Annotated in this window: 46 protein-coding genes and 1 pseudogene; 29 read left to right on the top strand and 18 right to left on the bottom strand. The window is 63.8% G+C overall.

Translation table 11 applies throughout. From position 1 onward, the window contains the following. From G9373_RS29675 to G9373_RS29665, 3 genes and pseudogenes are all read right to left on the bottom strand, one after another. A pseudogene (locus tag G9373_RS29675) lies at positions 1 to 448 on the bottom strand (IS21 family transposase); the annotation flags it as partial. Positions 449 to 653: 205 nt separating this feature from the next. Further along, positions 654 to 2,081 (bottom strand): APC family permease, encoded by a 1,428-nt coding sequence (locus G9373_RS29670; protein ID WP_167118262.1) that lies wholly within the window; start codon positions 2,079 to 2,081, stop codon positions 654 to 656. A 146-nt stretch (positions 2,082 to 2,227) separates the two neighbouring features. Beyond that, positions 2,228 to 2,635 carry a hypothetical protein gene (locus G9373_RS29665; protein ID WP_167118259.1) on the bottom strand — a complete coding sequence of 136 codons (408 nt, stop codon included), beginning with the start codon at positions 2,633 to 2,635 and terminating at the stop codon, positions 2,228 to 2,230. Positions 2,636 to 3,040: 405 nt separating this feature from the next. Here G9373_RS29665 and G9373_RS29660 point away from each other — a divergent pair, with 405 nt between their 5' ends. Then, positions 3,041 to 4,828, top strand: a complete 1,788-nt coding sequence (locus tag G9373_RS29660) for a gamma-glutamyltransferase (protein ID WP_095869965.1) — start codon at positions 3,041 to 3,043, stop codon at positions 4,826 to 4,828. Between the two features lie 21 nt (positions 4,829 to 4,849). Here the strand turns inward: G9373_RS29660 and G9373_RS29655 are convergent, their stop codons facing one another. Then, positions 4,850 to 5,572, bottom strand: a complete 723-nt coding sequence (locus tag G9373_RS29655) for a GntR family transcriptional regulator (RefSeq protein ID WP_095869964.1) — start codon at positions 5,570 to 5,572, stop codon at positions 4,850 to 4,852. 111 nt (positions 5,573 to 5,683) lie between these two features. Here G9373_RS29655 and G9373_RS29650 point away from each other — a divergent pair, with 111 nt between their 5' ends. Further along, positions 5,684 to 6,580, top strand: coding sequence for a dihydrodipicolinate synthase family protein (locus tag G9373_RS29650; protein ID WP_167118256.1), 897 nt, complete (start codon positions 5,684 to 5,686; stop codon positions 6,578 to 6,580). On the opposite strand, the gene G9373_RS29645 is transcribed toward G9373_RS29650, so the two are convergent. Next, entirely contained in the window at positions 6,468 to 7,175 is a 708-nt protein-coding gene (locus G9373_RS29645; RefSeq protein WP_167118254.1) for a 3,4-dihydroxy-2-butanone-4-phosphate synthase, read from the bottom strand. The genes G9373_RS29650 and G9373_RS29645 overlap by 113 nt on opposite strands. 195 nt (positions 7,176 to 7,370) lie before the next feature. On the opposite strand from G9373_RS29645, the gene G9373_RS29640 reads away from it, so the two are divergent. From G9373_RS29640 to G9373_RS29590, 11 genes are all read left to right on the top strand, one after another. After that, positions 7,371 to 8,597 carry an acyl-CoA dehydrogenase family protein gene (locus G9373_RS29640; RefSeq protein ID WP_167118252.1) on the top strand — a complete coding sequence of 409 codons (1,227 nt, stop codon included), beginning with the start codon at positions 7,371 to 7,373 and terminating at the stop codon, positions 8,595 to 8,597. 75 nt (positions 8,598 to 8,672) lie between these two features. After that, a complete protein-coding gene (locus G9373_RS29635; protein WP_167118250.1) occupies positions 8,673 to 9,617 on the top strand; it encodes an alpha/beta hydrolase in 945 nt (314 codons plus the stop codon). A 4-nt stretch (positions 9,618 to 9,621) separates the two neighbouring features. Next, a complete protein-coding gene (locus G9373_RS29630) occupies positions 9,622 to 10,272 on the top strand; it encodes a TetR/AcrR family transcriptional regulator (RefSeq protein ID WP_167118247.1) in 651 nt (216 codons plus the stop codon). Positions 10,273 to 10,310: 38 nt separating this feature from the next. After that, positions 10,311 to 10,802 (top strand): flavin reductase family protein, encoded by a 492-nt coding sequence (locus G9373_RS29625; RefSeq protein ID WP_346842865.1) that lies wholly within the window; start codon positions 10,311 to 10,313, stop codon positions 10,800 to 10,802. Positions 10,803 to 10,898: 96 nt separating this feature from the next. Further along, positions 10,899 to 11,570: a YoaK family protein gene (locus G9373_RS29620; RefSeq protein WP_346842864.1), complete on the top strand. Its 672-nt coding sequence runs from the start codon at positions 10,899 to 10,901 to the stop codon at positions 11,568 to 11,570. Positions 11,571 to 12,301: 731 nt separating this feature from the next. Then, the gene (gene pdhA, locus G9373_RS29615) at positions 12,302 to 13,375 is read left to right on the top strand and encodes a pyruvate dehydrogenase (acetyl-transferring) E1 component subunit alpha (protein WP_167118271.1); all 1,074 of its coding nucleotides are present in this window, start codon (positions 12,302 to 12,304) and stop codon (positions 13,373 to 13,375) included. Then, positions 13,372 to 14,355, top strand: coding sequence for an alpha-ketoacid dehydrogenase subunit beta (locus G9373_RS29610; protein ID WP_167118235.1), 984 nt, complete (start codon positions 13,372 to 13,374; stop codon positions 14,353 to 14,355). Before pdhA ends, G9373_RS29610 begins: the two co-directional genes overlap by 4 nt. 21 nt (positions 14,356 to 14,376) lie before the next feature. Beyond that, positions 14,377 to 15,717 carry a dihydrolipoamide acetyltransferase family protein gene (locus tag G9373_RS29605; protein WP_167118232.1) on the top strand — a complete coding sequence of 447 codons (1,341 nt, stop codon included), beginning with the start codon at positions 14,377 to 14,379 and terminating at the stop codon, positions 15,715 to 15,717. A 35-nt stretch (positions 15,718 to 15,752) separates the two neighbouring features. Next, positions 15,753 to 15,974: a hypothetical protein gene (locus G9373_RS29600; RefSeq protein ID WP_167118148.1), complete on the top strand. Its 222-nt coding sequence runs from the start codon at positions 15,753 to 15,755 to the stop codon at positions 15,972 to 15,974. 48 nt (positions 15,975 to 16,022) lie between these two features. Then, positions 16,023 to 17,402, top strand: coding sequence for a dihydrolipoyl dehydrogenase (gene lpdA / locus G9373_RS29595; protein WP_167118229.1), 1,380 nt, complete (start codon positions 16,023 to 16,025; stop codon positions 17,400 to 17,402). A 42-nt stretch (positions 17,403 to 17,444) separates the two neighbouring features. After that, entirely contained in the window at positions 17,445 to 18,545 is a 1,101-nt protein-coding gene (locus G9373_RS29590; protein ID WP_167118226.1) for a Glu/Leu/Phe/Val dehydrogenase, read from the top strand. A 443-nt stretch (positions 18,546 to 18,988) separates the two neighbouring features. Here G9373_RS29590 and G9373_RS29585 read toward each other — a convergent pair whose 3' ends face one another. The 4 genes from G9373_RS29585 to G9373_RS29570 are packed head-to-tail and all read right to left on the bottom strand — an operon-like array spanning position 18,989 to position 22,213. After that, positions 18,989 to 19,693 carry a substrate-binding domain-containing protein gene (locus G9373_RS29585; RefSeq protein ID WP_167118223.1) on the bottom strand — a complete coding sequence of 235 codons (705 nt, stop codon included), beginning with the start codon at positions 19,691 to 19,693 and terminating at the stop codon, positions 18,989 to 18,991. An 11-nt stretch (positions 19,694 to 19,704) separates the two neighbouring features. Further along, positions 19,705 to 20,334: a 3-oxo-tetronate 4-phosphate decarboxylase gene (otnC, locus tag G9373_RS29580; protein WP_167118220.1), complete on the bottom strand. Its 630-nt coding sequence runs from the start codon at positions 20,332 to 20,334 to the stop codon at positions 19,705 to 19,707. Then, entirely contained in the window at positions 20,331 to 21,608 is a 1,278-nt protein-coding gene (gene otnK / locus G9373_RS29575) for a 3-oxo-tetronate kinase (RefSeq protein ID WP_167118217.1), read from the bottom strand. The genes otnC and otnK overlap by 4 nt, the downstream gene beginning before the upstream one ends. Continuing rightward, positions 21,605 to 22,213: a hypothetical protein gene (locus tag G9373_RS29570; protein ID WP_206032758.1), complete on the bottom strand. Its 609-nt coding sequence runs from the start codon at positions 22,211 to 22,213 to the stop codon at positions 21,605 to 21,607. The genes otnK and G9373_RS29570 overlap by 4 nt, the downstream gene beginning before the upstream one ends. 262 nt (positions 22,214 to 22,475) lie before the next feature. Here G9373_RS29570 and G9373_RS29565 point away from each other — a divergent pair, with 262 nt between their 5' ends. Together G9373_RS29565 and G9373_RS29560 are read left to right on the top strand one after the other, a co-directional pair. Further along, positions 22,476 to 23,840, top strand: a complete 1,365-nt coding sequence (locus tag G9373_RS29565; protein ID WP_167118211.1) for an MFS transporter — start codon at positions 22,476 to 22,478, stop codon at positions 23,838 to 23,840. Beyond that, a complete protein-coding gene (locus G9373_RS29560; protein WP_167118208.1) occupies positions 23,837 to 24,625 on the top strand; it encodes a TIM barrel protein in 789 nt (262 codons plus the stop codon). Before G9373_RS29565 ends, G9373_RS29560 begins: the two co-directional genes overlap by 4 nt. A gap of 30 nt (positions 24,626 to 24,655) precedes the next feature. Here the strand turns inward: G9373_RS29560 and G9373_RS29555 are convergent, their stop codons facing one another. Further along, positions 24,656 to 25,408: a GntR family transcriptional regulator gene (locus tag G9373_RS29555; protein WP_167118205.1), complete on the bottom strand. Its 753-nt coding sequence runs from the start codon at positions 25,406 to 25,408 to the stop codon at positions 24,656 to 24,658. A gap of 170 nt (positions 25,409 to 25,578) precedes the next feature. Between G9373_RS29555 and G9373_RS29550 the strand changes: the two genes are divergently transcribed. The 3 genes from G9373_RS29550 to G9373_RS29540 all read left to right on the top strand — a co-directional run bounded on the left by G9373_RS29550 (position 25,579) and on the right by G9373_RS29540 (position 27,882). Further along, positions 25,579 to 26,499: a glutamate cyclase domain-containing protein gene (locus G9373_RS29550; RefSeq protein WP_167118202.1), complete on the top strand. Its 921-nt coding sequence runs from the start codon at positions 25,579 to 25,581 to the stop codon at positions 26,497 to 26,499. Positions 26,500 to 26,571: 72 nt separating this feature from the next. Then, positions 26,572 to 27,411, top strand: coding sequence for an alpha/beta hydrolase (locus G9373_RS29545; RefSeq protein WP_240960809.1), 840 nt, complete (start codon positions 26,572 to 26,574; stop codon positions 27,409 to 27,411). Positions 27,412 to 27,432: 21 nt separating this feature from the next. After that, complete coding sequence (locus G9373_RS29540) at positions 27,433 to 27,882, top strand: RidA family protein (protein ID WP_167118196.1); 450 nt, start codon at positions 27,433 to 27,435, stop codon at positions 27,880 to 27,882. A 598-nt stretch (positions 27,883 to 28,480) separates the two neighbouring features. Here G9373_RS29540 and G9373_RS46820 read toward each other — a convergent pair. Continuing rightward, complete coding sequence (locus tag G9373_RS46820; RefSeq protein ID WP_277346655.1) at positions 28,481 to 29,152, bottom strand: hypothetical protein; 672 nt, start codon at positions 29,150 to 29,152, stop codon at positions 28,481 to 28,483. 379 nt (positions 29,153 to 29,531) lie between these two features. On the opposite strand from G9373_RS46820, the gene G9373_RS29530 reads away from it, so the two are divergent. From G9373_RS29530 to G9373_RS29520, 3 genes are read left to right on the top strand one after another with little or no spacing between them, the layout of a single operon-like run. Next, on the top strand, positions 29,532 to 30,335 hold the full coding sequence (locus tag G9373_RS29530; protein ID WP_167118193.1) for an SDR family oxidoreductase: 804 nt from the start codon (positions 29,532 to 29,534) through the stop codon (positions 30,333 to 30,335). Next, entirely contained in the window at positions 30,335 to 30,841 is a 507-nt protein-coding gene (locus tag G9373_RS29525; protein ID WP_167118190.1) for an SRPBCC family protein, read from the top strand. The genes G9373_RS29530 and G9373_RS29525 overlap by 1 nt, the downstream gene beginning before the upstream one ends. After that, the gene (locus G9373_RS29520) at positions 30,838 to 31,611 is read left to right on the top strand and encodes an SDR family NAD(P)-dependent oxidoreductase (RefSeq protein ID WP_167118187.1); all 774 of its coding nucleotides are present in this window, start codon (positions 30,838 to 30,840) and stop codon (positions 31,609 to 31,611) included. The genes G9373_RS29525 and G9373_RS29520 overlap by 4 nt, the downstream gene beginning before the upstream one ends. Before the next feature lie 244 nt (positions 31,612 to 31,855). On the opposite strand, the gene G9373_RS29515 is transcribed toward G9373_RS29520, so the two are convergent. The 6 genes from G9373_RS29515 to G9373_RS29490 are packed head-to-tail and all read right to left on the bottom strand — an operon-like array spanning position 31,856 to position 37,921. Then, positions 31,856 to 33,439 carry an AMP-binding protein gene (locus G9373_RS29515; protein WP_346842863.1) on the bottom strand — a complete coding sequence of 528 codons (1,584 nt, stop codon included), beginning with the start codon at positions 33,437 to 33,439 and terminating at the stop codon, positions 31,856 to 31,858. After that, positions 33,436 to 34,695: a 3,4-dihydroxy-2-butanone-4-phosphate synthase gene (gene ribB / locus G9373_RS29510; RefSeq protein ID WP_346842862.1), complete on the bottom strand. Its 1,260-nt coding sequence runs from the start codon at positions 34,693 to 34,695 to the stop codon at positions 33,436 to 33,438. Before ribB ends, G9373_RS29515 begins: the two co-directional genes overlap by 4 nt. Beyond that, entirely contained in the window at positions 34,692 to 35,204 is a 513-nt protein-coding gene (locus tag G9373_RS29505; protein ID WP_167118184.1) for a flavin reductase family protein, read from the bottom strand. The genes ribB and G9373_RS29505 overlap by 4 nt, the downstream gene beginning before the upstream one ends. A 19-nt stretch (positions 35,205 to 35,223) precedes the next feature. Beyond that, a complete protein-coding gene (locus tag G9373_RS29500) occupies positions 35,224 to 36,060 on the bottom strand; it encodes a fumarylacetoacetate hydrolase family protein (protein WP_167118181.1) in 837 nt (278 codons plus the stop codon). Then, positions 36,060 to 36,989, bottom strand: coding sequence for a 4-hydroxy-tetrahydrodipicolinate synthase (gene dapA / locus G9373_RS29495; protein WP_167118178.1), 930 nt, complete (start codon positions 36,987 to 36,989; stop codon positions 36,060 to 36,062). Before dapA ends, G9373_RS29500 begins: the two co-directional genes overlap by 1 nt. After that, the gene (locus G9373_RS29490) at positions 36,986 to 37,921 is read right to left on the bottom strand and encodes an ornithine cyclodeaminase family protein (protein WP_095869934.1); all 936 of its coding nucleotides are present in this window, start codon (positions 37,919 to 37,921) and stop codon (positions 36,986 to 36,988) included. Before G9373_RS29490 ends, dapA begins: the two co-directional genes overlap by 4 nt. A gap of 201 nt (positions 37,922 to 38,122) precedes the next feature. Here G9373_RS29490 and G9373_RS29485 point away from each other — a divergent pair, with 201 nt between their 5' ends. Beyond that, positions 38,123 to 39,031 (top strand): LysR family transcriptional regulator, encoded by a 909-nt coding sequence (locus G9373_RS29485; protein ID WP_167118175.1) that lies wholly within the window; start codon positions 38,123 to 38,125, stop codon positions 39,029 to 39,031. An 18-nt stretch (positions 39,032 to 39,049) separates the two neighbouring features. On the opposite strand, the gene G9373_RS29480 is transcribed toward G9373_RS29485, so the two are convergent. Further along, positions 39,050 to 40,195 (bottom strand): LLM class flavin-dependent oxidoreductase, encoded by a 1,146-nt coding sequence (locus G9373_RS29480; RefSeq protein ID WP_167118172.1) that lies wholly within the window; start codon positions 40,193 to 40,195, stop codon positions 39,050 to 39,052. Positions 40,196 to 40,549: 354 nt separating this feature from the next. On the opposite strand from G9373_RS29480, the gene G9373_RS29475 reads away from it, so the two are divergent. From G9373_RS29475 to G9373_RS29445, 7 genes are all read left to right on the top strand, one after another. Continuing rightward, complete coding sequence (locus tag G9373_RS29475) at positions 40,550 to 41,737, top strand: cytochrome P450 (RefSeq protein ID WP_167118169.1); 1,188 nt, start codon at positions 40,550 to 40,552, stop codon at positions 41,735 to 41,737. A gap of 6 nt (positions 41,738 to 41,743) precedes the next feature. Continuing rightward, positions 41,744 to 41,947 carry a ferredoxin gene (locus tag G9373_RS29470; RefSeq protein ID WP_167118166.1) on the top strand — a complete coding sequence of 68 codons (204 nt, stop codon included), beginning with the start codon at positions 41,744 to 41,746 and terminating at the stop codon, positions 41,945 to 41,947. A gap of 2 nt (positions 41,948 to 41,949) precedes the next feature. Then, positions 41,950 to 43,149 (top strand): FAD-dependent oxidoreductase, encoded by a 1,200-nt coding sequence (locus G9373_RS29465; protein ID WP_167118163.1) that lies wholly within the window; start codon positions 41,950 to 41,952, stop codon positions 43,147 to 43,149. A gap of 13 nt (positions 43,150 to 43,162) precedes the next feature. Next, entirely contained in the window at positions 43,163 to 44,551 is a 1,389-nt protein-coding gene (locus tag G9373_RS29460) for an MFS transporter (protein WP_167118160.1), read from the top strand. Continuing rightward, the gene (locus G9373_RS29455; protein WP_167118157.1) at positions 44,548 to 45,648 is read left to right on the top strand and encodes a hypothetical protein; all 1,101 of its coding nucleotides are present in this window, start codon (positions 44,548 to 44,550) and stop codon (positions 45,646 to 45,648) included. Before G9373_RS29460 ends, G9373_RS29455 begins: the two co-directional genes overlap by 4 nt. 761 nt (positions 45,649 to 46,409) lie before the next feature. Continuing rightward, complete coding sequence (locus G9373_RS29450) at positions 46,410 to 47,858, top strand: FAD-binding oxidoreductase (RefSeq protein ID WP_167118154.1); 1,449 nt, start codon at positions 46,410 to 46,412, stop codon at positions 47,856 to 47,858. Positions 47,859 to 47,871: 13 nt separating this feature from the next. Beyond that, positions 47,872 to 48,975, top strand: a complete 1,104-nt coding sequence (locus tag G9373_RS29445) for an SDR family NAD(P)-dependent oxidoreductase (protein WP_167118151.1) — start codon at positions 47,872 to 47,874, stop codon at positions 48,973 to 48,975. Positions 48,976 to 49,468: the final 493 nt, after the last annotated feature.

Genomic DNA, 49,468 nt, shown 5'->3' with positions numbered 1-49,468 from the left:
CCGCACCGGGAAGATGGTCTTGCAGCACGAAGGCCGTCTCGGTTCCCCTCCCGGACTCGGCGACGATCTCCGGGCGTCGGCGGGCGACGTAGTCCCGCACCGACGAGTACGAGGCCTCGCAGCCGTGCTCGTCGACCAGCCTTGTCCAGATCCGTTTGGTCGTGTGCCTCTGCTTCCGCGGCGCGGTCAGGTCCGTGACCAGCATGTCATCGATCAACGTCTTGAACCGTTCGAGCTTCGCCGCGATCCGCACCGGCCTCTTGCGGGGAGGCGGAATCGGAGACTCCAAGGCCGCGCGCACCGTCCGACGATGCACACCATGGCGGTCCGCCAGCGCGCGGATCGACAAGCCCTCACACCGCGCATCGCGGCGGATGTCCTCGAAAAGCTGCACCCGAGACTCCAACCCGAACCCCTCACGGCCGGCGGTGTGGTCGGTCTCGATCATCGCGCCCACACCCGTCACCGGGATTCACACCGACGAAAACAGCCACCCCGGGCGTGTCGCGGTGGGGCCACTTCGAGCCGTCACACCCTCACCGGATAAGGGTCGACTGGGTCCAACTCAAGCCGCCCGACCGGGGCCACTTCAGACTGCCAGAGCCACCGGGATGGGTGGGCCGACGACCACCCTTCCCGGCTTTTGTGCTCGATCACTCCGTCAGGTGCTGTTCCAAGTCTCGACCCTGACCGCGTCGATAGATCACAGCTCCGTAGATTGCACCGAACACCGGAAGTAGAGGCATCAACGCGACGACGAGCGAGTCGCTTCCAGTCACTTCCTGGTAATGGGTGATGATGATCGCGCAGATACTCGTCAGCCCGATCCCGGCCAAGGTCGGGGCGAGGCGGGCGGACCAGGTTCCCTCGTTCACCAAGCCCTTGAACGACGCCGTGACGACGCTGATACAGCATCCGATCATCAACGCGGTCAACGAGAGCGACGTGATACCGGAAACCGCGGGGAAGAGATTGATGATCGGATCGGACTGGGCGATGACGAACGGTGCCAGAACGGCGATGGAGATCGCGATTTGGAAGAAGCCGCTGATGTAGGGGGTGCCGTATCGCCGATGAATGGTGGCGAAGCGGGACGGGAGTAGCCGCGACCGTCCCAGCGCGAACATGTATCGGGCCGCCATGTTGTGGAATGCGACTCCAGAGGCGAGGAAGCTGAATGCGACGATGATGCTCAGAGCCCCGCCTGCCCAGCTACCGAGGTAGATGTCGGCGGTTCGGAAGATGAGGCTGCCCGGATCTTCGGCGGCAACGGCCTGGACATCGTCGAATGCCGCGACGATCGACCATGTCGATCCCATGAAAACCAGGACCAGGAGAACCAGCGCGCTGTAGGTCGCCACCTGGATACTTCGTCGCGCCGCTTTGGCTTCTTCACCGTAGATCGCGGTCGCCTCGAAGCCGGAGAACGACAGGATGCAGAACACCAGCGACAGGGCGATGTTGCCGTGGAACATCTGGTTCGGGCTGAAGACGTCTATGCTGAAGCCGCCTGAGCGCTGGATCAGGATGGCGATGCCCAACCAGATGATGATGGCGAACTGCGCGATCGAGATGACCGTGGTCACGGTCTTCGCGATGCCGACGCCGATGTAACCGAGGATGGCGGTAACGACCAGGGCGACCGCGCCGTAGAGATACCAGGGTAGGTGAATACCGGCATAGGTACTGACAGCAATGTCAGTGAAATACCCTGTTGCCGCGATCATCCCGCCGGCTGCGAGATTGTAGGCAATGGTTGCGACGAAGGCGGCTCCGGCGCCGGTGGCCTTCCCGAGTCCGAATCCGATGAAGGCGTAGTAGGCGCCCGCGTTGAAGACTCGTCGGCTCAGCACGACGTATCCGGCGGTGAAGATCGCCAGGAGGGCTCCGACGAGCAGGAGGAGCCCGACCATTCCGCTGCCGACACCGAAGGCCAGGCCGAGCGAGAGGTTCGAGGCCATTGCGGTCAGCGGTGCGGCGGCGGCCACAACCATGAAGACCATCCCGGGGATACCGATGGTGTTCCGTTTGAGATGAGCGGATACAGACTCTCCCGCTGCGAGTTCTTGTTGGGCGGTCATGGTTGTCTCCTACGATAGGAAGGGGGCGCGTCCGCGCCGAGAGGGACGCGCAGACCGGGAGGGCCCGAGTGTGGGGAATGCGCGAGGAGGATTGCGCCTAGCGGCCGAAGTCGGGGATCAGTCGAGACCCAATCTTGGTGTTCGACTCAGTGTTCGGTGCGGCCCGGGAAGATGAACTCACCGTGGTCGTTGTATGTCCACGGCAACTCCTCCCGACTTGGGGAGGGTTCGAGCAGCTCGATCACGTAGTGGGTGACCGTCTCGTCCTGAAGATTTCGAATCCGGTGGGGATTGAGGGGTTTGGAAGTACCGACGGTCTTGTACAGCACGAAGCCGGGCTCCGCGTTCTGCACGATCCCCCACTCGTCGTCCCCGAGTTCCTGCCCCTGAACCTTGCCGGCCTCCGGCCAGATCACGACGTGATCGTGGTGGTGCTGGTGAAAGTCGAACATCCCGCCGGGTGGAAGGGTCATGGTCCACACTCGAACCCGGTCGTTCTCGAAGATGAGGGTGTCGCCGGGAGTCGGCGGGATCGGATTGGGGTTCTCGGACATGCGTTCTCCTGTGAATCTTGTTGGTGTTGTGCCGATGCCCTCTGTAGATGCGGCGCTCAACGATCATGGGCCAACAGTCAGGTCGAGTATCGCCTGAAGTCGGACGATTGGATTCAAAACGACGTTTTTGGATCTCGTGTGCCGAAAGCATGCCACCGACATCGCGACTAGTCAATGGTGGGTTTACTCAGGTAAACGCACGTCAAATCAATGTTTCGGCTAAGTATCGCTGCCGTTTGCGCGGCCGACCAGCCGAGCGCACCGACATTTGCCCCGCAAGTGCCCGTTGCTTTGGTCAACGCGCTCCCTGTAGCTTTAGGATGCATCCCACACTGTTAGAACTGGATCCTATTTGTGGTGTTCGGTCTTCGCCGTGGCCAACATGCACCCTATGAGGGAGACTCAATGAGTTTCGTATCTCCGTCCGACTTCCGCACTCGTCCCGATCTGCGGGGCACCTTCGGTATGTGTGCCTCCACGCACTGGCTGGCAACCCAGACCGCGCAGTCGGTCCTCGAACGTGGGGGTAACGCCTTCGATGCCTCGACGGCGGCCGCCTTCGTGCTATACGTCGTCGAGCCGCACCTGAACGGGCCGGGTGGAGACCTGGTGGCCATCGTGGCCCCGGCCTCGGGGGAACCATCCGTTCTGGTCGGGCAGGGCCCCGCGCCGGCCGGCGCCACGATCGACCATTTCCGCGCCGAGGGACTGGACATGGTTCCGGCTGCAGGGGCGCTGGCTGCCGCGGTACCTGGCGCTGTGGACGCATGGCTGCTGCTCCTGCGCGACTACGGCACGTGGGAGCTCGCGGATGTGCTCGCGTATGCGATCGACTATGCCGGCAACGGACATCCCCTTTCCGAGCGCGTCGGTGCTGTGATCGGGACGGTGGCAGAGATGTTCGCCGAGTATTGGCCCACCTCGGCGGCGTTGTGGATGCCCCAGGGCGTGCCACCGGTCGCCGACGTGATGTTCCGCAATCCGGCGTTCGCGAACACACTCGACCGGCTCGTTTCGGATAGTCGGCACGCACCGACTCGGGATACGCGTATCGAGGCTGCTCGCACAATCTGGAAGAGCGGATTCGTCGCCGAGGGAATCGAATCGTTTGCCCGCCATCCGCACCGGCATTCGTCCGAATCGGATCATGCCGGGGTCGTTACGGCTGGGGATATGGCGTCGTTCAGTGCCCACTACGAAGCTCCGGTCGCCTTCGAGTTCCGAGGACACACCGTCCTGAAGGGCTCGTCGTGGGGTCAGGGTCCGGTGCTGCTGCAGGCACTCGCCATTCTCGACGGCTTTCCCGACGAGCAGATCGATCCTTCCACCGCGGTCGGTGCACACCACGTACTGGAGTCGCTCAAACTCGCGATGGCCGACCGTGACGCGTACTACGGGGAGAATCTGTCGTCCGAACAGCTGGAACTTCTACTCTCTCCCGAGTACGCATCGGTGCGCCGGAAGGAGATTGGCGAGAGAGCATCCCAGGAGTTCCGTCCCGGGGCGTGCGGCCTCGACCCGTTCTTTCCGCCACTCGTCGAAGATACCGACGCTCCGCGCGGGGGGTCCTCCGGGGAGCCCACCGTGTCGGTGACCGGTGAAACCCGCGGTGACACGTGCCACCTCGATATCATCGATCGTTGGGGGAATGCGGTGTCCGCCACACCCTCCGGTGGGTGGCTCCAGTCCTCACCGACGATCCCTGAACTCGGATTTGCGTTGGGTACCCGGCTCCAGATGACCTGGCTCGACCCAGCGAGTCCGTCCGCGCTGCGGCCGGGTCACCGGCCGCGGACCACCTTGACCCCGACGATGCTTCTCCGTGGGACGGAGGTCGTCGCCGCCCTCGGCACCCCGGGCGGCGATCAGCAAGATCAGTGGCAGCTGTCCTACTTGCTGCGCACACTGGTCGGCGGGTACACGCCGCAACAGGCAATCGACGCCCCCACATTCCACACGACCTCGATGCCGAGCTCGTTCTGGCCACGCCGATGGACCCCCGGTGGCGCGGTCGTCGAGGACCGCCTCGGCGTGGACGTCATCACCGGGCTCCGAGAGCGCGGGCACCGGATCACCGTAGCCGGAGGTTGGAGCCTCGGCAGGCTCAGCACGGTCACCAGGAACCCTGCCACGGGTGTGCTGGGGGCCGCAGCCAACGCCCGGGGTGCCCAGGGTTATGCCGCGGGTCGCTAACACGGCGGCGCGGAACGTACGTCAGGGCGCGAACGACTGATGCGACCGTTTGATGATCAGCTCCCGAGCCCGGCGTGAGTGCTCGATCATCAGGTCCCGGGCGAGGTTGCCGTCGCGTCGGTCGATCGCATCAGCGATCGCCGCATGCGCGGCCGCGTTCTCTTCCAGAAGCCGTGGATCCGCGTCCAGTGCTGTCCACGTCAGATTGCGGGGAATACGGTGATGGAGCGAATCGACGGTCGCGCGCAATTGATCGTTACCGGAGGCTGCGAGGACGGTGTCGTGGAAGGCATTGTTGGCGTGAACCCAGCCGGCCCGCAGTTCCTCCGGGTCGGCTTCGCCCGTCAGCGCCTGCTCCACCACCCCTCGGAAAGATTCGACCGCATCGAACAGCTCCCGTAGTTGCGTGTAGGTGATCTGCCGGGCGGCCTCGTGGGCGGCGTGCCCCTCGAGTACCGCCCGCACCTCGAACACTTCGAGGAGCTCACGCATTGACGGCAGCTTCGGTCGTGCACCGCGGTTCGGGACGATCTCCACCACCCCGAGTGCCTGTAGTTGTGCAAGGGCCTCACGGATGGGCATCCGGCTGACCCCCAGTTCCTGGGCGAGTGGCTCCTGCCTGATCCACGTTCCGAAACTGTAGGTGCCGCGACTGATGCGGTCCTGGATGGTCTCGACGAGCTGCTGAACCAGAGGAGAAGTCGCTGCGCCTTCGTCGGGGACGCCGACGACCGGTTCTGCCATGCCTGATCCCTCCGCCCTTGAATCCGTTTTTGGATCCCTTGTCACTCTAATGGGATCGCGGGTGACCGAATGCCCGGTCCATCCTGAGTGAGTCACGAAAGGTTACGAATCATGTCGAGGATGCCTGTGTGGGCCATGGTGGCCACCCCATTCGGTGCGAATGCAGAGCGGATCTGCGAGCCGTCGCTGCGCGCGCTTACCCGGGAGATGCTGTCTCGAGGCTGCTCGGGCCTCATCGCGCTAGGGGTCATCGCCGAACCCGACTCGCTCTCGTTGGCGGAGAAGTCACGGGCATTGGCGGTCATCCTGGACAGCGCAGGGCCCGCACCCGTCGTCGCTGCGTCCACGAATCGGAACCCGGACGAGGCCGCGAATGAGCTCGGTGTGTTCGCCGCTCAATTCAGTGGCCGCCTGCATGCGGTGATGGTTCCGGTCCTGTCGCCCGACCCGGTAGCGGTGCGCCGCGCTCTGGTCGCCACGCATTCGATCACACAGCTGCCGGTGCTGCTGCAGGATCTTCCCGCTGCCACCGGGGTCACGATCGCGATCGATCACCTGCAGGAGACGGTGACCGGGCTGGATTTCCTGTATGGAATCAAGTGCGAGTGCCCACCAACTTTCTGGCGGATCCGCCAGTTGCGAGAGGTCACGGAGGCGCATCTGATGACGGGTTTCGGGGGCCTCGGTCTGGTCGACGATGTGCTGGCTGGTGCCGACACCGTCGCGGCAGGAATCACGGTGCCGGAAGTCCTTGTCGACGCGGTCGACCTGTTGGCTGCGGGCGAGGTCGGTGGCGCGAGGGAGGTGATCGGGCGTTCCGCGGGCTTGATCAACTTCGAAACTCAGGCGCGCACCAGCATTGCTATCCGGAAGGAACATTGGCGCCGCCAGGGCGTCATCGCCCACTCGACGGTCCGGCCGCCGTCGTTGCCCTATCTTGTCGAGTTCGACGAGCACAGTCGAGGGCATGGGTTCGTTCTCCCCTGCGCGGGTATCCAGCAGCCGTAGGGGCGGTGCGTCCCGCTATCGTGGTCCGCCACTGGTACACCTCGGACACGGTCAGCCAGGCCAAGTGGTGGTGATCGGCGAAGTCGACGGCCTCGGCGCGATCGGCCATGCGCCGGTCGTCGACAGTGCTGACGAGTGTGGCCATGACCGCGGCAGGCGTCTGATCGGCTGCACGGGTGAGTTCCAGTGCCGCCTCGGCGCGGTGTGGTCGTTCCAGTAGGCCACCGGTCGCGGTGCGAATCGGCACGGTGTGACCCGGACGGGTGAACCACTCTCGCTGCGAGGTCGGGTCCGCGAGCGCCCGCGATGTCACGGCCCGGTCGTGGGCGGAGATGCCGGTGCCGACGCCGTCGATGGCATCCACAGATACCGCGTAGTCGACACCGGTGGTGGCGTAGTGCATCGGGGGAAGACCCAAGCGATCACATGCGGCCGACGGCAGAGCGATGGTCACGAATCCCGAGGAGTGCCGGACGAGAAAATCCATTGTGGTGGTCGACACCAACGCGGCACTGCACACGAGTTCGGCTTCCACCGCGTCGGCTCGGTCGGTGCAGACGAGAACGATTGGGGCGCCCGCGGCGAGCGCTCGCACCGCGGCTTCGATGCGGTGGGTTACCGCTGTCGGAACGGGTCCGTTCCCGCCCGAGCGAAGACTTGGAAGCATATTTTTCAGCCAGAACACTGGAATGCGAATACTCATTCCACTATGGTAGCTGTCACACCTCCAAACGGCACCGCGTTTTCCGCAACGACCGTACGAAGAGGACACCAACCACAGGAGTTCACGATGCCCACCACCGCACCCCCCGTCGCCGGTGCACTGCCCACCAGCCGTGACGAGGTCGTCCGGCGAGCGAAGGAATTGCGTCCAATCCTCGCAGAGGCCGGACCGTCGATCGACGCCGCAGGATCCGATCCCACCGACAACATGCGCCTGCTCGGCGAGGCCGGTCTGCACGCCCTCAACGTCCCAGCCGCACTCGGCGGACTGTGGGACGGACCGTCATTCGGGGGCTGGCGACACACCATCGAGACCCTCGCGGAAATCTCTGCCGGCGACGGCTCGACGGGCCAGTGTTGGCTCAGCGGCGCGTTGGTCGCTCGCGAAATTTTCGACGCACCGGAGTTGCCGTCGGAGACGCGCGAGCAGCTGGCCGACGAGGTACTCCATCGCGGGCGTCGATTCGTGGCCTCGAACGCGGAAACGGGCGGAAACGGACGCGTAGTCGGGCGGAAGGTTCCCGGCGGCATCGTCGTCGACGGCACGAAGACCTTCAACACCAACAGCGGCGGCGGCGGCCAGGACATCACCAGCGTCAGTTTCGCACTCCTCGGCGACGACGAGCAGCTCGAATCGAGCACCCGCCACCACGCGCTGATCCGGCTCGACAATCCCGCACTGACACTGCACCACGACTGGGACAACATGGGCCAGCGCGGAACGTACAGTCAGACCATTGACTACCGCGAGGTCTTCGTACCCGATGGGTGGCACTTTCCGGCCCACGCAGCCGATCCCTACTTCTTCTGCGCTGCAATGCTTTTGCACGCCGGACTACTGCAAGGCATCGGGGAGGGCGCATATGACGCAGCGATCGCCTACCTGCAGAAGCTCAACCGCCCCAGCATGCCGAAGTTCGGAACGGCTACCAATGATCCGCTGATGCACCGGCAACTCGGCGAGATGTCGAGCGAGCTCGCTGCCTCGCGTGCACTGATGGTCACCGTCGCCGAGCAGCTCGAGTCCCCCGCCCGGGATGCCGAGCCCGCCGAGATGGCTATTCGCGGATTCCGCGCCAAGGTCGCCAGCACCCGGGCAGGTCTCGAGGTTTCCTCCCGCATTCACGACCTGACCGGCGCACGCAGTACTTCGAACACGTACCGCCTCGATCGATTCTGGCGCAACGCACGCACCTTCGGCAGTCATGACTCGATCGATGCGAAGAACGCATTCATCGGCGCGTTCGATCTCGCCGGCGCACTGCCGGCGATTCCCGAGTACATCCGCATCTAACCGATCTGCCCGGACCCCTCTCGGCTCGAGCATCGCCTGAAGCCTGCTCGACGAGGACCAACACAGGAGGACAGTATGAGTGCAGAATCAGCACCATCGACTGCGCAGCACATCACGGATCTGGTAACCCATGTGGATTACCGTCAGTTCGCTCCGCCTGCGCTGGTCGAACCTCGCGCGTGTGAAGTCCTGCCGGGGGCCGTGAGTTACCTCGACCTGCCCTTCGCCTCGGATGCCGGCTGGCGACCGCTGCGCCTCGACCTGCACGTGCCCAAGAGAACCGAGGCGGCCCCCGTCGTGGTCTACGCGCATGCGGGCAGCTTCCTCGCCGGTATCAAGGAAATGGGCCCCTGGCACTCACTTCCCGGGCAGGGCATCGCGGTGGCGTCCGTCGAGTACCGGCTGTCAGGGGAGGTGCAGTTTCCCGAGCCGATCGAAGATGTCCGCGCCGCGATTCGCTGGGTTCGCGTGCACGGTGACCGATTCAACCTCGATGCCAGCAGAGTCGCCGGATGGGGTAGTTCTGCAGGTGCCTATCTGATGTTGATGGCCGCGCTCGACGGACCGAGCCCGGGGGGTCGCCCCCTCGGCGAGCACCTCGACGAGTCGGCGCAACTCTCGGCGGTGGTCGATCACTACGGAGTCACCGACCTCGCTGAACTGCGCGCCGATGCCCATATGGACCCAGCCGTCAGCATCGACGATTTCGACGAGGTGATCCGCCGATTCCTCGGCGATGCCCACCGATGCAATGTCGCAGCATCCTCGGTACCGAGCCTCGTCCGGCAAGGGGCGCGGCTTCCTCCGCTGTTGATCATGCACGGTGACGATGATCGGCGAGTCGGGATCGGACAGAGCCGGCGGCTCCACGAGGCCGTCGCCGTCTCGGGTGGACATTCGGAGATGGTGGTGGTGCCCGAGGCCGACCACGGTGACGCTGTGTTCGCACAGGATCCGCTGGTCTCGGATGTCGTTCGATTCCTCGAGCGAGTGTGGGCTGGCACCGAGACGGGAGAATGAACGGATGACCTCGATACCTACGTCCGAACGCACCGCCCCTAAGCAGAAGCGCAGCGTGCGCTCGGAACAGCAAATCCTTGCGGCGGCGGTTGCCCTGCTTACCAGTGAGGGATTCTCCGAATTCACCATGTCGTCGGTGTCCGACGAATCGGGGGTGTCGATTGGCGGTGTCTATCGGCGCTTTCCGAATCGCGAGGCACTTCTCCGGCAGGTCAAGGAAGAGGTGATGACCGACTTGGAGGCCGTGGTCGAAGAGCGTCTCGCTGCCGAACCCAACAAGCTCACCAAGGTTCTCGACACCTTCACCGAGGTCTTGTCCACCGAATACTTCGCCCGCAGCCGGCTGTTTGCCTTCATCTTCGTCCACAGCGCCGATGACAGCGCCATGCGGCGGCGTGGGTTCGACTTCCACACCCGGATGAAGCAGATGCTGTTGGAAGCGGTGCGACGATGCGGCGAGGTATCCGGTGATGACCTCGATGCGGCCGTCGATATCGCCTACGAGGTCATCATGCAAAGCCTGCTGATGCGAGTCACAACGGCCGGCAGTGTCGCGGCCGACGAACCCACCTATGCCGGTCGACCCGATTCCGGCACCTATGCCACCGAACTGGCGCGCGTAGCGCGCCTTTATCTCATCGAGCGCTGCGGCTGACCTCTCGCACGCCGCGCTCCCCCATCAGGAGAATGCAAGTGACTACCCAACACGTACTCGATCATGCGGGCCTGCGGGCGCTGTATGGATCCTTTCCGACCGGTGTCGCAGCGGTCGGCGCTCACGTCCAAGGAACACCAATCGGCATGGCGGCGAGCTCATTCACCTCCGTGTCGTTCGATCCCCCGCTGGTTTCTGTTGCCGTCCAGAACACCTCCCGTACCTGGCAGGTCCTGCGCACGGCGCCTCGAATCGGGATCACCATCCTGGCTCGGCACCAAGCCGCGACTTGCCGACAGCTCTCACTGCGCGAGGGCGATCGCTTCGCGGAAGTGCCCTGGTCGCGCACCACGCAGGGGGCATTGCACATCGCCGGTGGAATCTCCACTCTCGACTGCTCACTGCACGCCGAGGTCGACGCCGGCGACCACGCCATCGCCTTGTTCGCCGTGCACGATTTCGCTCTTGCCCCGATAACAGATCCGCTCGTCTTCCACGCAAGCTCATTCAAACAACTCGCCGCGTCCTGACCGACCAGGTCTCGATCAGCCGCCCTCTCCAGCTCTTCTTCCTTCAGAAAGTCCGCCATGTCTGTAAGTACATCCGCGTCGAAACCGACTGCGCCCGTGAGATCGTCACCGGAATCGACGACGCTGCCCCTCATGATCGTCCTGACGTTCGTCACCGGTGTCGTCGACTCCGTCGGCTACCTCGGGCTGGACCGTGTCTTCGTCGGCAACATGACCGGTAACATCGTCATCCTCGGGATGGGCTTGGCCGGTGCCGACGAACTGCCGGTGCTCGGCCCCGCGATCGCCCTCGTCGCCTTCACCGCGGCCGCATTCGTCGCAGGCTTGGTGTTGCGCACGCAGCCCTCCGGCTGGACGAGTCGGGTGAGCATGTGCCTGACGGTGGGGTCTGCGGCGCTGACGGGATGCACGGTTGCGATCTTCGTGATCGACACTTCTGCCAACACCGCTGGGCAACTGATCATCGCGGCCGCGACCGCGGCCACGATGGGGACACAGGCTGCAGTCGCCCGTAAGGTGGGGGTGAAAGACATGACGACCGTCGTGGTGACTTCCACACTGACCTCACTCGCGAGCGAGTCCTGGATGTCGGGTGGAGGGTCGGCACTGTGGAATCGCCGGATCGGTGCCATCTTCGCAATCCTGGTTGGCGCGGTAGTCGGTGCGATTATATTGCGGCACAGTCATCTCGGCGTGGCAATGGCCCTCGCCGCTGCCCTCACAGTCGCGGTCACGGTGATCGGACACGTCCGCACCGACCGCCGCTGACCCTGCCCGGGGCCGAGGGCGTCTCCCCCACGTCTGCTCGACGGGGATGCACGATTGGCCCGCCATCAATCACTCGAGCCTGATCGGCGGGGCCACTACCGTTGAGGCCCTGTCATTTCGGTGAACAGTTGCCGGGCGCGGTACGGCACCAACTGGAGCATCGAGATGCCGGCGATCGTGCGCTCCACCCCGTCGATCTCCAGGATTAGCGCGACGGTTCGATACAAATCGTCGGCTGGTCGCCGCCACCCGGGCGACCAGATCTACTTCCCCTGAAACAGTTATCATCTCCACTACCTTCATTATGCCACTACGCATTTCGGACAGACGACTCAGTTGTTGTCGGCCTACTCGGATGGTCCACGAAGACCAGCAACGGATACCCAAGGCTCCGCGGCGGGATTCGTTGATCGAAACCTCGGAGCATGTCGGGCCTGCCCCCACGGGTTTATTCGGGACTGCACAGTATTTCGAGACACTTCCATCGATGCGCAAGATCCACGCCGCTAGCTCTCGGATTGTCACACAGGTCGCCGAGCAAGGTGGATGTCGGCGTGGTCGAAATATGGCATAGCGCGCATCTTGACGCATCCCCTTCAATACGGTCTGGGCATATTGCTCAATATGAAGATTGCGCCTTGTGCATCTTGCTAACCAGTGATTCGCTATCCCAACAACATGCCTATGCGGCAGTCGCCGCGCGTCGGAGGTATCCCGTGATCGACCACACCATCGCACCCGTACAACTCGTCACCGAGGACGGGCTACGCGTCGACGACCAGGAGCTCGCGCCGCTGGTCGCAGACATCGACACCCGGCGGCTGCTGGATCTGTACGAAGATCTCGTGGTGGTGCGGCGCATCGATTCCGAGGCGACGGCGCTGCAGCGCCAAGGTGAACTCGGCTTGTGGGCACCGCTTCTCGGCCAGGAAGCAGCGCAGGTCGGGTCGGCCCGGGCGCTGGCCGAGGACGACTTCGTCTTCGCGAGCTATCGGGAACACGGGGTCGCGTACTGCCGCGGGGTGGATCCGACGCACATGCTGCGATTCTGGCGGGGGTCAACGCATTCGGGATGGGATCCGCTGCAGTACCGGATGACCACTCCGGCGATCATTGTCGGGTGCCAGGCCCTGCATGCCACGGGGTACGCGATGGGCGCTCAGCTCGAGGGTGCCGCGGCCGCGACGATCACGTACTTCGGTGACGGCGCTACCAGCCAGGGCGACATCTCCGAGGCATTCGGTTTTGCGGCCAGCTTCCAGGCTGCGGTCGTCTTCTTCTGCCAGAACAATCAGTGGGCGATCTCCGAACCGGTGTCGCTGCAGACGAAGGTGACCATCGCCGAACGGGGTCGCGGTTTCGGGATTCCGTCCGTCCGGGTCGACGGCAACGACGTCCTCGCTGTTCTGGCCGCTACCCGGGCCGCCCTGGCGGGCGCGCGAGAGGGCAACGGCCCAATGTTGATCGAAGCGGTTACCTACCGGATGGGTCCGCACACCACTTCCGACGACCCCACCCGCTACCGGAATTCGGCACTCGACGAGGAGTGGAAACTGAAAGATCCGCTGGATCGGATCAAGAAGTTGCTCGAGCGAGAAGGTGTGCTCGATGACACCTACCTCGCACGTGTGCAGGCTCAAGCTGACGCCACCGCAGCCGAATTGCGCCGTGGTTGCCTCGAGACCGTCGAGCCCACCGCCATGTCCCTGTTCGACCACGTGTACGCCGACCCTCATCCCCTCGTCGACGACGAGCGCCGCCAGTTCGAGACCTACCTCGCCAGCTTCGAAGGACCAACACGATGACCACCACACTCCCCTTGGGTAAGGCTCTCAACGCCGGTTTGCGGCGCGCCATGGAGGACGACCCGAAGGTTCTGCTCATGGGTGAGGACATCGGACAGCTCGGCGGCGTCTTTCGGATCACCGAGGGTCTGGAGAAAGACTTCGGCACACATCGGGTCCTCGACACTCCGCTTGCTGAATCAGGAATCCTGGGCACCGCAATCGGTCTGGCGATGCGCGGCTTCCGTCCCGTCTGTGAGATCCAGTTCGACGGTTTCATCTACCCGGCGTTCGATCAGATCGTCTCTCAGGTCGCCAAGCTGCATTATCGGACCGGCGGCAATGTCAAGGTCCCGATCACCATCCGCGTCCCCTACGGCGGGGGTATCGGAGCTATCGAACATCACTCTGAGTCACCGGAGGGCTACTTCGCCCAGACCGCCGGTCTGCGCGTGGTCACCTGCGGCAACGCCGCCGACGCGCATCTGATGATTCGACAGGCGATCGCCTCGGATGATCCGGTGCTGTTCTTCGAACCCAAGCGACGGTACTGGGAAAAGGGCCCGGTCGACCTCGACGCCAGTACGAACGCCTTCCCGCTGCACAAGGCTCGGACTGTGGTGGAAGGTACCGATGCCACGCTGCTGGCGTACGGCCCGCTGGTAACGACAGCGGTGCAGGCCGCGACGGTAGCGGCGGAGGAAGGAACGTCGCTGGAGGTCATCGACCTGCGTTCGCTCTCGCCTCTCGACATGGACACGATCGAGGCTTCGGTACGGAAGACCGGACGGCTGATCGTCACCCACGAAGCCCCGGTGTTCCTCGGAATCGGAGCCGAGATCGCGGCGCGAGTGACCGAACGCTGCTTCTACCACCTCGAGTCCCCGGTCCTGAGGGTCGGCGGGTTCACCCTCCCCTATCCGCCCGCGAAACTCGAGCAATTCTTCCTGCCCGATGTGGACCGGATCCTCGACGCCGTCGACAGATCGATTGCCGCGTAGCGCACCAGAACGGAACACACCATGCCTGAAGTACGAAGTTTCCTGCTGCCCGATCTCGGGGAGGGACTGACCGATGCGGAACTGATCTCCTGGTTCGTGGCCGTCGGGGACACCGTCGAGCTCAATCAGATCATCGCCGAGGTCGAAACGGCCAAGGCCTCCGTGGAGCTTCCCTCCCCGTACGCCGGTACGGTGACCGCCCTACACGCCGCGGCGGGAGCAACCGTCGACGTCGGCACCGCGATCATCGACATCGACACCGGCGAAGACGCCGCCGCCCCGGCAACCCCCGCCACACCGCAAACCTCCGCTGCCGCGCAGGCGGAGACGGGCACGCCGGATCGCATCCCCGTCCTGGTCGGCTACGGGGTGGCCGGCGACGGCGGTAGCCGACGTAGTTCGCGCCCCGCGGCTGCCGACGTCGCAAAGGTCCGACGCGATGCGGCCGGTGGGCCGGCAGCTAACGCACGTCCGCTCGCCAAGCCACCGGTGCGGTTCTACGCGTACCAGCGCGATGTCGACATCGCGGAGGTCCCCGCCACCGGCCCGCACGGTGACGTTACCCGTGACGACATCACCAATTACCTGGCGGCGCAACAGGTATCGGAAGACTCCCCGGAGTCGTTCTTCCCCTCGCCAGTCGTTGCCGGGAGCACGCCCGGCGACGAGACCCGAGTCGCGATCAAGGGCGTCCGCAAGCACACCGCAGCCGCGATGGTCACCAGTGCGTTCACCGCGCCGCACGTCACCGAGTTCGTCACTGTGGATGTCACCCCAACGGTCGAGCTCCTCGACAGATTGCGTGCGCACCGCCAATTCACAGACGTGCGGCTGACACCGCTGGCGTTGATCGCCAAGGCGCTGCTCATCGCCCTTCGGCGGAACCCGAGCCTGAACTCGCACTGGGACGACGAAGCCCAGGAGATCGTGATCAAACACCATGTCAACCTGGGGATCGCGGCCGCCACGCCCCGGGGTCTCATGGTTCCCAACATCAAGCACGCGCACCGGCTGGGTCTGCGTGAGCTTGCCGACGCGTTGGTCGACCTCACTCGCACCGCCAAGGAAGGCAAGACCGGACCTACCGATCTTGCCGGCGGCACCATCACAATCACCAATGTCGGGGTGTTCGGCGTCGACGCAGGCACACCGATTCTCAACCCCGGCGAAGCCGCGATCCTGTGCTTCGGAGCCATTCGCAACCAACCCTGGGAATTCGAAGGCGACATCGCCCTGCGCTCGGTGACCACGTTGAGCCTGTCCTTCGACCACCGACTGGTCGACGGAGAGCAAGGGTCGAAGTTCCTCGCCGACATCGGCCGCATCCTGTCGGATCCGCTCGAGTTCGTCGCGCTCGGATGAGCACGATCGACGAGGCCCTGACACGGAGAATGCGCATGTACACCCACGACGACGGCGCGCTCGGGTTCGCCGAGCGGCAGATCGGCCGCACGATCACCGTTCACCGGCGGCGAGACGGATGGCGCTGCGGCCAACCGGGACGCGTCATGATGGTTGCCCCGTCCCAGGGGCGACCGTGCTGGCTCGTCGAGTATCCCGACGGAGCGCACGATGTCGTACCCGTCGCGGACCCCGGTTACCACTACACCCTGCACTAGGCACGTGCGACAGCTGCCCGAACGCTGTCGCCAGAGAGGAGATCAGCGATGACTCGGACACCGGACCTCGTCGTCCTCGGAGGTGGGTCGGGTGGTTACGCCTGCGCGTTCCGAGCCGCCCAACTCGGCCTGTCCGTCACCCTCGTGGAGAAGGACAAAGTCGGTGGAACCTGCCTGCACCGCGGGTGCATACCCACCAAAGCGCTCGTGCACGCGGCCGAAGTCGCCGACACCGTGCGCGACGGCAATCGGTACGGGGTGCGTGGCACTTTCGACGGCATCGATACCGACCAGGTGCACCACTACAAGGACGGCGTCGTCGCCAAGCTGTACAAGGGTCTGCAAGGACTCGTCACACACCACTGCATCGATGTCGTCACCGGCCACGGCCGCTACCTGGGCAACCGGACCGTCGACGTCGACGGCGAGAAGATCACCGGCAAATCGGTGGTCCTCGCGACCGGATCCTACGCACGCAGTCTTCCCCGCCTCGAAATCGGTGGCCGTATCGTCACCAGCGACCAAGCCCTCACACACAAGGAGATCCCGCAACGCGTGGCGATCCTCGGCGGCGGCGTCATCGGCGTCGAATTCGCCAGCGTGTGGTCATCATTCGGGTCGCAGGTGACGATCATCGAAGCACTTCCCCGTTTGGTCGCCGCCGAAGACGAGTGGACCTCGAAACAGCTGAGCCGCGCGTTCCGGAAACGCGGTATCACCGCTCAGACCTCGACGAAGTTCGTCGAGGCCACCGAGATCGGCGAGACCGTGTCGATCACACTCGACTCGGGCGACAAGATCGAAACCGACCTGCTCATGGCGGCGGTCGGACGCGGCCCCCGAACCGCCGACAGCGGTCTCGCCGAAGCCGGCGTGGCACTCGACCGAGGCTTCGTCGTCGTCGACGAACACCTCCAAACCAACCACGACGGCGTCTACGCAGTCGGCGACATCGTCGCCGGACTGCAACTCGCACACCGCGGTTTCCAACAAGGCCTGTTCGTCGCGGAACACATCGCCGGCCGCAATCCCACCCGAATCGAAGAAACGGCAATACCGCGGGTCACCTACACCCACCCGGAGATCGCGTCGGTCGGATTGACCGAGGCCGGCGCACGCGAGAAGTACGGAGACGTCTCCACGATCGTCTACGACCTCGCCGGAAACGGAAAAAGCCAAATTCTCGGCACCACCGGTGGCATCAAGGTCATCCGCGCCGGCGCCGAGTCCACCGACGGCCCGGTCGTCGGAGTGCACATGGTCGGCGCGCGGGTAAGCGAGTTGATCAGCGAAGCCCAGCTGATCGTCGCCTGGGGCGCCCATCCCCAGGAAGTCGCCCAACTCGTGCACGCCCACCCCACCCAGGCGGAGGCACTCGGCGAAGCACATCTGGCCCTCGCCGGACAACCCCTGCATGCGCATGGCTGACCACGCCACGCCCCACACCGTCACCACGAGAAGGAACACGAGATGACACTCACCACCGACGCCCCCGACGTGGCGACCACCGACGACAACACCGTCTTCGGTCGCGCCGACGCGATACCCGGGCTTCCCCACGAACAAGTCGTCTTCTGCGAAGACGCCGCCACCGGACTGCGGGCGATCATCGGCATACATTCGACAGTCCTCGGTCCCGCGCTCGGCGGCACTCGCTTCTACCCGTATCCCGACCAGAGCAGCGCGCTGACCGACGTCCTGCGCCTGTCGCGAGGGATGACATACAAGGCGGCGATCGCGGGAGTCGCGCTCGGCGGCGGCAAGGCGGTCATCATCGGCGACCCGGAGCAGACGAAAACCCCCGAACTGCTGCGCGCGTACGGCCGGTTCATCGACACCCTCGGCGGGCGGTACATCTCCGCCGGCGACGTCGGCACCAATACCGACGATCTCGATGTGATCGGTGAGGCAACCGATCACGTCGTCGGACGCTCCACCGCTGTCGGCGGATCCGGCAACAGCGGCCCCATGACTGCCCTCGGTGTCTACCAAGCCCTGCGCGCAGCTGCCGCCACAGTTTGGGGAAAACCGGTGTTGTCGGGTCGGACCGTGGGCGTCGAGGGCGTGGGCAAGGTCGGCTCCGAGTTGATCTCACTTCTTCTCGCAGACGGAGCACGCGTCATCGCCGCCGATGTGCACGATGCCTCCCTCGCCCGCGTCGCCGAACGTTTTCCCGAGATTTCCGTTACCCAGGACATCCTCGGCGAGCGGATCGACGTCTACGCGCCGTGCGCCATGGGCGGCACGCTCACCACGGACACCGTGCCACGGCTGACCGCATCCATCGTCTGCGGCGCGGCCAACAACCAACTGTGGACCCCTGAGGTAGGCCGGCAACTTCATGACCGGGACGTGCTGTGGGTCCCCGACTACGTCGCCAACGCCGGAGGCCTTATCCAGGTAGCCGGCGAGCGAGAAGGCGCGACTACCGACTGGATACGCGATCGCGTCGAACGCATCTATGACACTGTCATCGCCATCCTCGACAGGTCAAAATCCGAGTCGATCACCCCAGGGCAGGCAGCCGACAGCATCGTCGAGGCACGCCTGTCCTCCACCCGGCGCGCGTAGAGCCTGAGCCGCCAGCTCAACCGGTGCCCTGTGCCCGCTGCCACCCGACGGCAGCGAGCGTATCCCGAGCGTGCTAGCTCCCGCCCGGGATGCGGGCGGCCCCGTCGTCCATCCGGCAACGACGGGGCCGCCAATTACCAATTGGGCGTGGAATTTAAACTCCATTCCGGAGATCCAACTCGCCGCGTTGCCTCCCAGCTTTCCGACGGGGAATCCACCCCAGCCACTCCGGAACCCGATTCGGGCTTGCCCCGCACCCCGTTCGGCCACCGATATTGACCGAAGCCCTCCCTGCTCCACTGCAGCGAGGTCAGCAAGTACCGGTCGAGGGTAATTGGCTCCCCTCGATTCAGCGCCGTCACGACGACCGCCATCTGCAAAGGAGCCGGGATCTATCGGTGAATTATGTTCTCCAATAATCTATTTAGCATTCTTGCCGGTGGTCACGGTACTTCGAGGCCTGCATCCGCGTATGCGGTCCGTGCGTAGTCTGTTGTCAATGCAGTGATCAGGGCCGTTGCATTGCGGTCGCCGACGGCGTGGGTGCCGAGTGCTGCCGAGAATTCGGTGTAATGCTGAATCGATTCGGGGAGGGGTCCGACGATCTGGACCTCGGGGACGAACCTGAGCTCGCTGAGTTGCTGGATGGCCAGATCAGCGCGTCCGTCGACCACCGCAAGAGCGGTGAAGCCCTTTTCGACGATGGTGGCGCGGGAGTTGACCTCGTGGGAAATACCGAGAGCGAGGAGGAGTTCTGCGAAGTAGACGCCGCTTGCTCCGGTACGGGAGTATGCAACTGAGCGTGCCTGTTTGAGCGTCGAGGCGAGTGCTTCCGGGCTGCTGATGTCGGGTGTTGGTGTTTCGGGGGAGACTACGAGTCCGACGCCGGTTCGAGCGATGGATTTGCGACTCGGCCCGTCGATAATGCCGGCAGTGACGAGTCTGTCGAACGACGATGACACACCGATCATCACGTCCGGTCGAGCACCGCTTTCGATCTTGTCCAGCAGCACGTTCGTGGGATCGAATGTCGATTCGGCGCGCGCGCCCGAGTCCCGTTCGTAACGAGGGAGAATGGTGAAGTCGAGTGCGCCCTTCACTGCGAGAGTGCTGAAGAGGGAGACACGGTTGTCGTGGGGGGTGCTCATGCCTGATTGTCCTATCGGGTGGAGGCGAGTGCATCACGTTGTTGTGTTGTGAGTGGGCGTGTGTTCATTCCCCGTAACAGGAGGAAGAGCTTGGATGTCTCTTCGAGTTCCTCGATCGCGTCGAGTGCTGATCCGACGGTGTCTCCCGCGACGATCGGGCCGTGATTGCTCAGTAGCAATGCGTGGTGGGTGATGGCCGCGTGTTCGGCCGTTTCTTCGAGTCCGTCGTCGCCTGGCGCGTAGTAGGGAAGCAGGGGAAGTTTCCCAATGCGCATCGCGAAGTATGCGGTCAGTGGCGGCAGCACGTCGGCGGGGTCGATATCGACCAGGCACGACACTGCACCCGCATACGTCGAGTGGGTGTGTACGACGGCGTTTGCCTGTGGACGCGCGCGCAGGATCGCAGCGTGCAGGAATGCTTCCTTCGACGGCCGTGTGCCGCCGAGGTGTTTTCCTGCCGCGTCGATGATGGACAACTCATCGGGTTCGACGGTTCCGAGGCTACTGCCGGTGGGAGTGACGAGGATGTTCTCGCCAGCGCGGACCGAGATGTTTCCGGTGCTGCCGTGAGTCAGTGATCGTGTGAAGATCGATCTGGCCGCGGCTATTACCTGGGCGCGCTTGTCGTCGAAGTGTGTCATGCGAGATCCGATCGATGGGCCGACGCGTCGGCGAGCAGTTCGGGGCTTCCGAAGTTCCCTGATTTGAGGAGCAGGGCGATTCGGTGTCCGGATGTTGTCAGAATCCATGGCACGCCCGGTGCGGCCTCGGATCCGATGAGTCCTCCGCTGACGTCGAGTGCGGTCACGATCGCTCCGGAGGTCTCGCCGCCGGCGGCGACGATTCGGGTGACGCCACGTTCGACGAGTCCGATGGCTATTCGGCCCGTGGTGTTTTCGAGGACGGCAGCCGATTCGGCGATCCCGAGAGCGTCTTGGACGCGTTTGAGCTCGACCGGATTGAGTGACGAGTAGATCAACGGAGCGTCGGTGGTGGTGAGAGCGTCGTACCAGGCGAGTGCGTCGGCGGCCAGGGTTTCTGGGTTGTCGTCGACCATCGCGTCGAGCTGGTACGAAGGGCGTCCCTGTCCTTTCATGACGGCGATCTGCTCGAGTGTTCGCGCCGAGCAGCTGCCGGCGAGGACGGCTGCTCGGCCTTCGCGGTCGGCACCTGCCTGAGCAGGGGTCGTGTTGCCGACGAGCGTCGAGTTGGCGGCCGCGACTGCCGCCGCTAGACCTCCCGCCAGGCCTGCTGCGCCGGCTGTCAGCGATGATCCTTGGATGGCACGACCAATCGCCTGAAGGTCCTGTTGGTCGACAGCATCGACGAGAATGTATTTTTCAGCGCGTGTTTCGGCTGCGGCGATGGCTGCCGTAATGGAGTCGGTACCCTCCTTGACCGTCGCATGGGGGATGAGTCCGACTGTTGCGTCCGTCTGAGTACGTAGCAAGCGAGGGAGGTACGAGTCGGTCATCGGCGTGACCGGGTGGTTACGCATGTGTGAATCGGATAGCAGGAGCATGTCGACGAAAAGGTATCCCTGGTACTGCGTTCGCAGGTGTTCAGGAGAGCTAGGTGTCGTTATCACCGTGGCCGCGCCGATGGCGTCGGTGAGAGCGTCCAGTACCGGGCCGATGTTGCCGCGTGGTGTCGAATCGAATGTGGAGCAGTATTTGAAGTAGATTTGGTCGGCACCGTGTTCGCGCAACCACCGTAATGCATCCAGTGACTGCTGCACGGCCTCCGGCGCGGGGGTCATCCTGCTCTTGAGTGCGATGACGACGGCATCGCTGGGCGACCGCTCGACGTCGTCGGGCGGTACACCGAAGAACATGTGCGTTCTCAGTCCTTCGCGACGGAAGGCCACGGCGACGTCGGTGCCCCCGGTGAAGTCGTCTGCGATGGCGCCAATCATGCTGTCTCGCTGGTGTAGTCGAGTCGTGTCCGGAGCAGTTTTGCCGCGGCGCCCGGACCGGATACAACCGGTATGCCCAGCCGTTCGGAGAGTGCGGACGCAACGGGTGCCAGGGAGTACTGAGCAAGCAGTATCGCGTCGATGCGATCGGTGAATGTCACGCAGGTCTCGGTCAGCGCGGTGAGTAGCGAGTGTTGGTCGCCGTCCCGGGTGGCCTCGTGCGCCGCGGGGGCGTAGGCGCCGAGGATCTTGATAGTCCTCGACTGCGTGGCCACGAAATCTGCGAATCGCTTCTCCGTGTCGAGTAGTGCGGCTTCGAAGGACGCGACAACCAGAATGCGGTCGAATCCGCCCTCCACAGCGGCGGCGAACGCGGCATCATCGGGCGCGAGAACGGGCACGAGTGCAGGGTAGGTGCGCGCGATCGGTCCGTACATGGAGCACGTGAGCAGGACTGCGTCGGCGCCTTCGGTGACGGCGTGGTCGATGAGTCGGAGCATTCTCTGCGCCAGCGGACCTACAACGCCGCCGTGTTCATCGGCTTCCGTCAGCAACCGGTCGTCGAGGATGTTCCACACCACTGCTTCGGGAAAATTCTCGGTCAAACCTACTACTGCGGGCGCTATGGCCGCGGGCGTTGCGCTGATCAGAGCTACCAGCGGTCTATCAGTGTGTATTGAAGTCATCTCTGTTCATTCGCATCGAAGTAGATGGGGTCGAAACCTGTTCGGGGGTGAAAGTTTCGAGCGCGTTACGTTTGAAAAATTCTCGATTGCCCCTTGCGCTTACCTGAAATATACGAGAAGTATATGTGATCGGCAAGGGGCTGAACCTGCACGCAGAACGTGCACGACGAGAGGAGACGTCATGGGCGGACAATCGACCGTGTCCAAGACGAACAACGCACGAAGAGTTATGTACAGGGCGTACGCAGCAAGTGCTACCGGTACAGCGCTGGAGTGGTACGACTTCGCCATCTACTCGGTGGCTGCCGCTCTGGTCTTTCCAGAAGTTTTCTTCCCTAACAGTGACCCCACTGCGGGCACCCTTCTCGCGTTCTCGACCTACGCCGTGGGTTACATCTCAAGGCCCGTAGGAGGCTTCGTCTTCGGGCGCCTCGGCGATGTGATCGGGCGAAAGCACTTGCTGGTCGTCACATTGATCATCATCGGTGCCACTACCTTCCTGATCGGATTGCTGCCCGGTTACGCGACTCTCGGCATCGCGGCACCAATCGCGCTCGTCGTGTTGCGGTTCGCCCAGGGTGTCGCAGTGGGTGGTGAGTGGGGTGGAGCGGTATTGCTGTCCAGCGAATACGGCAACCCGAAACGTCGTGGACTTCTAGCCTCGGCCGCGCAGGTCGGAACTCCGATCGGCAACCTCATGGCCAACGGTGTGCTCGCTCTATTGGCGGTTGTCCTGACCGACGAACAATTCACGTCGTGGGGATGGCGAGTTGCGTTCCTGCTGTCGGCCGTCCTCGTCGGCTTCGGTCTCTGGATACGCATGAAGCTGGAAGACACTCCGGTGTTCCAAGCGCTGAGCGAAAGCGGAGAGCGCCCGGAAGCGCCGGTCGCGGAAGTTTTCGGCACGGAGCGACGTGCACTGGTGGCTGGAATACTCACGCGAATCTGCCCAGATATCACGTTCGCGTTGTTCTCGGTCTTTTCGATCACATACGGAGTTCAGAAGCTGGGCTTCAGTCGCAGCGAGGTGCTGGTGGCCGTGATGGTGGGCTCCGCCGCGCAAATCGTGTTCACACCCGCTGCCGGCGCGTTATCCGACCGCGTCAACCGCAGACTGATGTTCGGAGTCGCGACCGTCGGCGCGTTCGTGTGGTCGATCGCGTTCTTCGTGATCGTGCAGGACGGCTCACTGCTCCTCATGATTGTGGGTGTCGTCGGCGGCTTGGCCTTCCATTCACTCATGTACGGCCCGCAGGCTGCGTTCATTTCAGAACAGTTCAGCGTCCGACTTCGCGCCACCGGATCCTCCTTGGTGTTCAGTTTGTCCGGAATCGTGGGCGGCGCGCTGGCGCCTCTCATCTTCACGTATCTGTTCACCCGAACCGGCAGCTGGGACTTGATCCCGGTCTACATCGGCATCGCCGCTGCATGCACTATCACCGGTCTCGCCATCGGCAGAAACCCCGACCGCGAAGAGGAAAGTCATTATCTTCCGCTGGAGAGAGAACCTGAGGGCTTTACTGGGCGAGTCGAGGCATTCGAATGACTTCTGTCGCGCCGGCGTTTCGGTTCGCTGCGAACCTCAAGTGGCTGTTCACGGAACTCCCCTTCGAGCAGCGCTTCACTGCCGCCGCCGACGCCGGGTTCACCGGAGTCGAGTACGCATCTCCGTACGAGTACTCGCTGAAGGAACTCACGAAATACTTGGCCGACTCGGGCCTTGAGCAGGTGCTGATCAATACTCCGGACTCGAACCTGCGGTACGGCACCGCATGCACTCCTGACGCTAGGCGAGTGTTCCGGACAGACTTTTCGACGGCGTTGGACTACGGGGTCGAATTGGGCACCGGCATCATCCATGTCAGGGCCGGCGTTCGTAGGCCTGATGTATCGAAAGATTCCGCGATAGCGACCTATGTCGAGAATCTCGCCTGGGCGGTGGAGCGGTCAGCGTCGACGGGCATCACGCTCGTCATCGAGTTGATCTCTCAGCAAGAATCCCCGGGATTCGTACTCGAATCGCTCGACGAGACAGCGGCGGTAGTGAACGCAGTCGGACACCGCCGAGTGGGTGTTCTCTTCGACGTCTACCACTGTCGAACAGACGGCGGCGACGTCGTCGACGACCTGGCGCGGATGATGCCCTTCGTTGCGCATGTGCAGATCGCCGACAGCCCGGGGAGATCCGAACCCGGAACGGGCTCCATCCCATGGGTCTGCGTGTTCGAGCAACTACGCCGGCTGCAGTATCAAGGGTGGATCGGATGTGAATACGCGCCCAGCCACGACACCGTCGAAGGTCTGGTGTGGCGTGAGGCCTTCACAGTATGACGACGGTGATCGACAGCAGGCGCGTGGGCCTTAGGACTTCGGAACGAGAAGGTCGTCCGTCCGTATGTCGATGTCGAAAGGCTGGACCGTTCCGGTCTTCAGTATCTGAATCAACCGGTCCTGTGTCTTGGTCGCGTGAGCCGGGCACAGCGTGCGAAGCGCGTCGCGATCGCCGCGGCGGACCGCGTCGATGATGGCCTCGTGTTCGCTGAGGTTCTCGTCGAATCGTGCTTCGTGCAGTTCCGAGTCTGCGGCTTCCAGTTGGTAGAGAAGCACGTTGAGACGGCGGACGTGTCGGTGGGTCGAATGCGCGAAGTCGTAGATGAAGCTGTTGTCGATGGTGCGGTGCATTCTCAGGTGGAATCGCTGATTCTGTTCGGTGATCTCCAAGTACTGGCGCTGGTTCACCTTTTCGCGATACTCGGCCTGAATGGCAGTCAGATCGGGCACCAGCGCCGCGTCGTCGAATCGGCACAGGTTTCCCACGACGGTCTCCGCCAACTGGTGGGCGGTGACGATCTCGCGGATCTCTGCGAGGTCGAGTTTGCGAACGAAGGTGCCGCCTCGATTCGGAGCGATCTTGACGAATCCCTCGGCGGCCAGTCGATTGATCGCCTCGCGCGCGGGGGTACGGCCGAAGCCGTAATTGCTCAGGAGCAATCTCTCGTCGATTCGACTCCCCGGTGCAAGTTCCAGGTCGATGATGAGTGATCGGATTCTCTCGACAACGCTGTCGGTCTGAGACGCAGACGAGGACTCGCCATCCGTCAGTTGATTCGTCATTTCGCTCCCCCGTCCGAGGATAGATGCTGGGCTACTGGGTCAACCCACGAATATACGTTCTGCATACTTCCTGGTTACAAGGAGCGTAGCGCTTGATCGCGTAAACCCTTGTAACGACGAACACTGATCGCTACAGTAAATATACGTTACATATACAGATGGAGGTTGACGTGGACAGTTCGATCACTCGCATCGAAACCATCGTCGGTCGTACAGTCCGCCGGGACATCACTCGCCTGGTGAAGTTCGCCGAAGGAAACCTGCAACGCGCGGCTGAATCATTGGCCAACACCCCCACGCCGCACGTCGGAATCGTGTGCGGATTCTTCGTCCGTCACGCCGAACCGCCATCACCGGAGACGGACGGTCTCAATGGCATGGGTCAGCTCGCAGCAGGACTGATCGAAGCCGGAATCCCGGTCACCGTGATCACGGATGCCCCATGCGCCAAGGCGGTGTGGGCCGTCGTGGAGGCCTTGCCGGCCAAGGTCGACCTCGAGATCGTGGCAGTCGATCCCGCCGCCGTCCGCGCCCTGCGGGCACGCCTGGAATCGGCAGAACACCCGCTGTCCCACATCGTCGCTATCGAGCGATGCTCACTGGGGTCCGATGGCAAACCGCACCGCGAGCACGGTTGGGACATCTCGCAGGACACCGCCCCACTCGACTATCTCTTCGAAGACGACGGTTGGACCGCTCCCTGGGTGAGCATCGGCATCGGTGACGGTGGGAACGAAATCGGAATGGGTGTTCTACCAAAAGATATCGTCGAAAACGACATCCCCAATGGCTCACTCGTAGCAGCACAAACCAGCGCCGATCATCTGATCGTCTCCGGCGTCGCGAACTGGGGCGCATACGGCCTGCTAGGGGCACTTGCCGTACTACGCACGGACCTTACAGCCAAACTGCTTGCGCATTTCAACGCCGCGAACGAGGAGAAATACCTGAGCGAGGCAGTGCACATCGGCCAAGCAATCGACGATAGCCGAACCGATCGGCTCGGCCAACTTCAGATGACCATCGATCGCCTGCCGCTCGATGATCACATCGCGATCATCGATGCCATCAACGACGTGATCTCCGCCTGATCGACCAAGGCAGAATAACCTTTTGAATCCCGGAGGCAATCCAGAGTGAAACCCGTAGAACCGCAACACCACATGGTGTGGGCAGACGACATCCGATTTCACGTCGTCGAAGCCGGCGAGGGCCCAACGATAGTGCTGGTCGCAGGGTACCCACAGAGTGTGTACGCATGGAGGCGAGTGATTCCCCTACTCGCCCAGAACTATCACGTCATCGCACTCGATCTCCCAGGCCAGGGAAACTCCGACAAGCCGCTAGGTGGATACGACACCAAGACGACGAGCGCGCGGGTGCGAGCCCTGATGAGCGCGATGAATCAGGAACGCTACCTATTCGTCGGACACGACATCGGATCCTGGGTCGGTTACGCCTATGCCCACCAGTTCGCCGACGACCTGCGTGGCCTCGTCCTGCTCGATGGAAACATTCCGGGAGTTACGCTGCAGCCGACTCTAACGCTCGGGCCGGACAATTGGCGCAACTGGCACTTCCTGTTCAACCCGATCGCGGACCTACCCGAGGCGTTGCTCGCCGGACGCGAGCGAATCCTGATCGAATGGTTCTTCAGTCGCAAGACAGCGAACTGGAGGGCGACGTTCAGCCGGGAGGACATCGACGAATACGAGCGTGTCTACCAAGCGCCGGGCGGCACCCGGGGGATGCTCGGGTACTACCGCGCGGTGCTCGAGGACATCGAGCAGAACTCATCGCTGATGACGACGAAGATTGCCGTGCCAGTCTTGGCGCTCGGTGGCGAAGTCGGCTCTGCACCCGATCTCTTCGAACGTATGAAACCACTCGGCACCGATGTGCGAGGCGGGCTCATACCGCGATCGGGCCACTACATCCCAGAAGAGGAACCCGAGGCACTCGTGCGCGAAATCTCCAGCTTTGCCTACACCCTTCCGCAATAGAAAGCCGAACCGATAAATATCATGAGCGCTTCCACTGTCGACTCGACAGTCAAATCAGAGCAGCCCAGTAGCAATATCCGTCCACTGGTGGTCCATCGGGGCGTGGCCTACCTCAGCGGTCAGCTTCCCAGGGAAGACGGCCGACTCGTCCACCGTGGAAAGGTAGGCGATGACATCGATCTGCCAACGGCTCAGGCCGCGGCGCGCCTGTGCGCCCAGCTGAGCCTCGACACGTTGCAACGCGAACTAGGTCCTGCCCACAAGCTCGCCCGCCTCCTGAAGATCACAGGGTACGTCTCGTCCACATCGGACTTCACCGAACAAGGCAAGGTTCTCGATGCCGCATCGGAAATCTTCATCAACGAGTTGGGCGATCGAGGAACCCACGCACGCAGCGCCATCGGTGTCGCGCAACTTCCTCACGGCGCATGCGTGGAAATCGAATTGATTGTGTCGGTGGAAACAGCATAGTCACCCGTGCCGAATGCCTGCCGTGACCTCGTCGTTGTCTGGACGACGTCACGGCCGGCACATCAAATGGGCTATCACGTCAACTGGGCGACCCACCGTCTCACGTCGTCCGCAGTCCGAGAAATCGCACTGAGCGTGTCGCCGGAGTTCTCCACTCGGAATTGTCCACGCCATTGGTGCGGTAGCAACTTGCCCGGCGTGGGGCGTCTCTGATCACATCGCCGCCACGCGCCGCGCTCACGCTGCACCGACCGGGATCTGCACCCTCGACGCCACGACAGTGTGCGCTCCACCTGGGCGGTTCCACCGATCACCGCACACCAGATGCGCTCGCGACGAATATTCCAGCCACGGCATGTCCCCGTCCGTCAACACGATCACCACATGCGGCGCGGGAGGCGCACGGTGTCGTCGGCGAACTCGAGGAGTTCCTGCCCCGCTGAGGCCACCACCGACCTACTCGGCAATCTTCAGACACCCCGGGGACCGGCATCTGAAAGCGCGCAGACCGCACCCGGAGGGGTGGACGCGTGCTCTGTGGCCGTGGCGCCCACCCCCCTCCACCCGAACAAATCTTGTGCGGGTGGCCGGGACGTGCTCACCCAGTGCGTTCTGTGAGGGCATACGTGCCGGCGACTCGCAGCAAATCGAGTCGTTGAGCGTCGACGCTGCCCGCATCAGCGCTGTAGGCGACGATCTTCAGATCTTCCCCAGGCACCAGGAGTACGTCGCAATCGACCGTGACGTTGCCGACTGAGGGATGCTGGATCGTTTTGCGATCAGTGGCGTGCACTGCCGCTGTCCCCCCTGCCCACAGCGTGGCAAAGCGCGGACTTGCCTTTCTCAACTCTGCGTTGAGGGAGGCCAGTTGTGTGTCGTCACTGTAGTTGGCCGATGCTAGACGGAGGTCTGCTACAAGGGCCGCCTCCATTGCTTCCGATCCTCGCTCGGAGTGGACAGGCCATGGGGTCGCCCGCGTTTCGGCTTTGTCGTTGCCGAGGAAGGTGGCTCGAACGAGATTGCGTTCGGGTTGTCGGCCTGTCGAGCGGGTCTCCGAGGAGCAGCGCCCAGAGGGCAGTCCAGTACAGGAGCGTCCAGTCGGCGGAATAGATCGCGAGAGGAAGTTCCCCGAGCCGTGCGACGAGTCTCTGCACTCCGGGCGGCACGTGGGAGGAGATGGTTCTGCTGGCTGGAGGTAGAAGACCCGCGAGCCGGTAGAGGTGATCGTGCTCGGTTCGGTTGAGCTGTAGGCTCCGGGCGAGCGCGGCAACTACCTGCATTGATGGGTTACGTGCTCGTCCTTGTTCGAGTCGTACCACGTAGTCCACGGACACGCCGGCTAACGCAGCGAGATCCTCGCGCCGTAAACCATGCGAACGGCGTTGTCGACTGTCAGGAAGTCCCACATCGGCGGGCTGAAGCCGGTCTCGCCATGTGCGCAGGATCTGGCCGAGCGAGTTGTCGTTCGTGGTCACCGCTCCATTGTCTTCCTCTTCTTCCGCCCCGTCGTGGTACTGCGAGTCCTACCGCCGAGCAGGGCCTGGTTGTCATCGCGTTGCCGGTCGACGATATAGCCGTTCCCACTTCACATCGCTCGAGGTCGCACAGTCACGAACTCGGCATCTACTGCCCCACTCGGAGGAACGTCCATGGAGAACTCGACTCGGGATTACCCGTCGGCGCGGCCGAGCGGGCCACTGAACGGGAAGGTCGCGATAGTGACCGGAGCACCCCGCAGCATCGGGCGAGCAATCGCACAGGCACTGACCGCAGACGGTGCCTCCGTTGTCGTGCACTACAGGAGCCGCCGCGACGAGGCCGAGGACACCGTGGCGTCGCTTCGATCCCGGGGCGCACAGGCACTCGCAGTCCGGGCCGATCTCACTGAAAGCTCCGAGGTTTCAGCACTGTTCGCGGCGACCACGGCTCACTTCGGCGGTGTCGATATCGTCGTTGCGAACGCCGGCGTCACTGCACCCCTTACTCCCTTGGCCGACGTCACGACCGAGGAGTTCGACCGGCTACTGGCGGTCAACACTCGCTCGGTCTTCTTCGTGCTCCGGGAGGCCGCGAGAACCATCCGCGACGGCGGCCGGATCATCAACATCACCTCCAGCACGGTCAAGTTCACGCCAGCCGGGTTCTCCGCATACGCAACCACCAAAGCCGGTGCGAACGTGACAGTCGGCGTGCTCGCAAACGAACTCGGCAGCCGAGGTATCACAGTCAACTCGATCATGGTCGGCCCAGTGGCTGCCGGATTCCTCGCCGCCGACTCCGAAGTCGTCGCGGGAGCGCCGACAGGCATGATGGAATCGCTCGCCGCGGCCGCGCCCGTGAGGCGACTCGGGCATCCCTCGGACATCGCGGGCATCGCGGCATTTCTCGCGGCCCCCACCGCCGGCTGGGTCAACGGCCAAATTCTCCTGGCCAACAATGGCGGATCGATCTGATGCCGATGCGCATTCATCACGATCTCGCTGCCGTCATTCACGCATCCGCAACGGAGGTATGGGCACTGGCCGGCAACTTCGGCAACATGTCCTGGCATCCCACTGTCACCGGCTGCACCATCGTCGACGGTGCCGCGCAAACCCCCGGCGCAATCCGCGAGATTCACCTCCAAGATGGCTCACGCATTCTCGAGCGCCTTGTCGAGCTGGATCACCAGGGTCGGAGTTTCACCTATTCCTTCGTCGGGACTCCTCCGATTCCGGTGAGCGCCTCCCGCACCTCGGTCACCGTCACCGCACTCCCGGCCGGACCGCACGCCCGCACCCGCGTCGCCTGGCACGGCGAATTCGAAGTCGCCGATGACGCCGCGCGGGCAACCGTCGAACACGTCAACTGCCAGATCGTCGGGCCCTCCACCGTTGATGCTCTCGCATCGACCCTCGGCGTCGAGTACTCATTCGACGTCCCCTCGCAAGGAAATACGAAAGGCAACGCCACGTCATGACCACCACCACTACCGGGATTCTCACCGGCAAAGCAACCCTCATCATCGGCGCCAGCCAGGGCATCGGCGCCGCCGCCGCCCGCCACTTCGCTGCCGAAGGAGCGCGCCTCGTGCTCGGAGCACGAACCCTCGAAGCCACGACAGCTCTTCGTGACGAGTTGCGCGCACAGGGCCATCACGTCGAATCCCTCTTCGTCGATGTCACTGACGGTGACACGATCGCGGCCGCGGTCGCTCATTGTGTGGAGACGTACGGCCGGCTCGATGCAGCGTTCAACAACGCCGGCTTCAATACGCTGGACAACTTCCACGACTACAGCGACGAAGATTATGACCGCGTCCTGGCGGTCAACCTCAAAGGCACGTTCTTGTCGATGCAGCACGAGATCCGAGCGATGCTTGCTTCGGGAGGCGGATCCATCGTCAACACGAGCAGCGTAGGTGGATTCGTTGGTAACTTCGGAATTGCGCCCTACATTGCGGCGAAGCACGGTGTTATCGGTTTGACCAAGGCGACAGCTTTCGAGTACGGCCAGAGCGGGATCCGCATCAACGCCATCGCGCCGGGATCCACCGCCACCGAGATGCTCATCGGCGGGCTCGCGCAGACGCCCCCCGACATCGCAGCAAAATTCAATACCGCCAGCCCGATGAATCGAATGGGTCGACCTGAGGAGATTCCTCCCGCGGCGGCCTGGCTGCTTTCCGATCAGGCCAGGTTCGTCACCGGCATCACAATGCCCGTCGATGGGGGGTACCTCGTTCCGTAGCTTTCACGTCTTGTGAGGAGGCCGCATCCACGAATGCGGCCTCCTCCCTGAGCGGTTACCCTCGCACGGCTATTCGGCGACCTGGCACTATTGGCGCCGTCCCGGCAGATCGCCGCTGGCACACTCAGCAGGCCCGCTCCCTTGGGTCACCGTCCGGTGTGCATCTCGCAGGGCGGCGCACGCCGCGCTGCTTACCTTGGTTGGCGACACATGGGCAGCATCGCGGAATCGGTTGTGAACAGGTTCAGGTGCTCGCCCGCAGATCCACCTGCAGCACCTGTTCGTCTCCCGGTGCAATAAGCCCCCGGAGAACGTGTTTGAGTATCTTCCCCGTTCCGGACTTGGGCAGTTCGCGAAAGTAGATTTGTTTGGGTGTCTTGAAGCCTGCGAGTTGGGTACGTGTGTAGGAGATGAGGTCTTCGGTGGACACGTCCGCGCCTGGCCGCAGCGCAACGACAGCCACCGGAACTTCGCCCCATTTCGGATCAGCGACGCCGATGACGGCCGCCTCGGCGACCGCGGGATGGGAGGTGAGTACGTGTTCGACTTCGACCGTGGCGATGTTCTCTCCGCCGGAGATCACGATGTCTTTTGCGCGGTCCCGGATTTCCACCGATCCGTCGGGGTGCATGACGCCGAGGTCGCCGGTCTTGAACCATTCGCCGATCCGGGCGGCCTCGGTCGCTGCGTCGTCGTTGTAGTAGCCCAGCATGACGGTGTTCCCTCGGACAGCGATCTCCCCGAGAGTTGTGCCGTCAGCGGTGACGTCGGCGATCGGGGCGCCGTCTTTCTTGCCGACGGTGTCCAGGACCCTGATTCCTGTGCCGACCATGTTGGAGTTGCCCTGGACAGCCATTGCTTTGGAGAGATCGGTATGGCTGAGGGTGTTCCATTCGGGGCGTGGTTCGTTCACCACAGCAGGTCCGAAGGTTTCGGTCAGACCGTAGAGGTGGGTGGTGTGGATGCCGAGTGCGGTCAATTCGGACAACAGTGTGGGGGACGGCGGCGCTCCCCCGATTCCCACCTCGACGATTCTGCCGAGAGGCCCGTTGTCTGCCTCACGATGTTGTGTGAGGTTGGTGAGGACGGTGGGAGCGGCGTTGAAGTGGGTGATGCCCCCGCTGCGCAGATGGGCCCATACTGTGTCGGGGTCGGGGCGATCGAGACAGACCTGTGTTCCTGCCGCGGCGGTGATTGCCCAGGGAAAACACCAGCCATTGCAGTGGAACATCGGCAGGGTCCACAGGTAGACGGTATCGAGGCCGAGTTTGGCGTGGTGGGTTATGGCAAGCGCCTGCAGGTAGGCGCCGCGGTGGTGGTACATGACGCCCTTGGGCCGGCCGGTCGTGCCGCTGGTGTAGTTCAGCGAGATGAGGCTGCGTTCGTCCTCGACCGTGCGCGCGTGTTCGGGTCCGTCCGCGTCCAGGACCTGTTCGGCGGCGAGGGTCCGGATGCCGAAGGATTCTGCGGCGGCGCTGAATTCGTTATCGCCCAGAATGAGTGATGCGCCGGAGTGCTCGACGATGTACTTCAGTTCCGGTGCGGCCAGGCGGTGGTTGAGGGTGACGAGCACGCCGCCGGCCAAGGGAACGGCGAAGTGCGCGAGCAGCATCAGCGGGGTGTTCGAGGCCAGGACGGCGACGCGGTCGCCGGGTTTGACTCCGTGGCCTGCGAGTGTGCCGGCCATGCGGCGGGCGGTGACCGCGAACTCGCCGTACGACCACGATTGGGCGTGGTAGGTCATGGCGGTGCGATCGGCGTGGATGGCCTCCGCGCGTTCGAGAAAGTTCAGGGGTGTCAGGACCTGATCGCCGAGATGAGCGGTCACAGCACGCTTCTTTCAGAGTCGGTGATATCGGGGATGTCGAGTACATGGCCCATGCGGTCGCGTTTGGTACGGAGGTAACGGACATTGTCGGTGGTCGCGTTGGTCGAGAGCCCGACGCGGGCGAGGACCTCGAGTCCGTCGGTGGTCAATGCTGCGCATTTGGCCGGATTGTTGGTCAACAGGCGCACTCTGACTACTCCGAGTTCCCTGAGGATGTGGGCTCCGACCGTGTACGAGCGGGCGTCGGCGGCGAGGCCTTGGGCGAGGTTGGCGTCCACGGTGTCCATCCCGCAATCTTGCAGCGCGTAGGCGTGGATCTTGTGCGCCAAACCGATGCCACGGCCTTCGTGCCCCCGCAGGTAGATCACTGCGCCGCATTGCTCCTGGCTGACCGCCATCAGTGCCTGCTCGAGTTGGCTGCCGCAGTCACACCGGGTCGAGGCGAGGATGTCGCCGGTCAGGCATTCGCTGTGCAGGCGCACGAGGGCACCGGATTCACTCTCGGCGGCCGCGGCCACGTCTCCCATCACCAACGCCAGATGCTCGACTCCGTCATCGCTCGACCGGTACGCGATTGCCTGGAACTCTCCGAAGGCGGTGGGCATGCGCGAGGTCGAGAGTCTGTCCACGGGTCCTGTTTCCGGATGCAGGGATTGCGCGAGGTCGGCGATGGTGACCATGGGCAGCCCATGGCTGTCCGCGAATCGGCGCAGATCCGGCCCCCGCCGCATCGAGCCGTCCTCCGCGACGATTTCCCCGATCACCCCGACCGGAGCACGGTCGGCGAGGGTGAGTAAGTCGATTGCGGCTTCGGTGTGCCCAGGCCGCTCCAGGACACCTCCCGGGCGGGCGCGAAGCGGGAAGACATGTCCGGGGCGACGGAAGTCAGCGGGGACGCTGGTCGAGTGGGCGAGGGCACGTACGGTCATCGCGCGGTCGCTGGCGGACACCCCGGTCCCGGCGCCGATGTGGTCGACGGTGACGGTGAAGGCGGTCTGGTGGGTGTCGGTGTTCACCGGCACCATCGGCGCCAACTCGAGCTGATCGGCTCGTTCGGTGGTCATCGGAACGCAGAGGATGCCGGTGGTGTGGCGGACCATGAAAGCTATCTGCTCGGCGCTGACGGTGTCGGCACCGGCCACGAGGTCGCCCTCGTTCTCGCGATCGTCGCCATCGAGGACGACGACCATGCCGCCGGCCCGCAGCGCCGTGACGGCCCGGTTGACCGCGTGATCGCCTGCCCGATCCGGGGTCACCGGTGCTCCTGGCCGAGCAACATGTGGGTACCGAAATCGCGGCGGAAGTAGGTGAGCGGCGATCCGTCGTGGGCAACAGCTTCACGAACCTCGCCCAACACGACGATGTGGTCTCCACCCTCGACGAAGGAGGACGCGTCACAGACCACCCAGCCCGGTGCGCCGGTCAAACGGGGAACACCACCGGCCAGGGTCCACGGTGTGTCGGCGAATTTGTCGGTCCCCTTGCGGGCGAAAGTCGTTGCTGCCGCCGACTGGGCGCTACCGAGGATGTTGACGCCGAACCGTCTGCCGCGCTGAATGATTCCGAGGAGCTCGGAGGTCCGGTCGAGCGAGACCAGGACCATGGGGGGTGCCATCGACAAGGATGCGAAGGCGCTGACGGTCGTTCCGTGCGGTCGATCACCGTCCATCGCCGTCACCACCGAGACCGGGGTGCAGACCGCAGCCATCACCTCCTTCAGTGATGCTGCGATGTCCTCGTGCGGTGTTGTCGAGCATGTCGTCATGTTCTTCCTCCTCGCTACGTCAGCGGATGTGGTTGACGAGTCGAGTGACGCCGGGGATGTCGATGGTCAGCACTTCCCCGGGCTGTAGGTATCTGGGCGGATCCTGCCGGTAACCGATCCCGGCCGGCGTGCCGGTGGCGATGATGTCTCCGGGGGTCAGCGTCGTCCATGTGCTGACATATTCGATGACCGAGGGAACATCGAACACCAGATCCGCGAGAACCCCGGCCTGTACCCGGTTGTCGCCGAGGTAGGTGTGTACTCCCAGGGCGTTCGGGTCGGCGATCTCGTCCGCCGTGACCAGCCACGGGCCGACCGACCCGGATCGGTCGAAGTTCTTTCCCGCTGTGGCCTGCGTTCCGTGGAGTTGGAATTCCCGGACACTGTTGTCGGCGAAGGCGGTGTAGCCCCAGACGTGGTGCGCCGCATCTCGGGCCCGAATGTTCCGGCCGCCGCGGCCGATGACGATCGCGATCTCCCCCTCCCAGTCCAAACTGTCGGACGCCGGCGTTCGTTCGACCGGCTCCATGTGCCCGACGAGCGACGAGGGGAAACGGACGAAGAACGTGGGATGTTGCGGCGGTTCCTTATCCATCTCGACGGCGTGGTTGTGGTAGTTGAAACCGACGCAGAGGATCCGCCGCGGATCGGTGACCGGCGGTAGCCAACGGGTGATCCGGTCGAGATCGATCACCGGGCATCGGTGGAGATCCTGATCCGTCAGAGCAGCGAATTTGTCGATGTCGACGTCAGCGGTCACCACACCGGTGAGCCCGGTCACGTCCCGCGGTCGGCCGTCTGCGTCGAGGACGACGGTCCGCGGATCACCGTCCTGTTCGACCGTTGCCAATCGCATCAGAAAGCCTTTTCTTCGGTGAGGATGGTCGAGGCCTGACCGAGGAGGGTCTCGATCCGGTCGATGCCCGTCGATGTGGGCGTAATCAGCGGGGACCGCACGTGCGGTGAGGCGATCCGTCCCTGCTGGTGCAGGACCCACTTGGCCGGTGCCGGATTGGTCTCCACGAACAGCAGGTCCACCAGCGGGTGCAGCGCGTAGTGAAGTGCGCGGGCACCGTCGTGATCACCGGATGTCCACAGTTCGTACATCCGCGCGACCGTGTGGGGGGCGATGTTGCTGACGGCGCTGACGAATCCGACACCGCCGAGTGCAAGCAGGGGAAGGCAGAGCAGTTCGATGCCGGACCACACCGAGATATTCTCTCCGGCTTCGTGAATCACCCGGGAGAAGTGTTCGAAGTCCTTCGTTGTTTCCTTGATACCGACGATGTTGTCGAAGTCCCGGTAGAGGCGGGCGACCGTGGAGGGGTCCAGTTCGACGGCGGTCCTCGAGGGAACGTTGTACATGATGATCGGCAGGTCCGGGAACTCCCCGGCGATGGTGGCGTACCACCGGTACAGCGCCTCTTGGGTGGGTCGCGCGTAGTACGGGGTGATGATCAAGGCCGCATCGGCTCCGGCGGCACGAGCGGCTGCGGTGATCTCGAGGGTTTCGTCCAGCTTGGCCGATCCGGTTCCAGGGATGAAGGGAACGCGGTCGTTGATCTCGTCGGCGACGACCTCGATCGCCTCGATCCGCTCGGCGACGGTCTGTGCGGCCGGCTCCCCGGTTGATCCACCGATCGACAATCCGTGCGATCCGGCCGCGATTTGCCACTGGACCAGTCGGCGCAGGCTTGCCGTGTCGAGCGCCCCGCTATCGGTGAACGGGGTGATCAAGGGTGCGATCGATCCGGTGATCAGTGCGGTGTCGGTGCGGAATCTCATGCCAGTACTCCTTCGCGATTGGTCGACTCAAGCACCGTTGCTGCCACCGCCAGATCGGCCAGACCCATCCCGAGTCCTTTGAAGATCGTCAAAACGGGGTGCAGCGGACGCACCACCGCACCGGTGAGAAGGTCGCCGAGGGTCTTGACGGGGGTCCAGTCCTCGCCGTAGTACTCGGTCAGCTCCCGGGATGATCGACGTGCGTTGGCGATACTGTCGACGACCGCCAGGTCGGCGTCGGCCAGCAACGCGGGATCGAACTCGGCGTTGCTCGGCAAGATCGCGCCGACGGCATTGAGGTGCGTTCCCGGGGACAACAGTCCTCGCGGGAGGAACGGTTCCGTCGCTCGGGTGATGAGGGTGACGATGGGGGCCCCGTCGACGGCCTCGGCGAGTGTGGGGGCCGCGACGGCGTCGATGCCGAGGTTTTCGCGCACCGTTGCCGCGAAACCGGTCCGGCTGTTCTCGGAGCGGCTCCACACCCGTACCCGGGTGATCGGTCGAACTGCACACACCGCAGCAACTTGTCCCAATGCCTGCCGTCCGCTGCCGATCAGGGCGAGCTCGGACGCATCGGGGGCACTCATCAGGCGTGTCGCCAGCCCGGAGACCGCCGCGGTACGCATCCCACCCAGCGCACCGGCCTCGAGCACCGCACGGGGGGTACCGGTAGTGGCGTCGAACAGCGTCATCAGCGCCGAGGCACCTGCCGGAGTGTTGACCCAGGTCTTGAACGCGACGAGGCCGGCGCCCTCGTCATAGGCACCGAGAGCGTGCGCGCTGCTGGCCGGCTCCCAGGTCGTCATCGTTTTCGGGATGTTGCGGGCGGTGCCGTCGACTTCACGGGTAATCGATCGGGTGACCGACTCGATGGCGTCGAGGATCGAGACCCTTTCGCGTACTTGCTGTTCCGTTATCCACGGTACGTTCATCGTGTTCCTTGCCAGTTGTGTGTTCGAGGGCGGACACACCCGTGCAATCGGTGCGCACGGGGTGTGTGGTCCTCATTCCCGCGGAACGGATCGGCGATCCATACCACTGAGGCTGTGATGCACCTAACAATAGAGATTCCGTGGTATAAAGCAAATATCAAGATATCGATACACGCATCATTGACTGCTTATAGAGGGACCATGGAAGCGCAACTGTCGCTCAAACGCCTGGAAGTGTTCCGGCTCGTCGTCGAGGAGGGAAGTGTTACGCGAGCCGCGGAAGTGCTGATGGTCGCCCAGCCGGCCGTCTCGGGACAGTTGAGGGCTCTCGAATCATGGCTCGGCGCAAAGCTGTTCGTCCGCCGCGGTAACCGAATGTTGTTGACAGAAGCGGGCGAACGCGCCAACCAGTGGGCGAAGGAGATGTTGGCCTCGGCGGCCCAGATCAGGCGCGACGTCGACGAACTCGGATCGGGGCGAGGCGGCGCCGCGTCCATCGCATCGAGCATGGCGGTGGGCAGCTACCTCCTCCCGCCGATTCTGTCCCGGTTCCAGCGCGGCCGGCCCGGTGCGGACCTCACCCTTTCCAGCTCGCAACCCAACGAAGCGTTGCGTGCGGTGGAAACCGGTGAGGCGGACTTCGCCGTCGTGACCTGGGATCAGCGGCACCTCCCGGACACCATGTCCTCCGACGTCATCCGCACCGAGCCGATCACCCTCTGCGCCGGGCCGGGCCTCGTCGCCTCGTCGAGGGCGCTATCCCTCGACGAGGCATTGGCGCTGCCGTTCGTCGGCGCGCCGCGGGAGGTGATCTACCAACGCAACCTGATGGAACAGCTCACCCGGCTCAGCGATATCGAACCGAATTTCATCATCAGATTCGGGCATGCCGAACCGATGAAGCAGGCCGCCGCCGAGAACGCGTGGGCGATTTTCGCCCCGCGCTACGTCGTCGAATCCGACCTCGCCGCGGGCCGACTACAGGAGTTGGCCGTTCCCGGCCTCGAACTCACCGAGCGTATCGCGTTGCTGTGGCGGCGGGACAAGTTCTTCTCGCCACTGCAGCAAGCGGCCGTCGACGAGATCCGCGACGCTCTCCGATCCCGGTGACGCCGCGGTCACGCACTGTCACCACGACCAGTTCCGCTCCTGCGGCGGCGACCAGACTCCCGCTTCCCGCAGATACGGCAACACCGGTGAGAACGACTCCAGCTCCTGCGGACTCCACAGAGGAAAGTTGATCAGCACATTGGATGTCGCCGTGGTGCGCTTGAGCGAAATGATCTTCTCCGCGACCTGTTCGGGGGTTCCGATCAGCTGCAGAACCGAGCCGGCACCGCCGAACGCGCGGGTGGCTTCGCCCTCCCCCATCTTCTCGTACATCGACCGCGAGGATTCGATCGATCCGAGCACATCAGCGGCGATCTCCTTGGTGGCCTCGACGTTGAGAGTCTGCAGCAGACGCGCATATTCCTCCTCGGCCTCGCCCTCGTTCGGGCGCACGATCGCCATCGAGAACGGACACGTTCCCACCGCTCGTTTACTACTTTCGGTCAACGCAGCCAGCCGACGATCGACCTCACGCACCAACTCCTCGGTGTTTGCCAACGTCACCAACTGATCGCAGAACCGTGCAGCGAACTCGGCGCCCGCCGGAGACGCGCCCGCACTGACCAACAAGGGGTGCGGATCCTGCACGGGCCGGGGACTTTTGATCCGTCCCGTCACGCGGTAATACTTGCCGTCGACGTCGATGGGTTCGTGCTCGGTCCACAATCTTTTGACGATGTCGACGAATTCGGCTGCCATGACGTAACGCTCGTCGTGGTCGATGAACGGCTCCCCGAACAGTGCCGCCTCGTCGGCACTGAATCCCGTCACCACGTTCCAGCCCCACCGCCCGTCGCTGAACGCATCGAGCGTGGCGCCCATTCGAGCGACATGAGCGGGCTTGTGGTGAGTGGTGTGGAACGTGGAGATGACGCCGATGCGCTCCGTCGTTGCCAGCAGAGCCATGGCCAGCAACGGCGCGTGATACGCCGGCGACTGGTGCCCGAACCCCTCGGCGACACGTTGGTGCCCGGACCAGTTGTCAGCGATGAACAAGGAATCGAAGCCCACCCGTTCGGCCGCTTGGGCGAGTTCGACCAGGTTCGCTTTCGTCATCGCCGGTGTTCGCCGAGCAGCTTCGTCCGAGTACAGGAAATTTGTCTTTCCACTGGGAAAGAAGTACCCGAGGCTCAGCTGCGAAGGGTCTTCGGTTCTCGGCTTCATGGTGGTCCTCTTCGAGTGCTGCGCGGAACTCCCCGCACAAAGGTGGATAGTGATCGCAATCACACTATCGTTCCCGCGACATAAGGCAAGAATCATCTTTCTGATGAATCCATAAGAAGACGGTTATTCGCTTGTCGATCTGCGGAATAAGTGGCGACTTATGCCCTTATCTCCAATTCGGTAATTGTTTATATAGCGGTGCGCTCTTAGTGTGACCTGGAGCACTGATTTCGAGGCGGGGCCGTCGCGAGCCCACGAAAGGACCGGACCATGTCCACTATCGGCACGGGAGACCGGATACCGCATTGCCCGGTGTCGGAAACTATCACGACCAACACAGCCGAGGGCGAGCAAATGACTTCGCCGACCGGAGGATTCGAATTCGATCACCTGAGTCCGGGTTGGAATGACACGACCCTCTGGGACGCGTACGAGCGCTTGTTATCCGCCGGCGCTGCGACCTACTCGCCTCTCCACGGCGGATACTGGATCATCAGTCGCTATTCGGAGGTCAAGAAGGCGCTTCGTGACCACGAGACCTTCTCCTCTGCCTCTGGTCACCGGATCCCGATGGTGGACGGCATGTCGTCGATACCGATCGACTACGACCCCCCGGTGCACACCCACTATCGGTCGTTGCTGACGCGAGCGTTGACTCCCGACTCGATACGTGATTTGCAGCCGTGGCTCACCTCGATGATCTCCGAGGTCGTCGCCGCGTTCTACCAGTCAGGTGGAGGCGACGCCGTGGCTGAGGTCGCACTGTCGATTCCGCTGCGCGTGCTCACCAAGATTGTCGGTTTCTCCCCGGCAACCGTGGCGCGCTTTCGCGAACTGACCGAGGACATTTGGAAGGACGGGACGGCCGAGTCTCAGCTTCGAGGCCGCGCGGCGCTGGTCGATGCCCTCGACCGCGACATCGACGAGCACCGCGCCCGTCGGCCCGACGACTACCTGACCTGGCTCCTCGATGCTGAAGTCGACGGACGCCCGATCGACATCGGAGAAATACACTCGGTGCTTCTGACGCTGGCTGTCGCCGGCCACGAGACAACCCTGAATTCGGTGAGCACCCTGCTGTATCTGCTGGCATCGGATTTGCCCTTGCAGGAGCGGCTTCGCGCCGACCCCAGTGTCGCACCACGGTACGTCGAGGAGATGCTGCGGCTCCGTACACCTGCACAGATGTTCGCCCGCCGCACCAATCGCGCAGTCGATGTCGGCGATACCACCATCCCGGCAGGCTCGTGGGTACTGCTTCTCAATGCCGCAGCCAACCGCGACCCCCACCAGTTCGAGCACCCCACGGCGTTCGACATCGACCGTTCCGCACGAGGCCACTTGGCATTCGGGTGGGGCATTCATCAATGTGTCGGATCTGCACTTGCCCGATCCGAACTGCGCATCCTTCTCGAAACCCTCTGCCAGTATCCGCCGATCACGCTGGCGGCCGACCCCGCCTTCACGGCCATCGAGGCCGGGACACATTTCGGATTACGAAAACTCCCCCTGGCTTTCATCGACGCTGCACCCAGGAGCTGAAGCACTATGACACCGCGCATCCACATCGACACCGCGGCCTGCAATGGCTACGGAAACTGCCTGGTCGCCGCGCCCGACGTCTTCGACCTCGACCCCGACACCAACATCGCTTTCACCCAGCCCGGCCACCCCACGGAGGCAGACCACGACAGCCTTCGTGAAGCCGAAGCCGACTGCCCCGTCCGGGCTATCCGAATCTCCGAGTCCTGACCATGAACGCCGGAGCCACCACCGTCATCGTCGGCGCCTCCGTCGCCGGAATCCGAGCGGCGGCGGCGCTACGACACAACGACCCGCACCGCCGCATCGTCCTCGTCGACGGTGAAGACGAAGATCCGTACGACAAGCCACCACTGTCGAAGGCGGTGCTGTCGAACACCGACCTCCCGTCACCGACCCTGACCGACCACATCGGACACGGCATCGATTACCTCCGGGGAACACAGGCCGTCGCCGTGGATCCAGCGGCGTCGACACTCACCCTCGGCGACGGGAGCGTCATCCGCTACGACAGCGCCATCCTCGCCACCGGCTCCGCACCCCGCCACCTCCCCCAGCTCGCCGGGATACCGGGCGTGCACTATCTCCGAACCCTCGCCGAGGCGACTGCACTGCGCAACGACCTGCGTCGCCGCCCACGCGTCGTCGTCATCGGCGGCGGATTCATCGGTTCCGAAGTCGCCTCCAGTGCGCGCGAACTCGGCCTCGACGTCACCATCATCGAGGCCGGACCACGGATCGCGGCCCGGGTGATGCCGGAACCGGTCTCCCACGCGCTGGCGGCACTACACGCACAACATGGCGTGAGCGTGCGATGCGGAACCGCCGTGCACGGTGCGTCCTATGACGCAGATCGGCGAGCCGTCGAGTTGAACCTCGACGACGGGGACACCATCGTCGGCGACGTAGTGGTGGTGGGGATCGGGACCACGCCCTGCACCGACTGGGCGGCCGACTCCTCGCTCCCCATCCGGGACGGCTTCGTGTGCGGCCCCGACCTGCGGGTGAAGGGCACATCGAACCTCCACGCCATCGGTGACGTCGCCCGCTGGTTCAACCCCCGCTACGGCGAGGAGATGCGAGTGGAGCACTGGACCAACGCCCGCGAGCACGCCGGGATCGCCGCGCACAACATCGGGCATCCGCACTCACCACGCCACGCGGCGACGGTGCCGTTCGTCTGGTCCGATCAGCACGGCACCCGGATCCAGCACGTGGGCGACCCGAACCTGACCGCGGTGGACGTCGACGCAGTGCACCTTTCCCACTCCGCTCGGGTGTTCACCTATTCGCGTGACGGAATCACGGTGGGGGCCACCGCCTTCAATGCCCAAGGCGCCCTAGCGAAGATCCGCAAACAACTGGTCGACCAGCGTGCAGCCGTGCTGCACGCCGACCACATCTACCACTGAACGAGGACGTGCCATGACCGCACCGCCCACCGATCGTCCTGACCCGAGCACGAGCACGCCGCTTCCCGGCAGCCCCGCCGAAACGCCCACCAGTGCACTGCGGCAACGGCGCAGCCTGATCGGTGTCACACTCGGCAACGGACTCGAAGTATTCGACTGGACCTGCTACGCCGTCTTCGCCCCCTTCTTCGCCAAGGCACTGTTCAACCCCCAGAACGCCACCTCCGCACTGCTGTCCACCCTGGTGGTCTTCGGCGTGGGATTCGCGATCCGTCCCTTCGGCGGACTCCTCTTCGGGTGGATGGCCGATCGATTCGGCCGCAAGCACTCACTGCTCGTAGCGATCGCGTGCGCGTCGACCGGGATGCTCCTCATTGGTCTCACACCGACCTACGCCTCCGTCGGTGTTCTCGCCGGCGCAGTCCTTCTCGTCGCTCGACTGCTGCAAGGCCTCGCACACACCGGGGAAGTCGCCGCCGCCTACACCTACATCGCCGAAGAAGCACCTCCCGCCAGGCGAGGCCTGTGGTCCTCCGCGATCTATGTATCCGGATTCCTCGCGATCATGGCCGCCACCATCATGGGCGCCCTCCTGACCACCGCTCTCAGCGAGCACCAGATGGCCACCTGGGGTTGGCGCCTGCCATTTCTCCTCGGCGCCGCCCTCGGCCTGGTAACCCTCTACCTACGCCGCGGCATGGACGAAACCCACGCCTTCACATCCGCCACCGCGGCCCCCACCCGGAACGCCAGCCCGAAACGATCTGTCTTTGCGAATCTGTGGACCTACCGCGCCTCCGGGACCCGGGTGTTCCTGCTCATGGCATCGGTCACCGCCATGTTCTACGCCTGGGCAGTGAGCGGACCCACCTGGGCAATCTCCGTCGCCCACCTCGACCCCACGGCAGCGTTGTGGGCCGGCGTGATCGCGCTCGCCGTCAGCGCCTCGGTCCTACCGCTGCTCGGTTCCCTGTCGGACCGTATCGGTCGACGCCGCAGCTTCTACATCTACGGCCTCGGCGTCGCCGTCACCGCCTTCCCCCTCGACCACCTCGCCCGACAAGGCGCATGGCAATTCGGTCTGGCCATGACGATCGCGCTCGTACTGTTCGCCTTCGTCGCCTCGATCCTGCCGGCGGTCCTGTCCGAACTGTTCCCGACCGGCGTACGCGCCTCAGGCATCGCCATGCCCTATGCGCTCTCGGCCGTCGTGTTCGGCGGAACCGCCCCCTACCTGCAGCAGTGGACCGCGCAACACAACGTTTCGTACCTGTTCGTCGGCTACCTGGCATCGGCCGCTCTCCTCGGCGCCCTCGTCATGCGGTTCACCCCCGAGACCGCCGGCATATCCCTCGAACCCACCACACCCGACAGCACCGATCCGATCCAGGAGAAGAAATGAGCCCGCACGCCCACCTGCTCGACAGTCGCCAGGCACCCCCATACCGGCGGGAACAATGGTCCCCGCTGATGATCAGCGCCGCCGAGATCGACACCGCCTTCACCGCACTCGAAGCCGGCGAACCCGATGACCGGGGCCGCCGCGAGATGCTGATCGTGCATCCGCAAGCGCCGAAAGGGGTCCGCGGCCTCGCCTCGGCCACACAGGTCAGCCTCGGTGTCCTCCTGCCCGGGGAATCCACCGTCCCCGTACGCGCCAACACCACCGGCCTGTCGATGTGTCTGGCCGGCAACGGCACGGTCAGCATCGGGGCCCGCACCATGCGCGTGGTCCAGCAAGACGTGTGGACCAAGCCGTCGATGAACCTCGAGGCGCTGGCCAACAACGGCACCACCGCCTTCAGGTATCTGCGCTACACCAACGCGGCACTGCTGGAAGCCATCTCTGCCTACTACGAAGACTTCGGCAGCACCGTCGAAACCCACGACCACGATGTCGTCTCGGCACCAGGACGCCGCGCGAAAGACCTCGCTCCCGCTATCGCGTTGGGCGATGACGGCAGCCAACTCCTGCCCTACGAACACATCATCGACCCCGACCCGATCACCGACTCCCCCCTCCTCTTCGCCTGGGCGAAGGTCAGCCAACACCTCAGCGGCGTCCTCGGCCTCAAAACCGGATACACGGGTCGGCCACTGTATTGCCTGTACAACCCCTCCACCGGACGCCTCAACGGCACCACACCCTCGTTCTTCGCCACCATCACCGCGATCGGTGGCGACTTCGCCGGCGGAACCCACCGGCACATGAGCTCCGCCATCAACTACCACTTCGCCGGCAACGGATACAGCATCGTCGAAGGCCAGCGCTTCGACTGGTCCGCAGGCGACCTGATGCTGTCCGCACCCGGATGGGCGGCGCACGCACACACCATCAGCGGTGAAGGAGCCCGCATCCTCACCGTTCAAGACCACCCCCTGCACACCTCCACGGGATCGCTCGTATGGCAAGAAGACATCGACAACGGTGAAGTCTTGGCCCTCGGAACACAAACAGGCTTCGAGACCAACCTCGCCGAGTACGCCACACAGCAATAGACCGCCCACACGACGTGCTTCAGCCGTCAACACATCGGGCGCGCCCATAGTCTGACGGATGCACCGAACCCGCTCCGTGCGAGCGGGTTCGGTGCCCGCGGAGCATCACCATAGAACACACGGTGTCCAAAACCGTTCCCGGGCAGAACACCGTACGCGTCTGCCCTTCACGGCCGTCAATCCCTAACACGGCTTTCACAGATTGAACATCCGCATGAGCAACGAAACCCCACGTGGTGGCAGCGCCGGTAGAGGTTCGAAAGCTGCCGCCCGCCCTTGCGACGATCAACTAATCCTCGAACTCGCCATCGAATGGCTACCGTTCGACGGACCATCGTCAGAAGACATCTGGGTGCAGTTCGGGATCGACCGAACACAATTCTGGGAGCGCATCTCGTGCCTGCTCGGTTACCGGCGATGGACATGGCTACTGGACGCGCCCACAGTTCGAGCTCTCTCCGAGCAGGCCACAACAATGTTGCGGGCACACCAGCACTCATCAGAAGGAAGGGTCAAGACGATGACCCCCGAGCACCAACTATGGCGGACTCATCGTCCGTGAAAGGACATCTCGCGAGCGGGCATTGGTCACGGCGAAGCACCGGCCCCGGAACCCCAGATGGGATTCGACACCGACCTCGCCGGATGGCACGGGCACCCGATAAACGTCGACACCGACAATTTCAAACCTATTGCCAGCACGCGATGTCGCCGGCGGCAGACCGAGTTGCGCACGCCTCAGTACAGGAGAAATACCATCCATGATCGACATCCCGACCCTCACGGCCAAGGCCCGATTCACCGGAACCCTCTTCGAGCGCGACGATGAGGGCTACGAGAATGCTCGCGTCGGCCGAGTGTTCCACAGTCGATATCCTGACCGCTTTCCCCCGGCCGTCCTGATGGCCGAAATCGAGAACGACATCGTTGAGGGCGTTCGGTTGGCCAGGGAACGCGGCTGGAAGGTCGGCATAAGGTCTGGCGGCCACAGCTTCCCGGTGTGGGGCGTGCGGGACGATGCCCTGCTGATCGACCTCGGCGGCTACAAGGAATTTTCTCTCGACGAGAACACCGGCATCGTCAGCGTGACCCCGTCCGTCCAGGGCGGCAGCGAGCTGGGCGTCTACCTCGAGCAGTTCGGACGGTTCTTCCCCGGCGGGCCGTGCCCGACGGTCGGTATCGGCGGCTTCCTGCTTCAAGGCGGCATGGGATGGAATCATCGGGGCTGGGGCTGGGCGTCAGAGCAGGTTCTGGCGATCGATGTCGTGACGGCCGACGGCGACCTTGTTCGCGCAGATGCCGAACAAAACTCGGACCTTTTCTGGGCGGCCCGCGGAGCGGGGCCCGGGTTCTGCGGGGTCATCACCCGGATCCACCTCCAGACCCGACCGTTGCCCAAGGCTCTTACCGGGACGATGCAGATCTATCCCGTGGAGCGGTATGCCGAGATTCTCGAGTGGCTCTCCACAGCGCAGAAGGACATCGCCCCCAGCGTCCACCTGGTCGCGGTATCGATGAATCCACAGTTCGAAATCCCCGGCCACGAGGGAGGCTACGTCTTCGCGGTGTGGGGACTCGCCTTCTGCGACACACGCGAAGAGGCCGAGCAGGCGCTGGCACCCCTGGCGACCGCACCCTACTGCGAGCACGCGTTGATCATGAACAATGCTCAACCCACGACGATGAAGTCCGAGTACGAGTTCGTCGACGTCACCCATCCCAAGGGCTTCCGCTACCGGGTCGAGTCCGCCTGGGTCGAAGGACCGTACGACGAGATCGCTGCGGCCGCACAGACGCTGGTCATGGACCGGCCCAGCAACGAGCCCGGGCATACCTTCTTCCAGTACACCCTTCCCCACGAAGGACCCGACCAGGCCATGTCGTTGATGACCGAAATGATGGTCGGGGTGTACATCATCTACAGCGACGCAGCGGATGACGAAAAATACCGGCAGTGGTCGCTCGGAGCGATGAAGCATTTGGAGCCCTACACAAAGGGGCAGTACTGGGGCGACTCCGACCAGCAACACCGCAGGGTGAAATGCCTGAGCGATGACGCGTGGGCGCGCCTGCAGGTGATCCGTGCCGACCGCGATCCGGAGGGCGTCTTCGTCGACTACCTTGCCGGTGCCGGTGGCTACCAGAACGTCAACGAATGGGAAACGCCTGACGGCGTAAATCTCACCACCACCCTGAGCCAACCCGTCTGAAAGGCACGTTGAAATGGATCTTCACAACAAGACAGCAGTGGTCATCGGAGGAGGAGCCGGCATCGGCAGAGCCGGTGTTCTCGCGCTCGCGCGCGCCGGTTGTGATGTCGTCGTCGCCGACATCGACGAGTCCGCAGCCAAGGCGGTTGCGTCCGAGGTCGAGGGCCTCGGGCGGCGCTCCCTCTCGGTCGCCTGCGACACCATCCGAACAGAGGATCTCGCAGACCTGCACCGTCAGACATCCGAGGTGATGGGCCAGACCGACATCGTCTGGAGCCATGCAGGCACCTCGGTAGCCGGCCCGCTGGAGCAGATCCCTCTCGAGCGGTGGGAGCATGTTCTGGATGTCAACGCTGTCGGCGTTGTCCGTGCCTTCCTCGAGTTCGGGCCCGAAATGGTGGCGCGAGGCCATGGCCACCTCATCGTCACCTCATCGAGCCTCGGGCTGTTTCCTGAGCAAGTGCCGTTAGGGGGTGCCTACACGTTGTCGAAGTCCGGTTTGATCGGTCTCGCCCGCACGCTGAACGCCTACCTCTCACCGCAAGGCGTGGGCGTCACCTTGCTCTGCCCGGACATCACCAACACTCGGCACACGCTCGAAGTTCCCCTAGTTGGCATACCGACCGAGGTCTTCGAAGCCGGACTCGAGCTGGAGGCCCTCCAGAGCCCCGACGAGGTCGCGGACGCGTTGCTCGCCGGCTTGCGCGATGACACGTTCCTGGTCTCGCTCACCCCGGATGTCCGACAGAGGCTGCACGACGACATCGACCAGATGACGGGGCGCGGGCAGGTGCCAGACGGTGCGGTAATCGTCCAAAGTGGACGCCTCGTGATCGAGGAGGACCTCCATGACCGGGCCAGCGCCGCAATCGGGGAGCTAGTGGCGAAGTCGGTCCGCGATGCGGGCAATATCTCGTTTGTTATCAGCGCTGACCTAGTGGCACGGGGGGTCTTCTACGTCTATGAGGAATGGGAGTCGCAGTCAGCGCTCGATCAGCATGCCGATTCGGAACATGGCCGGGCCTTCGTCGGGATGCTCCCCTCTCTAGGAATGCGGGAGTTGTCGCTGCGAGTCCACCGGGTCGAATCGAGCCAGGAAGTCACGATCCCGGTCTGACGCCATACCGCCGACCGGCATGCATCCCGCCGGCATTCGTCGCCTCCAACCGGGGGTCGGTCGGCAACCCGGCGAACCACACACACGAGTCCACGGGCCAGGATGCAAACACTGATTCCCCTCTCCAGGATCACGCTAGGGGTCCCGTAGTCGCTGCGCACTCCCTCTCCGCGTCTCTCCGCCGTTTCCTCGGTGTAGGGCCTGAGCCGGGTGGTCAGCTCAAGCGCCTATGTCCGCCGTGGCCGGCCGCGTAATCCGGCGATGTTCGATCCCGACTCACCATTCTCCTGCGGCCGGCGGTATCGCGCACACACTGCCAATCATGCCCGGCTCGCGAAACGACATTGGCTTGCAGTCGAATTCGTCGGCCAGAGCGTGGCATGCTGCTGGCCGCCGACATGTACCCCTGCAGACCTTCATGGCTGCGGACCATGCGTGCAGACACCGTGTCCTTCTGGCTGAAACCGGTCGGATTCTTCGACCGCAACCCCGC

This window comes from Rhodococcus sp. A14 (assembly GCF_011603105.1).
In the GTDB taxonomy this organism is placed as follows: Bacteria; Actinomycetota; Actinomycetes; order Mycobacteriales; family Mycobacteriaceae; genus Rhodococcus_F; species Rhodococcus_F opacus.
The sequence above is the reverse complement of the archived record's forward strand: the minus strand, read 5'-3'. Positions and strand labels throughout refer to the sequence as shown.

What these genes read in the sequence shown, in the direction of transcription:
- G9373_RS29635 (WP_167118250.1), top strand. Translation starts at nt 8,673, where the DNA reads ATGAGTGCAGAATCAGCACCATCGACTGCGCAGCACATCACGGATCTG.
- G9373_RS29480 (WP_167118172.1), bottom strand. Translation starts at nt 40,195, where the DNA reads ATGAAGCCGAGAACCGAAGACCCTTCGCAGCTGAGCCTCGGGTACTTC.
- G9373_RS29525 (WP_167118190.1), top strand. Translation starts at nt 30,335, where the DNA reads ATGCCGATGCGCATTCATCACGATCTCGCTGCCGTCATTCACGCATCC.
- G9373_RS29530 (WP_167118193.1), top strand. Translation starts at nt 29,532, where the DNA reads ATGGAGAACTCGACTCGGGATTACCCGTCGGCGCGGCCGAGCGGGCCA.
- otnC (WP_167118220.1), bottom strand. Translation starts at nt 20,334, where the DNA reads ATGACACACTTCGACGACAAGCGCGCCCAGGTAATAGCCGCGGCCAGA.
- otnK (WP_167118217.1), bottom strand. Translation starts at nt 21,608, where the DNA reads ATGATTGGCGCCATCGCAGACGACTTCACCGGGGGCACCGACGTCGCC.
- G9373_RS29520 (WP_167118187.1), top strand. Translation starts at nt 30,838, where the DNA reads ATGACCACCACCACTACCGGGATTCTCACCGGCAAAGCAACCCTCATC.
- G9373_RS29660 (WP_095869965.1), top strand. Translation starts at nt 3,041, where the DNA reads ATGAGTTTCGTATCTCCGTCCGACTTCCGCACTCGTCCCGATCTGCGG.
- G9373_RS29655 (WP_095869964.1), bottom strand. Translation starts at nt 5,572, where the DNA reads ATGGCAGAACCGGTCGTCGGCGTCCCCGACGAAGGCGCAGCGACTTCT.
- G9373_RS29540 (WP_167118196.1), top strand. Translation starts at nt 27,433, where the DNA reads ATGAGCGCTTCCACTGTCGACTCGACAGTCAAATCAGAGCAGCCCAGT.
- G9373_RS29590 (WP_167118226.1), top strand. Translation starts at nt 17,445, where the DNA reads ATGACACTCACCACCGACGCCCCCGACGTGGCGACCACCGACGACAAC.
- dapA (WP_167118178.1), bottom strand. Translation starts at nt 36,989, where the DNA reads ATGAGATTCCGCACCGACACCGCACTGATCACCGGATCGATCGCACCC.
- G9373_RS29585 (WP_167118223.1), bottom strand. Translation starts at nt 19,693, where the DNA reads ATGAGCACCCCCCACGACAACCGTGTCTCCCTCTTCAGCACTCTCGCA.
- G9373_RS29470 (WP_167118166.1), top strand. Translation starts at nt 41,744, where the DNA reads ATGACACCGCGCATCCACATCGACACCGCGGCCTGCAATGGCTACGGA.
- G9373_RS29505 (WP_167118184.1), bottom strand. Translation starts at nt 35,204, where the DNA reads ATGACGACATGCTCGACAACACCGCACGAGGACATCGCAGCATCACTG.
- G9373_RS29610 (WP_167118235.1), top strand. Translation starts at nt 13,372, where the DNA reads ATGACCACCACACTCCCCTTGGGTAAGGCTCTCAACGCCGGTTTGCGG.
- G9373_RS29545 (WP_240960809.1), top strand. Translation starts at nt 26,572, where the DNA reads ATGGTGTGGGCAGACGACATCCGATTTCACGTCGTCGAAGCCGGCGAG.
- G9373_RS29640 (WP_167118252.1), top strand. Translation starts at nt 7,371, where the DNA reads ATGCCCACCACCGCACCCCCCGTCGCCGGTGCACTGCCCACCAGCCGT.
- G9373_RS29560 (WP_167118208.1), top strand. Translation starts at nt 23,837, where the DNA reads ATGACTTCTGTCGCGCCGGCGTTTCGGTTCGCTGCGAACCTCAAGTGG.
- G9373_RS29665 (WP_167118259.1), bottom strand. Translation starts at nt 2,635, where the DNA reads ATGTCCGAGAACCCCAATCCGATCCCGCCGACTCCCGGCGACACCCTC.
- G9373_RS29475 (WP_167118169.1), top strand. Translation starts at nt 40,550, where the DNA reads ATGACTTCGCCGACCGGAGGATTCGAATTCGATCACCTGAGTCCGGGT.
- G9373_RS29630 (WP_167118247.1), top strand. Translation starts at nt 9,622, where the DNA reads ATGACCTCGATACCTACGTCCGAACGCACCGCCCCTAAGCAGAAGCGC.
- G9373_RS29650 (WP_167118256.1), top strand. Translation starts at nt 5,684, where the DNA reads ATGTCGAGGATGCCTGTGTGGGCCATGGTGGCCACCCCATTCGGTGCG.
- G9373_RS29605 (WP_167118232.1), top strand. Translation starts at nt 14,377, where the DNA reads ATGCCTGAAGTACGAAGTTTCCTGCTGCCCGATCTCGGGGAGGGACTG.
- G9373_RS29485 (WP_167118175.1), top strand. Translation starts at nt 38,123, where the DNA reads ATGGAAGCGCAACTGTCGCTCAAACGCCTGGAAGTGTTCCGGCTCGTC.
- G9373_RS29490 (WP_095869934.1), bottom strand. Translation starts at nt 37,921, where the DNA reads ATGAACGTACCGTGGATAACGGAACAGCAAGTACGCGAAAGGGTCTCG.
- G9373_RS29670 (WP_167118262.1), bottom strand. Translation starts at nt 2,081, where the DNA reads ATGACCGCCCAACAAGAACTCGCAGCGGGAGAGTCTGTATCCGCTCAT.
- G9373_RS29445 (WP_167118151.1), top strand. Translation starts at nt 47,872, where the DNA reads ATGGATCTTCACAACAAGACAGCAGTGGTCATCGGAGGAGGAGCCGGC.
- G9373_RS29555 (WP_167118205.1), bottom strand. Translation starts at nt 25,408, where the DNA reads ATGACGAATCAACTGACGGATGGCGAGTCCTCGTCTGCGTCTCAGACC.
- G9373_RS29465 (WP_167118163.1), top strand. Translation starts at nt 41,950, where the DNA reads ATGAACGCCGGAGCCACCACCGTCATCGTCGGCGCCTCCGTCGCCGGA.
- G9373_RS29460 (WP_167118160.1), top strand. Translation starts at nt 43,163, where the DNA reads ATGACCGCACCGCCCACCGATCGTCCTGACCCGAGCACGAGCACGCCG.
- G9373_RS29450 (WP_167118154.1), top strand. Translation starts at nt 46,410, where the DNA reads ATGATCGACATCCCGACCCTCACGGCCAAGGCCCGATTCACCGGAACC.
- lpdA (WP_167118229.1), top strand. Translation starts at nt 16,023, where the DNA reads ATGACTCGGACACCGGACCTCGTCGTCCTCGGAGGTGGGTCGGGTGGT.
- G9373_RS29455 (WP_167118157.1), top strand. Translation starts at nt 44,548, where the DNA reads ATGAGCCCGCACGCCCACCTGCTCGACAGTCGCCAGGCACCCCCATAC.
- G9373_RS29500 (WP_167118181.1), bottom strand. Translation starts at nt 36,060, where the DNA reads ATGCGATTGGCAACGGTCGAACAGGACGGTGATCCGCGGACCGTCGTC.
- G9373_RS29600 (WP_167118148.1), top strand. Translation starts at nt 15,753, where the DNA reads ATGTACACCCACGACGACGGCGCGCTCGGGTTCGCCGAGCGGCAGATC.
- G9373_RS29565 (WP_167118211.1), top strand. Translation starts at nt 22,476, where the DNA reads ATGGGCGGACAATCGACCGTGTCCAAGACGAACAACGCACGAAGAGTT.